This is a genomic window from Amycolatopsis sp. FBCC-B4732 (assembly GCF_023008405.1).
Taxonomy (GTDB): domain Bacteria; phylum Actinomycetota; class Actinomycetes; order Mycobacteriales; family Pseudonocardiaceae; genus Amycolatopsis; species Amycolatopsis pretoriensis_A.
On record NZ_CP095376.1, the window covers coordinates 1436979 to 1494120 of the forward strand.

Here is a 57142-nt window from a genome sequence, read left to right on the forward strand (position 1 = left end):
GTCGGTGCTGGTGCAACGGCTGCGGGTGGTCGGCTCAGACGGCGGCGAAACCGAGGGCTGATGGACGAGCCGGCACCGGCTCCGGAGGAACAGGTCCCCGAAGAGCACCAGACGGTGCACGGCGGGATGATCCCCGAAGGCGTCAACACCGAAGAACTGAGCACGTCGAAGTTCAAGGTGCGGCTGGCCAACTTCGAGGGGCCGTTCGACCTGCTGCTGCAGCTCATCTCGCAGCACCAGCTCGACGTCACCGAGGTGGCGCTGCACCGGGTCACCGACGACTTCATCGCCTACACGCGCGCGCTGGGCGCCGACTGGAACCTCGACGAGACGACGGAGTTCCTGGTCATCGCGGCCACCCTGCTCGACCTCAAGGCGGCGCGGCTGCTGCCCTCGGCCGAGGTCGAGAGCGAAGACGACCTGGCGCTGCTGGAAGCGCGTGACCTGCTCTTCGCGCGGGTGCTGCAGTACCGCGCGTACAAGCAGGTGGCGGCGCTGTTCGGTGAGCTGGAACAGGGTGCGCTGCGGCGGTACCCGCGGTCGGTGGCGCTGGAGGACCGGTTCGTCGGGCTGCTGCCCGAGGTCATGCTGGGCGTCACGCCGGACAAGTTCGCGGAAATCGCGGTGGCGGTGTTCCGGCCGAAGCCGCCGCCGACGGTGTCGATCGCGCACATCCACATGGGCCGCATCTCGGTGCGCGAGCACGCGGCGATCCTGCGGGTGATGCTGGCCGAGCGCGGCCAGGCGACGTTCGGCGAGCTGGTCGACGACTGCGACCACACGGTGGAGGTCGTCGCGCGCTTCCTGGCGCTGCTGGAGCTCTACCGCGAGGCGACGGTCCAGTTCGAGCAGAGCGAGGCACTGGCCGAACTGCACGTCCGCTGGACGGGCGGTTCGAAGGAAGAAGCCTCCGCGGCGGCCGAGCTGGACCGCGCCGCCGGAGACGAAGAGGAGTACGGGTGAACCCCGAGAACGACGAAGTGGCCGAAGCACCGGCGCCGCCGGTGCCGGACGAGGCCGCGGCGGAGCTGGCACTGGACGAGGCCCTGTCCGGCGAGCCCGTGGACGAGGACGGGTCGCCGCTGGAACCCGTCGCCGAGGTGACCACCCCCGAGCCCGCACTTTCACGTGAAAGTGCGGATCCCGAGCGCGCACTTTCACGTGAAAGTGCGGATTCCGAGGCGGAGCTTTCACCGGAAAGCGACGCGGCCGAGGGGGAGCCGGGGCCCGATGATCCCGAGTCCGACCTGGTCGCCAGCGGGGACATCAGCCTGCTGCCGGACGTCGACTCCGACGAGGCACTGGAAGCCGCGCTCGAGTCGCTGCTGCTCGTCGTCGACTCGCCGGCCAGTGAGGAACTGCTCGCCGAAACGCTCGAGCAGCCGAAGGCGCGGATCGTCGTCGCGCTGCGCACCATGGCGCAGAAGTTCACCGACCGGACGTCCGGGATCGACCTGCGGCGCGTCGGCGAAGGGTGGCGGTTCTACACTAGGGACGTCTACGCCCCGTTCGTGGAGAAGCTCCTGCTGGACGGCCAGCGGTCGAAGCTGACCCGGGCCGCGCTGGAGAGCCTCGCCGTGATCGCGTACCGGCAACCGGTGACCCGGGCCAGGGTCGCCGCGGTGCGCGGCGTGAACGTGGACGGCGTGATCCGGACGCTGCTCGCGCGCGGCCTCATCGAAGAGATGGGGACCGACCCCGACACGACCGGCACGCTGTACGTGACGACCGAGCTGTTCCTGGAGCGACTGGGGCTGTCGTCACTGAACGACCTGCCCGCCATCGCTCCGTTGCTACCCGAAGTGGACACCATCGATGACATCCAGTGAACACCCCGACGGCATCCGCCTGCAGAAGGTGCTGTCGCAGGCCGGGGTCGCCTCCCGGCGCGCGGCGGAAGACCTGATCGCGGCCGGGCGGGTCGAGGTGGACGGCGAGGTCGTCACCGAGCTGGGCCGCCGGGTGCACCCGGACGAGGCGGTCATCCACGTCGACGGCACCCGCGTGAACCTGCGCGACGACCTGATCTACCTCGCGCTGAACAAGCCCAAGGGCGTCCACTCGACGATGTCGGACGACCGCGGCCGCCCGTGCGTCGGCGACTACCTCGCCGGCCGGTACGAGGAGACCCCCGGCGTCGTGCACGTCGGCCGGCTCGACGAGAACACCGAGGGCCTGCTGCTGCTGACCAACGACGGTGACCTCGGCCACCGGCTGATGCACCCGTCCTACCGGGTGCTCAAGACCTACCTCGCCGAGGTCGACGGCCTCGTGCCGCGCGGGCTCGGCAAGGAGCTGCGCAACGGCTGGGAGCTGCCCGACGGCATCATCAAGGTCGACCAGTTCCGGGTGAAGGACATGCACTCCGGCAAGTCGCTGGTGGAACTGGTCATCCACGAGGGCAAGAAGCACATCGTGCGCCGCCTGCTCAAGGACACCGGCCACCCGGTGCTCAAGCTGGTCCGCACGGCGGTCGGCGACGTCCAGCTCGGCAACCAGCGCGTCGGCTCGATCCGGCGGCTGACGAAGGGCGAGGTCGGGGCGCTCTACCGCAACGTCGAGCTCTGACCTCGTACGGCGGTGACGAAGCCGCCGGCGGTCGCGTCGTCGTCCGACGGCCGGCCGTAGGCGGCGGCCAGCTCGGCGCGGGTGACCGTCGACGGCGCCCAGCCGTGGGCGGCCAGCCACTCCGGTGCCCGCCCGCCGAGCCCGCCCCGCCACAGCGAGGTGACGTGCTCGCCGCCCGCGGCGGCCTTCGCGCGGGCGATCAGGCTGTCCGGCGGCGTGCCCGGCCGGTGCTCGAACGCGATCCGGCTGCCCGGTGCGGACAGCTCGCCGACGGTGGTCAGCAGCCGCTCGGCCTCCTCGGGCGTCAGGTACATCAGCAGGCCTTCGGCGAGCCACGCGGTCGGCGCGGCCGGGTCGAACCCGGCGCCGCGCAGCCGGGCCGCCCAGTCTTCCCGCAGGTCCGCGGGCACGACGACGCGTTCGCACGAAGGCTCGGCGTCCTGCTCGTCGAGCACGTCGTCCTTGAAGGCCAGCACTTCCGGCAGGTCCAGCTCGTACAGCCGGGTGCCGGCCGGCCAGGTCAGCCGGAACGCCCGCGTGTCCAGCCCGGCCGCGAGCAGCACGACCTGCGTGCAGTCGCTGCCGAGCAGGTGGTCGTCGTAGAAGCGGGTGCGGATCACGACCTGCGGGTAGAACAGCGCGCCGAGGCCGGCCTGCGGTCCGCCGGGCGACGCGTCCGGCAGCGCGGAGCGGCCCGCTTCGAAGAACGCGGCCGCGTACGGGTCGTCGAACAGGCGGTCCGGGCGGCGGCTCTCGGCGGCGCGCAACGCGGCGACGCCGACCGCGGTGCGGCTCACGGCGGGCAGGGACTCCGTCACGACCGCCAACGTACCCCCGACTTTCCGCCGTGGTGCGCGCGTTCCCCGGCTCGCTAGCGTGACGGGCATGCGACTCGGAGTGGTGTGCGGAATCCTCGCGGTGCTCCTGTCCGGCGCGGTGGCCCCGGCGGCCGCGGCTCCCGCGGGGAGCGAGCCGGTCTACGACTACGCGTCGGCGATCCGGGAGACGGTCTGGGTCGACATCGGCCACGACGGCGACGGTGACGGCCGGTCCGACCGCGTCGCCGCGGACATCGTGCGCCCGAACGGCGCGACCTCGCGGGTGCCGGTGATCATGGACGCCAGCCCGTACTACTCGTGCTGCGGGCGCGGCAACGAGAGCGAGCTCAAGTCCTACGACAGCGCCGGCAAGCCGGTGAAGTTCCCGCTGTTCTACGACAACTACTTCGTGCCCCGCGGCTACGCGGTGGTGCTCGTCGACTTGGCCGGGACCAACCGCTCGGCGGGCTGCGCGGACGTCGGCGGCGCTTCGGACGTCGACTCGGCGCGCAAGGTCGTCGACTGGCTCAACGGCCGCGCGACCGGCTACAGCGCGAAGACCGGCGGCAGCGCCGTGACCGCGGGCTGGAGCACCGGGAACGTCGGGATGATCGGGAAGTCCTACGACGGCACGATCGCCAACGGCGTCGCGGCGACCGGCGTGGCCGGGCTGAAGACCATCGTGCCGATCTCGGCGATCAGCTCCTGGTACGACTACTACCGCTCCGACGGCGCGACGTTCGGGTTCAACCCGGACGGGCTGGCCCAGACGGTCGAAGCGCGCAACAGCGGGCAGAACTGCGCGGCGCAGAACCAGGTGCTCCGGCAGGGCGCCACGGCCAACGGCGACTACGGGCCGCTCTGGGCGGACCGCGACTACGTCCGGACCGCGGGCAACGTGCGTGCCAGCGTGCTGCTTTCCCACGGCGTCAACGACCTCAACGTCAAGACCATCCACTTCGGACAGTGGTGGGCCGGGCTGAACGTCGAGAAGAAGATCTGGCTGTCGCAGACCGGGCACGTCGACCCGTTCGACTACCGGCGCGCGGACTGGGTCGACCTGCTGCACCGGTGGTTCGACCACTACCTGCTCGGCATCGACAACGGCGTCCAGAACGGGCCGCAGGCCAGCGTCGAGCGGCAGCCGGACCAGTGGGTGGACCAGAGCGCGTACCCGGCGGCGAACGCGGTGGCCACGACGTTGCGGCCGCACAGCGGCGGCACGCTCGGCACTTCGGCGGCGTCCGGGACGGCGTCCTTCACCGACAACCCGAACCTGGGCGAGGACACCTGGGTGACGAACCCGGGCAGCGCCGCGCTGACCTACTCGACCGGGGCGCTGCCGTCGGACGTCCAGGTGTCCGGGACCACGACGCTGACCGTGACGGCGACACCGAGCACGTCGTCGGCGCGGCTTTCGGCGCTGCTCGTCGACCTCGGCCCGGCGACGATCCGCAACTTCGCCGGCAGCGGCGAGGGGATCAAGACGGGGACGGCGGAGAACTGCTGGGGCTCGTCGGCGACCGGGGACGACGCCTGCTACCGGATCGCGTCGGCGGACGTGAAGAAGGTCAACTACACGATCCTGAGCCGGGGCTGGGCGGACCTCGCGAACTACGCTTCCCTTTCCCAGGAACGGGTGCTGACCCCGGGCACGGCGTACGCGATGACGTTCCGGCTGGCCTCGACCGACCACGTCGTGCCGCGCGGGCACGCGCTGGCGCTGATCATCGGCGGCACGGACGGCAGCTTCGTCCGCGGACCCGCCCAGCCGGGCCGGGTGACCCTGGACCTGGCCCGGACGTCGGCGTCGGTCCCGCTGGCCGGCGTCGTCCCGGCGGCGACCACGCACCCGGCCCCGGCCGGCGGCGAGCACGTGCCGTCGGCGGCCCGGGCGGACCTGCGGTAGCCGGGAAACTCGCGCGACAGCGCGGTTCCGCCGTGGCTACGGTCGGCGGATGCGCGAACTCACGTGGCGGCCGCTCGTGCCCGCGGACGCCCAGGCGTCGGCCGACCTGCTCAACGCCATCGAGGCCGTGGACCGGATCGGGGAGAACTACACCGCGGAGGACACGCGACAGGAGCTGATCGACCCGTACGCGGACCTCGGGCGGGCGAGCCTCGCCGCGTTCGACGGCGAGACGCTGGTGGGCTACATGAAGGTCCGCCACAAGGCGTCCGCGTCGGAGGTCCACCGGGTCTTCCTGGACGGCGGCGTGCACCCCGCGTACCGCCGCCGCGGCATCGGGACGGCGTTGCTCGAAGCGGGCGTGGCGGCGGCGAAGGTGGTGCACGCCCGGCACCACCCGGGGCTGCGGCTGGTGGTCGACGTGCACAAGGCCGAGCACATCGCCGGAGTCCCGGAACTCGTGCGGTCCCGGGGTTTTGCGCCCGCCCGGTACTTCCAGCGGATGGAGCACGCGCTTTCGGGCGTGACCGACGTCGTCGTGCCGGGGCTGCGGATCGAGGCGTGGTCGCCGCCGGGCGACGAGGACTTCCGCTCGGTGCGGAACGAGGCCTACCGGGATTTCTGGGGTGCCGCGCCGATGCCGGTGGACCAGTGGCGGAACAAGATCGTCAACCAGACGTTCCGGCCGGAGGTCAGTTTCCTGGCCCGGCACGCGGGGGTCGCGGTGGGCGTGCTGGTGACGATGTCGTGGGAGGCCGACACGGCGGCGACCGGCGTTCGCGACGCGCACTTCATGGTCGTGGGGACGCTGCGGGAGTTCCGGCGGCGAGGTGTGGCGGGCGCGTTGCTGGCCCACGCGCTGCGGGCCGCGGCGGGGTCGGGGTACCACCGGGCGAGCTTGAACGTCGACTCGGCGGATCCGGCCGGGGTGTCCGGGGTTTTCGTGAAGGCGGGTTTTACGGCGAAGCAGCGGTACGTGCGGTGGGCGCTCGAGGTCTGACTTCGGCCGCGCCGGCTATGTGCTTCACCATGACGCCGTCGGCGAAGAGCAGGCCGCGCATGTTCCGGACCTCGATCGGTCCGGCGATCACCGCGCAAGGACTTGCGTTCCGCGGCGATCGCCGCCGCGACCTGATCTTCTGCTCGGCGAGCCTTCGGGCGCGCGAGCCGTTGCGCCCGCCCGGCCGCCGAAGCCGGCCGGGCGGGCCGGCGTCAGTTCGCCTCGACCGGGGCCGTCTTCGCGGTCGCCTTGCGTTGCAGTGCGCGGGCGATCGGCTCCACCACCCGGGCGGCCGTCGGGCCGAGGATCGCCATCAGCAGGACGTACGCCGTGGCCAGCGCCGCCAGTTCGCCCTCGACCGCGCCCGCCGTCACCGCCAAGCCCGCGATCACGATCGAGAACTCGCCGCGGGCCACCAGCGCGGCTCCCGCGCGAGCGCGGCCCATCTTCCCGATGCCCTGCCTTCGCGCCGCCCACCAGCCGGTGCCGACCTTCGTCAGGGTCGTCACCACCGCCAGCACCACGGCCCAGCCGAGGACCGGCGGGATCGACGCCGGGTTCGTGTTGAGGCCGAACACCACGAAGAACACCGCCGCGAACAGGTCGCGCAGCGGCTCCAGCAGGTGCGTCGCGTTCTCCGCCGTCGAACCCGAGATCGCGATGCCGAGCAGGAACGCGCCGACCGCGGCCGACACCTGCATCGCCGATGCGATGCCCGCCACCAGCAGGGCCGCGCCGAGGACCTTGAGGAGGAACACCTCACGGTCGGGGCTGTCGACGGCGGCCGAGACGTACCGGCCGAACTTCAGCGCGATCACCAGCACCACCGTGATCACCATGAGCGAGATCCCGACGGCCTCCATGCCGCCGAGGAAGCTGACGCCGCCCAGCACCGCCGTGAGGATCGGCAGGTAGAGCGCCATCACCAGGTCCTCGAACACGAGGATCGACAGCACCACCGGCGTTTCGCGGTTGCCGAGGCGGCCGAGGTCGCCGAGCACCTTGGCGACGATGCCGGACGACGAGATGTACGTGACGCCCGCCATCACCATCGCGCCGACCGGGCCCCAGCCCAGCAGCAGTGCGACCGCCGCACCGGGCGCGGCGTTGAGGACGATGTCGAGCAGGCCCGCGGTCCACGAGCGGCGCAGGCCGGTGAACAGCTCGGCCGCGGAGTACTCCAGGCCGAGCAGCAACAGCAGCAGCACGACGCCGATTTCGCTGGCCAGGTGGGTGAAGCCGCCGATGTCGGTCAGCGGGATCAGCCCGCCGGAGCCGAAGCAGAGGCCGCCGAGCAGGTAGAGCGGGATGGGGGAGAGGCCGATCTTCCCGGCCAGGCGCCCGAGCGCGCCCAGCACGAAGAAGACCGCCCCCAGTTCGATCAGGGACAGCGCGGTGTGGTCCATCGGCCGCTCAGCCGTACTTGAGGATCTTGGCGGCGGCTTCGAGGCCCTCGCTCGTGCCGACCGCGACCAGCAGGTCACCCCCGGTGAGGGCGAAGTCCGGCGTGGGTGACGGGTGGACCTGGCCCGCCCGCGCCACCGCGACCACCGAAACGCCGGTGCGGGTGCGCATCGCCGTGTCGCCGAGCGTGCGGCCGTCGAACGGGCCGGACGGCTTGATCGGCAGCTGCTTCGTGCTGATCCCCGGCAGGTCCTGGTGCTCCTCGGTGAGCTGTGCGACCAGCTGCGGCGCCCCGAGCAGGTTGGCGAGCGTGCCCGCCTCGTCCGCGGTCAGCGGGATCGAGGCGGCGCACGCGTCGGCGTCGTCCGCCTTCGACACGATGAGCTCGGTGTGGCCGTCCCGCTGCGACACGACGCCGATGCGGCGGCCGGTACGGGTGCTGAAGTCCTTGCGGACCCCGATGCCGGGAAGAGGGGTTACTTCGACGTTCACCCAACCACCGTAACCCACCTGTCCGATTCGCGACGTTCAGCCGAGCAGGAGCAACGCGGCCGCGACGACCATCACGACGGCGGTCAGGCCGTGGACGGCGAACGCGACCGCCTTCTTCCCGCGGTGGCGCAGGACGATCAGCATGTCGAAGACGGGCCAGAGGGCCGCGGTGAGGATGACCCAGCCCAGTGCGTGCGGGTCGCCGTAGATCACCAGGGCCAGCGGGACCAGCCCGGCCCCGACGTCGCGGCCGCCCTTGACGTTGAGGAAGCTCTCGGCGTTTTCGGGGACCTCGGTGAAACCGAAGCCCGCGGCGATCTTGGCCGGTGCGAAGAGGTAGTTGAGCCCGACGTAGATGATGCCGAGCGAGACGAGTGCGACGAGGACGTAGCCGGTGACGATCATGGTGTTCCCTCCAGTTTTCTAGCATCGCTAGGATTGCTAGCAACGCTAACTTAGCGGCGCTAGTTTGTCTAGCGGTGCTAGCATCAGCGCCATGACCCAGCGACAACGGCGTGTGCGCGACCGGACCGAGCGCGGGCGGCGGATCGTCACCGCGGCCAGGGAGCTGGCCGAAGCCGAGGGCTGGGACGCGGTCACCACCCGGCGGCTCGCGGCCTTGATCGAGTACAGCCAGCCGGTGCTCTACAGCCACTTCCCCGGCGGCAAGGACGCGATCATGGCGGCGGCCGCCCTGGAGGGCTTCGCCGAGCTGGCCACGGCGCTCGCGGCCGCCCGGGAAGGCGGGGTCGCGGGGGTCGCGGGCGCGTACGTGCGGTTCGCCGGCGAGAAGCCCGCCCTGTACGACGCGATGTTCACGCTGGCCTCGGAGCTCCCGTTCGCCCAGGAGGACACCCCGGAGGTGATGCAGGAGGCCTACGGCGGGCTGGTCGCGGTGATCGAGCCGGTGGCGGGCACCCAGGACGCGGGCGTGCTGACCGAGGTCTTCTGGAGCGCGCTGCACGGGTTGGTCACCCTCGACCGCGGACGCCGGTTGTCGCCGCGGCACCGGGAGGAGCGGCTCGCGCTGGTGGTCGCCCGCTTCGGCGCGCGGGCCGACTGATCTCCTCCGCACCCCGACCGGCAGAATGGGGGGCGGCCCGAACGAGGACGAGGACGCGAGGAGAGTGCCGGTGACGGGAGCCCTACGAGGTGTGGTCGCTTTGGACGGCCCTTCGGGGACCGGGAAGACGACCGTCGCCCGCAAGCTCGCCGACCGGCTCGGGGCGGGTTACCTCGACACCGGCGCCATGTACCGGATGGTCACCCTCGCCGTGCTGCGCGCCGGCGTCGACCCCGCCGACCCGGCCGCCGTCGCCGCCGTCGCCGACCAGGCGGACTTCAGCATCGGGACCAGCCCCGAGCGACCCGAGATCCGGCTCGGCGGCGAAGACGTCGCCGCCGACATCCGGGGCCCCGAGGTCACCAAGGCCGTCTCGCCCGTCTCCGCCGTGCCGCACGTGCGCGAGCTGCTGGTCGGCAGGCAGCGCCAGATCATCGACGACGTCGTCGGGCACCGCGGCGGGATCGTCGTCGAGGGCCGCGACATCGGCACCGTCGTCGTGCCGGACTCGCCGCTCAAGGTCTTCCTGACCGCGTCGGCCGACGTCCGCGCCTCCCGCCGGAGCACCCAGGACACCGCCGCCGGGCGGTCGTCGTCGGTCGCCGACGCGCTGGCGAGCGTCGAGCGCCGCGACCACCTCGATTCCACGCGCGCCGCTTCGCCGCTGCGCGCGGCCGACGACGCCGTGCATGTCGACACTTCGGAACTGTCGATCGACCAGGTGATCGTCGCCCTCAGCGAGCTCGCCAGCCACCGCGGGCTGCTGGCGGGGTGCAACGCCGAGGTAGCTCGATGAGAGCTGACGGACTCCCCGAGGGATCCGTCGGCGCACTCCACGACGCCGGGCGGATTTTCGCCCGGTACCATTTGCGCTCGGCCTTCCGCATCCGCGTGCACGGCCGCGAGCGGATGCCCGCCACCGGGCCGGTGGTGGTGATCGCCAACCACAGTTCGATGATCGAGCCGCAGCTGATCTTCGGAATGCTGCCGCGGCGTTCGGCGTTCCTGGTCAAGGCCGAGCTGTTCAAGGGGCTCGCCGGGAAGTTCCTGGTGGCCATCGGGCAGATCCCGCTCAAGCGCGGCGAGATCGACCGCAGGCCGCTGATGACGGCGGTCGGCGTGCTCAAGGGCGGCGGCGTCGTCGGGATCTTCCCCGAAGGCACCCGCGGCGCGGGCGACGTCGGCGCGGCCGAACGCGGCGCGGCCTGGCTGGTCCGGGCCTCCGGCGCGACCGTGCTCCCGGTCGCGACGCGGGGCACGCGCAAGCCGGCGGACGGCAAGCGGCGCTGGCGCCCACGCGTGGACATCCTCGTGGGGGAGCCGTTCACGCCGAAGGTCGGACCCGGGAAGACCGGGCTCGACCAGGGCACCGAAGAGCTCCGCGGCGAGCTCGCGGCGCTCGTGAAGACTTTGGACGATTGGCGTTCCGAAAACGGATTCGGCTCGCCATAAGGGAAATTGGGTCAGTGATGGAAGAGTTGGACAGCGTCGGCGAGATCGACGGCACCTGGTCGGACGAGACCGAGTTCGCCGCGCTCGACGCGCAGATCGAGGCGGCCGAGCTGGCCGAGGAGGCCGCGCTCGCGCAGCCGGTGCTCGCCGTCGTCGGCCGCCCGAACGTGGGCAAGTCGACGCTGGTCAACCGGATCCTCGGCCGCCGCGAAGCCGTCGTGCAGGACGTGCCGGGCGTGACCCGCGACCGCGTCGCCTACGACGCCTTCTGGGGCGGCCGCCGGTTCACCCTGGTCGACACCGGCGGCTGGGAACCGGACGCGACCGGCCTGCAGGCCTCTGTCGCCGCCCAGGCCGAGCTGGCCATGCAGACCGCGGACGCCGTGCTGCTGGTGATCGATGCCACGGTCGGCGCCACCGCCACCGACGAGGCCGTCTCCAGGGTGCTGCGCCGCTCGAAGAAGCCGGTGCTGCTGGCCGCGAACAAGGTCGACGACGACCGCCTGCTCGCGGACACCGCGTCGCTGTGGTCGCTCGGCCTCGGCGAGCCGCACCCGGTCAGCGCGCTGCACGGCCGCAGCTCCGGCGACCTGCTCGACGCCATCCTCAAGACCCTGCCCGAGTCGCCGCGCGAAGGCGGCGCCGCGACGGCGGGCCCGCGGCGCGTCGCGCTGGTCGGCAAGCCGAACGTCGGCAAGTCGAGCCTGCTCAACAAGCTCTCCGGCGAGGAGCGCTCGGTCGTCGACTCGGTCGCCGGCACCACCGTCGACCCGGTCGACTCGCTGGTCGAGCTGGACGGCGAGACCTGGCGGTTCGTCGACACGGCGGGCCTGCGCAAGCGCGTCAACTTCGCCGCCGGCGCCGAGTACTACGCCTCGCTGCGCACCAAGACCGCGATCGACGCGGCCGAGGTCGCGATCGTGCTGCTGGACGCGGCCGAGCCGCTGTCGGAGCAGGACCTGCGGGTGCTGACCATGGTCGTCGAGGCCGGGCGCGCCTGCGTGCTCGCGTTCAACAAGTGGGACCTGGTCGACGAGGACCGCCGGCACGCGATGGTCCGCGAGCTGGACCGCGGCCTGGTCCGCGTGCCGTGGGCGGAGAAGGTCAACATCTCCGCGCTGACCGGCCGTTCGGTGCGCAAGCTGGCGCCGGCGCTGCGGACCGCGCTGAAGTCGTGGGACCAGCGGGTGCCGACCGGCCAGCTCAACGCGTGGCTGTCCGACCTGGTCGCGGCCACTCCGCCGCCGGTCCGCTCGGGCAAGCAGCCGAAGGTGCTGTTCGCGACCCAGGCCGGCATCCGGCCGCCGACGCTGGTGCTGTTCACCACCGGCTTCCTCGAGGCGGGCTACCGCCGGTTCATCGAGCGCCGGTTCCGCGAGCAGTTCGGGTTCACCGGCAGTCCCGTTCGGGTGAACGTGCGGGTCCGGGAGAAGAAGGCGAAGGCGAAAATCGGTGGGAAGGCCGCCCGGACGCGGTGATTTCTCCCCGTGTCGGGCCCGCGTGAGGTCCGACACTCCCTCGTGACCCTGCGGACACCTTTTCGCAATCCGCGGGTATGGTGAAAGGTCGTTGCGGGCGCCTCAACCGGAGAGCGAGCCCGGTTGAGGCTCCCGAAAGGTGAGTGGTGGGCTTGCGCGCCCATGGTTTGTCCCTGCACGTCTTCTTCCCGGCCGGGGTGAACGGTCGATGACCGTCACGATCGAACCCGCCGAATCCGCCGCGGAGATCACCGCGCCGTCGCCGGCCTCCGTCGCCGGGCGGGCGCTGTTCTGGTCCGGCCTCGGCGCCAGCGAGCGCACCCTGCTCGACATCGTCGCCGAGACCGCCGAGCGGCACCCCAACGCCGCCGCGATCGACGACGGCAGCACCACCCTGACCTACCGGCGGCTCCTCGAGGAGATCGACGCCTACGGCCGCCGGCTGCGCGGCTACGGCGTCGGCCTCGGCGATCGCGTCGGCATCCGCATCTCCTCCGGCACCGCCGAGCTGTACGTCGCGATCCTCGCCACCCTGTCCGTCGGCGCCGCCTACGTGCCGGTCGACGCGGACGACCCGGACGAGCGCGCCGAGCTGGTCTTCGAAGAGGCCCAGGTGGCCGCGGTCGCGACCGACGGCAAGATCCACGTCCACAGCACCCCGGGCGGGCGTGACGGCGTCCCCGGCCCGGCCGACGACGCCTGGATCATCTTCACCTCCGGTTCCACCGGCAAGCCGAAGGGCGTCGCGGTCACGCACGCCTCCGCCGCCGCGTTCGTCGACGCCGAAGCCGAGCTCTTCCTCACCGACGAGCCGGTCGGCCCCGGCGACCGCGTCCTGGCCGGGCTGAGCGTCGCCTTCGACGCCTCCTGCGAAGAGATGTGGCTGGCCTGGCGCCACGGCGCCTGCCTGGTCCCGGCACCGCGCGCGCTGGTCCGCACCGGCGTCGATCTCGGCCCGTGGCTGGTCGCGCAGCGGATCACCGTCGTCTCGACCGTGCCGACGCTGGCCGCGCTGTGGCCCGCCGACGCGCTCGAAGACGTCCGCCTCCTCATCTTCGGCGGCGAAGCCTGCCCGCCGGAGCTGGCCGAGCGCGTCGCCGTCGAAGGCCGCGAAGTCTGGAACACCTACGGCCCCACCGAGGCCACCGTCGTCGCCTGCGCCGCGCAGCTGACCGGCGAGGGCCCGGTCCGGATCGGCCTGCCGCTCTCGGGCTGGCAGCTCGCCGTCGTCAACGACGAGGGGCAGCCGGTCGCCATGGGCGAGACCGGTGAGCTGGTCATCGGCGGGGTCGGCCTGGCCCGCTACCTCGACGCCGAGAAGGACGCGGAGAAGTTCGCGCCGCTGCCGTCGCTGGGCTGGCAGCGCGCCTACCGCTCCGGCGACATGGTCCGCGCGGAAGAAGAAGGCCTGCTGTTCCTCGGTCGGCTCGACGAGCAGGTCAAGCTCGGCGGCCGCCGCATCGAGCTGGGCGAGGTCGACGCCGCGCTGCAGGCCCTGCCGGGCGTGCAGGGCGCGGCCGCCGCGATCCGCCGCACCAAGGCCGGCAACCAGGTCCTCGTCGGGTACGTCGTGCCCGCGGCGGGGGTCCCGTTCGACCTGGACGTGTCCGCGACCCGGCTGCGCGAGCACCTGCCCGCCGCGCTGGTGCCGCTGCTCGCCGTCGTCGACGACCTGCCGACCCGCACCTCCGGCAAGGTCGACCGCGCCGCGCTCCCGTGGCCGTTGTCCACTGTGGACGCGACCGGGCTGTCGCCGACCGAGACCTGGCTCGCCGAAGGCTGGGCCGAGATCCTCGGCGTGTCCGTCGACGACCCGAAGGCCGACTTCTTCACCCACGGCGGCGGCAGCCTGACCGCCGCGCAGGTGGTCGCGCGCATCCGCACCCGGCACCCGCAGGTGTCGGTCGCCGACGTCTACGCCCACCCCAAGCTGGGCGCGCTGGCCGCGATGCTGGACGCGCTGAGCGGCCAGGCCACCGAACGCCGGGACATCGCGCCGACCCCGCGTCGCGCCGGGGTGATCCAGACGCTGCTGACGGTCCCGCTGATGGGTCTCGTCGGGCTGCGCTGGGCGACGCTCGCCGCCGCGCTGTCGAACGTCCTGGCGCTGCTGGGGTTCGCCTGGGCGCCGACGCTGAACTGGGCGTGGCTCGGCCTGGCCTGGGTGGTGCTGTTCAGCCCGGCCGGCCGGATCGCGATCGCCGCCGGCGGTGCGCGTGTCCTGCTCTCGGGCGTGCGCCCCGGGACGTACCCGCGCGGTGGCAGTGTCCACTTGCGACTGTGGACGGCCGAGAAGCTCGCCGAGTTCTCCGGCGCGGACAGCGTCGCGGGCGCGTCGTGGATGACGACGTACGCGAAGGCGCTCGGTGCGCGGATCGGCAAGGACGTCGACCTGCACTCGCCGCCGCCGGTCACCGGATTCCTCAAGCTGGGCCGCGGTGCGGCGATCGAACCCGAGGTCGACCTGACCGGCCACTGGGTCGACGGCGACCGCGTGCACATCGGCAAGGTCCGCGTCGGCGCGGAAGCCCGCATCGGCGCGCGCAGCACGCTGTTCCCGGGCGTCCGCATCGGCAAGGGCGCGGAGATCGCGGCCGGCTCGACCGTCCGCGGCGCCGTCCCGGCCGGGCAGCGCTGGGCCGGCTCGCCCGCCGCGCGCGTGGCCAAGGACGAGCGCGACGCGCTGAAGTGGCCGTCGAGCCGTCCCCCGCGGTCGCACTTCTGGGCCACCGTCTACGGCGCGACTTCGTTGCTGCTCGGGTTCCTGCCCGGCATCGCCGCGCTGGCCGGGGTCGCCGTGCTCGGCTCCGCGATCGCCGGTGCGCCGACGCTGCTCGACGCGTTCACCCGCGCGCTGGTCTTCGTGCCGGTCGCGACGCTGGCGTACTTCGGCGCGTACATGCTGCTGGTGCTCGTCGGTGTCCGGTCGCTGAGCATCGGCATGGTCGAGGGCTACCACCCGGTGCACGGCCGCGTCGCGTGGCAGGTCTGGGCCACCGAACGCCTGATGAGCATGGCCCGCGAAGGCCTGTTCCCGCTGTACGCCAGCCTGTTCACGCCGGTCTGGCTGCGGCTGCTGGGCGCGAAGGTGGGCCGCAACGTCGAGGCGTCGACCGTCCTGGCGCTGCCGAAGATGACCCAGGTCGACAGCGGCGCGTTCCTGGCCGACGACACGATGGTCGCCACCTACGAGCTCGGCCACGGCTGGCTGCACGTCGCCCCGGCGCGGATCGGCAAGCAGGCGTTCCTCGGCAACTCGGGGATGACCGCGCCCGGCCGTTCGGTGCCGAAGCGTGGACTCGTGGGTGTGCTGTCCTCGACGCCCCTGAAGGCGAAGAAGGGCTCGTCGTACCTCGGGATGCCGCCGCTGCCGGTTCGCCGCGCGATCGGTGCCGCCGACACGAGCCGCACCTACACCCCGGCGCTGCACCTGAAGGCGGCGCGGGCGCTGGTCGAGCTGTGCCGGATCATCCCGGTCATGTGCGGGGTCGCGCTGACCGTTTCGGTCGCCTTCGGGCTGCTGTGGGCGGCGACAGCGTTCGGCTTCGGCGTCGCGCTGCTGCTGGCCGGGCCCGCCCTGCTGGCCGCCGGTGTCGTCGCGGCGCTGACCGCGACGGCGATGAAGTGGCTGCTGGTCGGGAAGTTCCGCGAGATCGACCACCCGCTGTGGAGCTCCTTCGTCTGGCGCAACGAGCTGGCCGACACCTTCGTCGAGGCCCTCGCGGTGCCGTGGCTGATCGGCTCGATCGGCGGCACCCCGCTGCTGTCGGCGTGGCTGCGCACGATGGGCGTCAAGATCGGCCGCGGCGTCTGGCTCGAGACGTACTGGCTGCCCGAGGCCGACCTCGTGGCGCTGGGCGACGGCGCGACGATCAACCGCGGCTGCGTCGTGCAGACGCACCTGTTCCACGACCGGATCATGAGCATGTCGCGGGTGGCGCTCGGCGAGGGCGCGACGCTCGGCCCGCACGGCATCGTGCTGCCGGGCGCCGGCATCGGCGCGCGCACCACGGTCGGCCCGGGCTCGCTGGTGACCCGCGGCGACGAGGTGCCCGCCGACACGCGCTGGCTGGGCAACCCGATCTCCGCGTGGACGGGTAAGTAGAAGGTCACGAAGTACCCACCTGGCTCGCCGGACTCACCCGCCCGTGCGAGCCTGGTTTGGTACGTCGGTACGAGGAAAGGTTCGGCACGGGTGATTTCGAAGGCTCCGGCTCCCGCACCCGGGGCGGACACCTCGGGGGACCCCTACCTCCCCGCCCACGGCAACGGTGGATACCGGGTCCGGCACTACGACCTCACGCTCGACTACAAGGTCGCGCCGAACCGGCTGTCGGCTTCGGCCGTGATCACCGCCGAGGCGACGCAGGCGCTTTCCCGCGCCAGCTTCGACTTCGGCGAGTTCCGGATCAACCGGGTGCTGGTCGACGGGCGGCCCGCGAAGTACGTGAAGCGCGGGGTGAAGCTGCACGTCAAGCCGGCGAAGCCGATCGCGGTGGGTGCCGCGTTCACCGTCGAGGTCCACTACGTCGGCAACCCGCGTCCGGTGGGCAGCCGCTGGGGTGACGTCGGCTGGGACGAGCTGACCGACGGCGCGCTGGTGGCGAGCCAGCCGGTCGGCGCGCCGTCGTGGTTCCCCTGCAACGACCACCCGTCGGACAAGGCGTCGTACCGGGTGAGCGTGACGACGGCGTCGCCGTACCTGGTCGCGGTCACCGGCACCCTCGTCGAGCGGACCACGTCGGCCAGCACGACGAGGTGGGTGTTCGACCGGCCGGAGCCGACGGCGACGTACCTGATGAGCGTGCAGGTCGGCCGCTACGACGACCTCGAGCTGACCGGCCGCGGCTGGTTCCCGCACACGGGCGTGGGCCTGCGCCGGCTGAGCCTCGGCTTCGGGCGCGCGAGCGGGCAGGTCGAGACGGTCTTCGAGACCGTGCCGCAGCGGGCCGCCGTGCCACCGCGGCTGCGCCGGGCGTTCGACCGCGACTTCGGGCGGCAGGGCCGGATGATGGAGTTCCTGCAGCGGCTCTTCGGGCCGTACCCCTTCCACGAGTACGTCATCGTCGTCACCGACGACGACCTCGACGACCCGATCGAGGCGCAGGGCATGGCGATCTTCGGCGCCAACCACGTCGACGGCCGCCGCACCTTCGAGCGGCTCGTGCTGCACGAGCTGTCGCACCAGTGGTTCGGCAACAGCCTGACGGTGGCGGACTGGCGGCACATCTGGCTGAACGAGGGTTTCGCGACCTACGCCGAGTGGCTGTGGTCGGAGGAGTCCGGCGGCCCGTCCGCGCAGGCACTGGCCCGCGACTGGCACGCACGCGTGAAGCTCAAGCCGGCCGACGTCCGCATCGCCGACCCGGGCGTGTCGCGCATGTTCGACGAGCGCGTCTACAAGCGCGGTGCTCTGACCCTGCACGCCCTGCGAGCGGAGATCGGCGACCCGGCGTTCTTCGCGATGCTGAAGGCGTGGGCGGTCGAGCACCGGCACGGGCTGGTGACGACGGGCCAGTTCGTGACGACGGCGGAGGCGTACGCGGGCCGCCCGTTGACGGCGTTCTTCACCCGCTGGCTGGAATCGACGGCGCTGCCGCCGCTTTAGGTCTCGCAGCCGAAGACCGACCGGCAGACCGGGCAGCGGGCCCGTACCGAGCGGCCGACCGGCAGCCGGGTGCCGTGGCCGCAGGCGGGACAGGCGAACGCGACCTTGGCGCCGTCGAAGCGGTAGTCCGCGGCCGGCCGGTGGTGGTCGCGGTCCTGCCGGTAGCGCGCCCGGGCCGCGCGGCTCGCGCCGGACAGCGGGGGACGCGCGTAGTCCGCCAGCGCGCGGGTGTGGCCGAGCCGGTACGCCTCCGCCGCGGGGCCCGGGAACGGCCGGACCTCCTCGCCGAACGCCAGCGCCCGCTTCGCCGGCACGTACCCCATTTCCGGCGGCGACAGGTACCCGACCCGGGACGTCGTCCGGCGGCGGGTGTAGCGCCCCTGCGTGACGTCGACGCGGTACGCCGCCAGCATCGGCCGGCCGAGGCCCAGGTAGAGCGTTGCCGTGTCGGTCAGGATTTCGTGGCGGGCGAGGTCGGCGTGGCGGAGCCCGTGGCGGTGCAGGAAGACGTGCGTCACCTCGTGCGCCAGCACCGCCGGGATGTCGCGCGGGTCGTCCTGGTAGCGCGCGCTGAGGGTGACGAAGTACTCCGGGCCCGGCCCCAGTTCGACCTCGCCGACGTGCCCGCCGAGCGCGCTGAAGCCGACGATCACCCGGGCGTCGCCGATGCCGAGGTGGCGGGCCATCGCCGCCGCGACCCGCTGGGCGCCGGTGAGCGGGTCGCGTTCCGCGGGCAGGGGCGGCAGCGTGCCGAACGCCTTGACCGCCGGCCCGGACAGCTTCGCGTAGAGCTCGGCGATCGAGTCCGCCACGACGCCCAGCCGGTCGAACGTTCCCGCCGGCGGCACCGGCCCGGGCCACCGGAGGAAGGCCATACCGGCCAGACGTCCGAGCTGGGGTCAGAGTTCCCGGCGCGACAATTCATCGGATGTATGTGCCGCTTTACGGGTGAACTTCTCTGGCGTTTTGGGTGTCCTTCTGCAAGTATGACCGGACGCCGCCGCTTGAACTCGCCGAAACGTAGTATGAATTCGGAGGATGCTTCATGGACTCAGTGTCCCGGCGGACGGTGCTCCGTGCTGCCTCGGTCGCGGCCGGGGCCGCGGCCTTCGGTGGTCTGTGGGCCCGGGCCGCGCCGCCCGCGGTGGCCGCCGCGAACCCGCACCGCGAGGTCGCCGCCGATGCGCGCATGGTCTGGAAGCGGCTGCCGAAGAACTGGCAGGAAGGCCCGTTCCTGGCCAACGGCTACCTCGGCGCGCAGGTCTACGCCGGCCAGGCACCGCAGGTGCTCAAGGTGATGCTGAGCCACACCCAGGTGCAGGACCAGCGCATCCAGTGGGAGGCCGGCATCGGCCTGTCCCGGCTGCCGATCGGCTACCTCACGCTCACCTTCGCCGGCGCGATCACCGCCGTCGACTGGACGCTCGACCTCTACAACGCCGAGCTGGGCGGCACCATCACCACGACGCAGGGCTCGATCGCCTTCTCCGCCGTCGTGCACAACGACCTCGGCGTGCTGCTCGTCTCGATGACGCCGAGCGCGGGCGAAGCCGGTGCGGCGTGGGCGTTCCAGCCGCTGGAGTCCGCGACGACGCGAACCGTCCGCAAGCCGCCCGAGTACGTCGCGAACCCCGCGCCCGAGGTCGCGAACGGGTACTGCGCGCAGCCGATGCTCGCCGGGGGCGGGTACACGACGGCGTGGCGGGAACGCGCGATCGGGGCCCGCCGGCTCCTCGCCGCGACCGTCGCCTACAGCTTCCCCGGCACCAACCACACCGCGACCGCGCTCGACAGCGTCCGGAAAGCGCTTGCCCTGAACCCGGACTTCCTGCTCGCGCGCCACCGCCGCTGGTGGAACGACTACCACCGGCGCAGCTTCGTTTCGGTGCCGGACAAGCAGGTGCAGCGGTTCTACTGGATCCAGCTGTACAAGATCGCGGCCGCCACCCGCGCGGACGGCCCCGTCGTCTCGGAGTGGGGCCCGTGGTTCCCCGAGGTCGGCAACAGCTGGACCGCGGTCTGGTGGAACCTCAACGTCCAGGTCACGTACCCGATCGTCAACAGCAGCAACCACCCCGAACTCGACGCCGTCACCGAAACCTTCCGGCGTGACCACGCCAACCTCGAGGCGTCCGTGCCCCCCGCGTACCGCGACGGCGAAACCTACGCGCTTTCGCACCCGGGGGACTGGCGGCTGCGCCCCGGCGGCACGCGCTCGGTCGGCGTCCCCGGGACGACGTCCAAGACCGACCAGACCGGCAACCTGTTGTGGGGACTGCACAACGTCTGGCTGGCCTACCGTCACCACATGGACCGGAGCGTGCTGCGCGACGTCCTGTACCCGACGCTGGCGAAGGCGCTGAACTTCTACCGCCACTTCCTGGTCACCGGCCCGGACGGCTTCCTGCACCTGCCGCTGACCCGGTCGCCGGAGTACGCCGACGCCCCCGACTGCACCTACGACCTGTCGCTGATCCGGTGGGCCGCCCGCACCCTCGTCGACACGGCCCGGATCCTGCGCCTGAACGAGCCGCGCGTGCCGGCCTGGCAGGAGATCGGCGCGAAGCTCGTGCCGTACCACGAAGATCCCGCGAACGGCGTGCTGATCGGCGACGGCGTCCCGCTGGCCGCGTCGCACCGGCACTTCTCCCACCTGCTGTGGCTGTACCCGTTGCGGGAGAAGGTCTGGGACAACCCCGCCGACCGCGACCTCATGACCCGCACCTTCGACCACTGGGTCGCTGACCAGTCCGCCTGGCACGGCTACAGCTACGCGTCCGCGTCTTCGATGAAGTCCGTGATGGACGCACCCGAAGAAGCGTTGCGGTACTTGAAGTTCTTCCTCGACCGGAACGTCGTCGCGGACACCGAGCTGACCGCGAACACGATGTACCGCGAAGGTTCGAACTTCGCCGTCGAAAGCCCGATCACGGCCGCGCAGTCCCTGGTGGACATGGTGCTGCAAGGATCCGGTGACGTGCTCAAGGTCTTCCCGTCGGTGTCGGCGGCCTGGCGGGACGCCTCGATTTCGGGCCTGCGCGCGGAAGGCGCGTTCCTCGTGGACGCCTCCCGCCGCGCGGGCACCACGGAGTTCGTCCGCGTGCGCAGTGAAGCCGGGGAACCCCTGGTCCTCCAGCACGGCATCGCCGGGGACGTCGACGTCCGCGACGAGCACGGCCGGCACCTGCCGTGGCGCGCCACCGGCCCGGGCCGGATCTCGATCGGGCTGCGGCGCGGCGGCACCGCCGTCGTCGCACCCCGGGGCACGCGGCCGGACTTCGCGCCGCGAGACGTTCCCGCGCTCGGTGCGGCACCCGCGTGGGGCCTGCCGGACTGACACCCCGCTTCGACGAGGAGGCCGGAATGGACATCACCCGCAGAACCGTGCTCGGCGGCGCGCTCGCCGGGCTGGCCGCCGCCGGCTTGACGCCCGCGGCCGCGGCGGCGGCACCGGGCAGCGACGACTTCGGCTGGGCGGAGTTCCTGGCCACCGCGGACCTGCGCTGGCGGCGCCTGCCGAAGACCTGGTACGAGGGCCCGTTCCTGGGCAACGGGTTCCTCGGCTCGGGTGTCTACGCCGAGCCGGGGCAGAACGCGCTCCGGTTCACCGTCCAGCACAGCCAGGTGCAGGACCACCGGCCGGAGTTCGGCTCGCTGTTCGGCCTGGCCCGGCTGCCGGTCGGGTACTTCACCCTGGAGCCGGTCGGCGCGATCACCGCGCTCGACTGGCGGCTGGACCTGTGGAACGCCGAACTGGCCGGCACGATCACGACGTCGGCCGGGAGCCTCAGCCTGCGCGCGATCGTCCACACCGGACAGTCACTGCTCGCGATCGAGGTCCGGCCCAGCGAAGGCGAACGCGGCTTCGAGTGGGTGTTCCACCCGGCGGTGGCGGTCAGCCCGCGCGCCGATCCGGTGTGGAACAAGCCGCCGCCGGACGGCTACACCGCGAACCCGCCGGTGAACCTGACGACCAGCGGCGACGCCCGGCTGGCCGTCCAGCCGCTGCTGGCCGACGGCGAGCACGTGACGGCCTGGCGGGAGGTGCCGCGCGGCGGCACGCGCACGCTGTACACGTCGGTCGCTTGGTCGCACCCGGAAAAGACGTCGGTGGCGCGAGCGCTCGGCACGGTCCGCCGCGCGCCCGCGTTCCCCGAGCTGACCCGGGACCACCGGCGCTGGTGGCACGACTACTACCGCGGCAGTTTCGTGTCCGTTCCGGACACCCGGCTGCAGAGCTTCTACTGGATCCAGTTGTACAAGATCGCGTCGGCGGCCCGGCGGGAGGCGCCGGTGATGGCGACGTCCGGGCCGTGGCTGGAGAACACGCCGTGGCCGGCGACCTGGTGGAACCTCAACGTGCAGCTCGAATACTGGCTGATCCACGGCTCCAACCACCTGGAACTGGACGCTGTCAGCTATGCGCTGGACAAGTACCGGGCGAACCTCACCAGCCAGGTCGCGTCGCCGTACCAGGCCGACTCCGCCGGCATCCCGCGGACGACCGACATGACCTTGCTCAACGGCGTTTCCCATGCCACCAGCGGGTTCCCGGTCGGCATCCCGGGGCAGGACACACCGACGCCCGAGGTCGGCAACCTGACCTGGGCGCTGCACAACGTCTGGCTGTCCTACCGGCACACGATGGACCGGAAGCTCCTGGCCGGCACGCTGGTCCCGTTGCTGCGCAAGGCGATCAATTACTACCTGCACTTTCTCGCCCCGGGCCCGGACGGCAAGCTGCACCTGCCGCCGACGTTCTCGCCCGAGTACGGCGTCAACGCCCCGGACTGCACCTACGACCTTTCGCTGATCCGCTGGGGCTGCAAGACACTCCTGCAGGCCGCGCCCGGCGATCCGCTCGCGCCGAAGTGGCGGGACGTCCTCGCGAACCTGGTCGGCTACCCGGCCGACGCGAACGGCTACATGATCGGCGCCGGGGTGCCGTTCGCGAAGTCGCACCGCCACTACTCGCACCTGCTGCAGATCTACCCGCTCCACGACGTCACCTGGGAGCAGCCGGAGCACCGGCAGATCATCGAGACGTCGCTGAACCACTGGGTCGGCTTCGAAGGCGCGCTGCAGGGCTACACGTTCACCGGGGCCGCGTCGATCTCGGCGCAGATGCTGCGCGGCGACCAGGCCGCGTTCTACCTCGGCGAGCTGCAGCGGCGCTACATCCAGCCGAACACGATGTACAAGGAGTCCGGGCCGGTCATCGAGACGCCGCTCTCGGCGGCGAAATCCCTCCAGGACATGCTGGTGCAGAGCTGGGGCGGCGTGCTCCGGTTGTTCCCCGCGGTCCCGTCGGCGTGGGGCGACATCGCGCTGCGGGACTTCCGCACCGAGGGCGCGTTCCTGCTCAGCGCGTCCCGGGCGGGCGGCAAGACGCGCTGGCTGAAGGTGCACAGCGAGGCCGGGGCGCCGTGCGTGCTGCGGCCGGGCATCGAGGGCGAACTCGCGGTCACGGACGCGCGTGGCCGGGCCCGCCGGTGGCGGCGGCTGGCCACCGGGGACGTCCAGGTCGAACTCGGGCGCGGCGAGGACGCCTTCGTGCACCGGAAGGGTGACCAGCCGGACTTCGGTGTCCGGCCGGTCACGCCGAGCGGCCCGAGTTCGCCGTGGGGCCTGCCGTGATCCCGCGTTCTCACCCGGGGAGCGGGCGGTAGCGGCAGAATGGGGCTCTCGACGAGGGGAGCCTTCATGAGCGAGCCGGGGGAGCGGCCCCAGCCGTACGGGCAGTGGCAGCCGCCAGTGCCGCCGAAGCGGACTTCGACGACGGCGATCGCGCTGGTCACCGGCTCGGCCGTGGTCGTCGTCGTGATGGTGCTGGCCTTCCTGGCCTGGGGCTATCCGGGCTTCCTGCGCAAACCGGACGGTCAGGCCGGCGGCGGCTTCTTCACCGCGGCGGCGTCGACGGCATCGTCGTCGTCCGCGCCGCCGGCCGCGGTCAGCTCGCCGGTCTCGATCCCGGGCGGCCGGGCCGCGCTGCCGAAGCGGACGAAACCGCTGGCCGACCCGGTGACCTGCGCGTTCACCCCGGACCCCGGCGCGCCGGCACCGAAGAAGGTCGCGCTGCCGCCGGACGGCCCGGCGCCGTCGTCCGGGACGGCCGGGGTGCGGCTCGCGACGAGCGCGGGGACCATCGGGCTGACGCTGGACCGCGCGCTGGCGCCGTGCACCGTGGTCAACTTCCTGAGCCTGGCCAAGCAGGGCTTCTACGACGGCACGTCGTGCCACCGGCTCTCGGTGACGGACGGGCTGCAGATGCTGCAGTGCGGCGACCCGGTCGGGGACGGGACCGGCGGCCCGGGCTACACGATCCGCGACGAGGTGTTCCCCCAGCTGACCTACGGCCGCGGGATCCTGGCCATGGCGAAGACGAGCCAGCCCGACACCGGCGGTTCGCAGTTCTTCCTGGTCTTCGGCGAGACGCAGATCCCGCCGGAGTACACGGTGTTCGGCAGCATCGACGACGCCGGCCTCGCCGTCCTGGACCAGGTCGCCCGCGGCGGCATCGACGCGTCGAAGCCGGGCATCGGCGACGGCAGCGGGCCCCCGAAGACCCCGGTGACGTTCACCGGGGTCACCACCACGCCGTGATCACGGCCGGTCGAGGACCGTCCGCAACGCGCTGAGCAGGGCCTTAGCGGCTTCGGGGGCCGCGGTGGCGTGGCGCCAGGCGACGTAGCCGTCCGGGCGGACCAGCAGGCAGCCGTCCTCGTCGATGCCGCTCAGCCGGGACCAGTCGCCGTAGGCGTCGCGGGCCCCGGGGTCGCCGATCCGGACGGCGCGCAGGTCGAGGCTCAGCTCGGCACCCACCTTGGCGGCCGCGTCGCGCCACGGCGTGCCGGTCAGCCCGGTCAGGACCGTCCACCGGCCGCCGGCCACGATGTCCAAAGTGGACACGCGGCGGCCGTGCGGCCCGACCAGCCATGCGTGCGGCAGCTTCGCGCCGGGCTCGGTGCTCGGCCGGTGGAACAGCTCGGGATCGCGGTCCGGCTCGGCGGTGGTGCCGTCGGGCAGCACCGCACCGGAGCGGTACCGCTGGTCCAGCTCGACGCCGTGGGCGTTGAACTCGTAGTGCTTCAGCTCGATGGCCCGCTCCAGCTCACGACGTTTGCGCGCGCCGTCGGCGGTCGGCGCGAGGCAGGTCTCGAGCCCGGCGGTGATGCCGTCGGCGTCGGTGTCGCCGTCGATGCCGAGCGCGGCGAAGATCGGCCCGAACTGGTCGCGGCTGAGGTTCGCCCGGTCGACGATCTGCTTGCCCACCGGCGCGCGTTCGGCGCTGTAGCTGTCGAGCAGTCCTTCGCCCGCCTCGCCGCGCAGGACCATCGCGAGCTTCCAGGCCAGGTTGTAGGAGTCCTGAACGGACGTGTTGGAGCCCAGCCCGTTCGACGGCGGGTGCCGGTGCACGGCGTCCCCGGCGCAGAACACCCGGCCGTTGCGGTACTCGGTGGCGTAGTTGTGGTTGACCGTCCACAGTGACGTCGAGGTGATCTCGACGGCCAGTCCGGGGTCGCCGACCAGGTCGCGCACCAGCCGCGTCGCCTCTTCGACGTCGACCTCCGGCGGGGCCTGCTCGATGTCGTAGCCCCACGTGAGCAGCCACTCGTTCCAGGGCCGGACCATCCGGACCAGGCCCATCCCGATCCCGCCGAGGTGCGCGCCCGGCCGCATCACCCAGTACAGGACGCTGGGGCGGTGGGCCACGTACGGCGCGAGGTCGGCGGTGAACGTGATGTTCATGCTGCCCGCTTTGCCGGTCTGCCCGGCGATCGGCAGGCCGGCTTGTTCGGCCACGCGGCTACGGGCGCCGTCCGCGCCGATGAGGTACTTGGCGCGCAAGGTGAAGTCGTCGCCGCGCACGCGGTCGTGGAACCGGGCCGTGACGCCGTCGTCGTCCTGCGTGAAGTCGAGGAATTCGGTGTCCAGCCGCAGTTTCGCGCCGCGCGCGGCGGCTTCGCTCGCCAGGATCGGCTCGAGGTAGGTCTGCGGCAGGTCGATCATGTGGCACGGGCTGGCCGCGGTGTACTCGGCCGCCGACCGGTCGCCGGTGCCCCAGCTGGCGATCCGGCCGATCTCCGGCCCGGTCAGCGACGTGCAGAGCACGGTGTCGCCCATCAGCTCCGGCGGCGTGCCGACGGCGAGGGCCTTGTCCTCGATCCCGAGGTCGCGCAGCACCTCCATGGTGCGCTGGTTGGTGATGTGCGCGCGGGGCGTGTTCGCCGTCCACCCGTACTTGGTGGCGAGCACGGTGGGCACGCCGTAGGTGGCGAGCAGCAGGGCCGCGGAGCCGCCGGCCGGGCCGCTGCCGACCACGATGACGTCGGTGTCGTAGGTCATTCGGTGCTCCCCGAGATCCGGAAGGTGAATTCGAGCCGCTGCTCGGCGAAGTCGACGATCAGGCCCTCCTTGACGCCGAACACGGTGTCGGAGTCGAGGTAGTCGCCGCCGGCGACGAACAGCTGGGTGATCAGCGTCCGGTACCCGGGCTTGGCGATCATGAAGTGCACGTGCGGCGCACGGTAGGGGTGCCGCCCGACGGCGTCGAGCATCTCGCCGACCGGCCCGTCGGCGGGAATCGGGTACGCGCTGGGCACGATGGTCCGGAAGCGCAGCCGCCCGCCGGCGTCGGTGCGGAAGCGGGCCCGCAGCACCGGACCGTCCACATCGGGTAACTGGACGTCGTAGAAGCCGTCCTCATTGGACTGCCAGACGTCCACGACCGCGTCCGCCACCGGATCGTCTTCGGTGTCGGTGACCCGGACGTCGGTCCACAGGGGAGTCCCCGGCAACCCGGCCGCGATGTCGGCACCCTGCGGGGTTTCGGGCGGCCCTTCGACGTAGAACGGCCCGAGCACGGCGGACGGCGTCGTGTCAGGTGTGCGCGAGTTGGTCAGGACGTCGACGACGCTGGAGACGCCGAGGGTGTCCGACAGCAGGATGAACTCCTGCCGCGTGTCGGTGGTGATGTGCCCGGCGCGGGTCAGGAAGCCGATCGCGTACTCCCACTCATTCTGTGTGAGATCGGTGCGGATGGCGTAGCCGTGCAGGGTTTCGACGAGGTCGGTGAGGAGGACGCGCACGCGGTCCGGGGCGTCGGCGAAGCTGTCGACGACCTGCTTGGTGAGCGCCTTGAGACTCGGGCGCGCGGCCGGGCGGGTGCCGTGTACGGCCTGGCGGAGGAGGTCCGCTTCGGGCTCGTCCTCGATGTCCGCTTCGGTGAGCCCCAGTTCGGCCAGGGAGTGCGGGACGGGGAGTCTCGCGGCGAGTTCGAAGACGTCGTCCGCGTCCTCGAGCCCCAGGTGTGCCATGACGTGGGGGAGCAGGACGGCGTGGGTCTCGGCGTGCGGCAGGCCGAACTTGCCCCCGAGGTGGTGGCAGAGCCGGTGGTGCAGTCCCATTTTCACCGAGTCGAGGCAGGTACCGGCGAGCCAGGCACCGCGGAGGGCGTCGGCACGGGCGTCCACATCGGACGGTTCTTCGGCGATCCGCGGCAAGGCGCTGGTGAGCAGCCTGACGGCTTCCGCGGCGACCAGGTCGGTCATGGGGTTGGCGTCGGGGGCGTAGCGGGCCTCGACGGCGTGGGCGAGCGCGTTGAGACCACTGGCCGCGGAGACGCGCACCGGGAGTCCGAGGGTGAGCCGCACGTCGTAGAGGACGGTTTCGGGCCGGACCGCGGGGGTCTTTTGCGTGGTCTTGCGCCCGTCGGCGGTCTGCCCCAGCACGGAGGTGAGTTCGGAGCCGGCGTAGGTCGTGGGCACGATGAGCTGCGGCAGATCGGTGTGGAGGGCGATGGCCTTGGCCAGCCCGGTGGCAGAGCCTCCCCCGATCGCGACAACCCCGTCGACAGAGTGCTCGGCGACGACCTCGAGCGCACGTTCGGTGACGTCGACGGGCGTGTGCATGGCGGGCTCTCCGAACCGCGCGGCCAGCCGGGAGCCGAGTGCCTCGGCGGCCCGGTCCCCGTGCCGGGGCCGGCCGATCAGCAGGACGCGGGTGAGCCCGAGCCGGTCGGCTTCAGCACCGAGGCTGTCGAGCGAGCCGAAGACCACCCGAACGGGGTTCGCGGCGTAGCTGAACGAGGTCATGCGGCGAGTATCAGGCGTCCGGAGGGCGGCGGTCCTGCACGTTCGTGCTGCCGGCCGGCACGAAACGCGCGTGTGTGTCAGCCCGCCCGGCGCAGGGCCGCCGGCGTCGTGCCCAGCTGGGCACGCAGCACCCGGGTCAGGTGCTCCTGGTGCGAAAACCCGCAGCGGACGGCGATCTCCGCGATCGGCGCGTCGCCCGTGCGCAGCAGCAACCCCGCCTGCTCCACCCGCAGCCGCAGCAGGAAGCGGTGCGGGGGCAGGCCCGTGCGAGCTTTGAAGCGCCGCGAGAACTGGCTGACGCTCAGCCCCGCGAGCGCCGCCAGCTCGGTCAACGGGACCGGCGAAGCCAGCCGGTCCGCCATGAAGTCGCGAACCGTGGCGAACTGGCGGTCCGAGAGACCGGTACCGACCGGCTCGGGCGCGCGCCCGGCACCGTGCCGGCGAACCAGCTGCGCCGCGACGAGCGCACCCAGCTGGTCGGCGTACGTCCGAGCGGACGGCTCCCAGTCCCGGACGACGCCATCGAGGCTCAGCACCAGCTGTTCGAGCAGCGGATCGGTACTCCCGAGCTCCTCGGCGAGCCGGACCGGAGCGGAACCCCCGGCAGCTTCCTGAACGGCGTCATCGGCCAGGTAGACGTGCACGGTGTCGAGCTCACCGCCCAGTTCGACGGACAGTTCCGCGTGCGACGGCTGCAGGAAGAGCCCACCGACGGGCATCCGCCGACTCTGCTCACGCGGCGTGCCGACACCACGGCGAACGGTCACCGGCCCGTCGAGGTGCAAGATCAGCTGATGACTGCGCGCAGCCCCGAACTCGGCCCGATAGGGGCGCTCGCGCTGCCGGGAGACGTAGACGCGATCCCACCCGAGCCCCGCACTGGTCCGATCGGGCCGAACCCAGGGCAGCGCAAGGATGCCATTGGTGTCACCCAGCCCGAGTTCACCCACGCCATCTCCTCACCATCGAGGCCCCCACGATGCTACCCGCCGAAACCCCTGGCCCGACCCCCGCGGAACCTGAGCTGGATGACCACCCAGCGACCCGAAGGTCATCCCAGAGCCTGCCAGTCCGGCGAGGACGATCTTTCAACCCCAGGAACTCATCCCGGAGCCGCCCGCCCGTAGCGCCAGTAGCCCAAGAACGCGATATCCGCCTTCCCCCACCCACGATCCCGCACCAGGTGCCGCCGCGCCCCGGTAGCCAGCGCGGCCTCCCCGGCAACCCACGCGTAAGCCGGTCCGGACGGAAGATCCGCGGCGACCAACGCCGCCAAAGCCAGCTCACCCGGCCGCGCATCCGCCCGAGCACGAGGCAGCCAGTGCACCCGCACCCCCACCGGCACCTCAACGACCCGGACATCGCCCGCCGAAGGCACTTCCAAGAACACCTCCGCCACCAGATCGGAAGGAGCGTTCTCGAGGATCGCCAGAACCGCGGGCAAAGCGCTCTCGTCCCCGACCAGCAACTGCCAAGGCACCCCCACCGGCGGCAGATAACCGACCCCGAGGTCGAACACCCCGGCCCGATCACCCGCCCGCGCCCGCCGAGCCCAGGAAGCCGCCGGAGCATCCCCGTCGTGCAGGGCGAACTCGATGTCGATCTCCCCATCCCGAGAGCGCCGAATCGTGTAGTTCCGCACCCAGGGCCGACGGCTCTTCGGCATCAGGAGCACCTCGGCCATCCAGCCCTCGTTGTCCAACGTGGGCATCCGCAGCCGCTCCTGGCCCACCCGGGGAAAGAACAGCCGCACAGCCTGATCATCGCCCGCCGGCTCGAGGTCCGCGAGGTCCGCCCCGCCCAGGGTGATGGTCCGGAACGACGGACTCGGCGCGGTGTTCGCCAACACTTCGAGCGAGAGCATCCGGCGCACCTTCGGGCGACGCACCTTGGGAATCATCAGACGTCCAGCACGAGCCGAGGGGACAGCGAACGCGACACGCAGGCGTACATCCGGCCGGCGGGCGCCCCGATGTCGTCCCGATGCTCCGGCTCGCCCTCCAGCACCGAAAGCTCACAACTACCGCAAACGCCTTCGCGACACCCCGAAGGCACCGCCCGCCTGGCGTAGCTCAACGCGTCGAGCAGGGATTCATCGGCCGGGACCCGAATGGTGTCACCGGAGCGAGCGCACACGACGTCGAACGGCGTGTCCGGCCCGAACACCCGCCGAGTCGGCTGGAAGCGTTCGGTGTGCACACGAGGGAACAGCGCTTCGGCCGCGTCCACCATGGACGCCGGCCCGCAGCAGTAGACCTCGGCGGAAGAGAATTCCGCCGCCAGCGCCGCGAGATCCGGTCGGCCCTGGGAGAACAACCGCACGCGATCACCGAACTCGGCACGGAGTTCCGCCGCGAACGGCATGGTCGAAGCGGAACGACCGACGTACACGAGCGTCGCCCGACCACCGGCGGCCCGCACCATCGGCACGATCGGCGTGATCCCGATCCCGCCCGCCAGGAACAGGTAATCGGACGCAGGAACGAGCGGGAAGTGATTGCGAGGCAAGGAAACCTCGAGCGTCCGGCCCGGGCGCAGGTAAAGGTGCACGTATTCGGACCCGCCCCGGCTGAGCGGATCGTGCCGCACCGCGATCCGGTAGGCGGAAAGATCACCCGGGTCGCCGCACAGCGAGTACTGCCGGGTCAGCCAGTTCGGCAGCGCGAGGTCGATGTGCGCACCCGGCTCCCACGGCGCCAGCGGCCCCTCATCGCCCCGCAGGACCAGGGAAACGACGTCGTCGGCGACGTGCTCGACGCGGTCGAGGATCGTCTTCTGCATGGTCAGTACAGCTTCCGGTAGCCCTCTTCGAGCATCTGCTCGAAGAGCTCGGGGTCGGCGTTCATCTGCTCGGCGGCGATCTCGCCCACCGACGGCAGTTCCGCGGCGAGCGCCTGGCCGGCCGGGTCCCAGAGCCGGGACCGGATCAGCGCGCGCCCGCAGTGGAAGTACACCTGCTCGACCCGGACGACGATGGCCAGCATCGGTTCCTTCGCCTCGGTGCGCATCCGGGCGAGGACGTCGGGGTCGTCGGTGACGTACGCGCTTCCGTTGACGCGCAACGTTTCCCGCATGCCGGGGACGAAGAACAGCAGGCCGACGCCGTCGTTCTCGGCGATGTTGCGGAAGGAGTCGGCGATCTTGTTGCCGGTGCGGTCGGGCAGCGCGAGGGTGCGTTCGTCGAGGACCTTGACGAACCCGGGGTAGTCGCCGCGGGGCGAGCAGTCGGCTCGGCCGGCGGCGTCGGCGGTGGCCAGCGTCAGGAACGGCGAGTGGGCGATGAAGCGGCGGGCGTGCCGGTCGACGCGGCCGGCGATCTTGGCTTCGATCATCGCGTCGGGCTCGCCCAGCCGGGACCGCACCTCGGCCATCGAGACGTGGCTCAGCGTATTTGTGCTGGTCATGACACAATTATGAGCAAATACTCAGATCTCGCGCTACTCGCTTTCGAGCCGCGCGGAAGGGGGAGCCGTGAGCCCGGGCGAGCGCCGCATCCAGCCACGTAAACAGCCCCGCCAGGTGCGTGCCGAGCTGACCAGGGAGCGGATCCTCACCGCGGCTGCTCGCGTTTTCGCCGAGCACGGCTACGCCGCGGGCACCACCAACCGCATCGCCGAGCGGGCCGGGATCTCCATCGGCTCGCTGTACCAGTACTTCCCGAACAAGGACTCGATCCTGGCCGAGCTGCTGGTCCGCCACCTCGACGACGGCACCGCCGCCACCGAACGGATCCAGCGCGGGGAACTGCCCGGCCCGATCGAGGAGATCTTCCGCGTCTTCGTGCGCGGCGCGATCGAGACCCACCTCGACGACCCGCAGCTGCTGCGGCTGCTCATGGAACAGGCACCGCGGTCGAAGGAGCTCCTCGACAAGGTCGAGCGGCTGAAGCAGGGCCTGGTCGGCTACGTCCAGGAGCTGTTCGACCACCACCCCGAGGTCCGGGTGACCGACACCGAGACGGCGGCCCGGCTCTGCGTCACCACGACCGAACTCGTGGTCCACCAGCTCATCGCCGACCACGAACCGGTGGACCTCCGGAAGCTGGAGAACGAGCTGGTCGCGATGCTGACGCGGTACGTCAGGGGGTGAACTGGCGTTGACCGCCGTGGCAGACGAAACCTTCGGATTCGGCGTTGCTCGAGCGGACCGAGTTGTCGCGGAAGACCGTGCCGGTCACCGGGCGCTGACGACCGGCCCGCATGACGACGAACGGGTCGTCTGCGTCGCGTGACGCTCGCGAAGGTGGCCAGGGTCGCCTGGTTACCGGCGGGATCGGGCCCGTCGTCGAAGGTGAGCGCGACGACCCGCTCGGTGGTCTCGACGCGGTTCACGAGGGTGCCGAAGAACTGGAGGATCCGCGACTTCGACACCTCGAACAGCGCGACCGCGCGGGCGAGGACGACGAGCACGCGAGCCACGACGACGACCCACTTCCGCGCGCGGCGGGATTTCCGGATCATGGCTTCACCTGGTGAGACGAGGAAGCCGCGGAGGTACCAGTACCTCCGCGGCTTCCGGCAACCGTCAGAGCGGGTTGAAGACGCCCAGGGGAGCGGTGCAGAACGGGCCGCCGACGTACTCGGCCGCGGGGCCGGTCGGCGCGGGCTTGGACGCCAGCTGCTCCGCGTACACCTCCGCGTCGTCGAGGGACTTGTAGCCCAGCGCCTCCGCCTCGGCCAGCGAGTAGATCCGGCGCGTGTTGTCCGAGACGCCCCAGATCAGCCGGTACCCCGGCGACGGCGCCGACAGGCAGGCCTCGAACAGCCGGGCGCCGTCGTCCGGCGAGAGCCACGTCGTCAGGCCGCGCGGGCCCAGCGGCAACGGCGTCTCGAAGCACGAGCCGATCCGGATCACGATCACGTCCATGCCGAACCGCGAGTGGTACAGGCTGCCCAGCGCCTCGATCGCCGCCTTGGAGACGCCGTAGTACGTGTCCGGGCGCGGGGACGAGTCCGCGGGGAGGTCGGAGTCGTTGCGGCGGAAGCCGACCGCGTGGTTGCTCGACGCCAGGATCACCCGGGGGATCCCGGCCGCCCGCGCGGCCTCCAGGACCGTCTGCGTCCCGTTGATGTTGACGTCGAGGGTCGCTTCCCACGAGTTCTCGCGGCTGTGGCCGCCGAGGTGGATCAGCGCGTCGACGCCCTCGCACGCCGACGCCATCGCTGCCGGGTCGGTGACCGACGCCGTCACGACCTCTTCGGAGGCGTCCGACGCCGTCTGCGGGGCCAGGTCGAGCAGGCGCAGCACCCGGCCGTCGCGCTTCAAGCGGGGCCGCATCAGGGTGCCGACGACACCCGCCGACCCGGTGATGAGCACACGCTGGTCCGTCATTGTGGTCCTCTCGATAAGGGCGGCGGTCAGCGAATCCCGGCCCGGCGCAGCTGCTGCCCGAGCTCGGCGGTGGTTTCGGCGAGCAGCTCGCCGACGCGACGGGCGTCGGCGTCGCTCACCTGGGAGATCGGCATCGAGCAGCTGATCGCGTCCGTGCCCGGGATCCGGTAGGGGATCACCGCGGCGACGCAGCGGACGCCCAGCGTGCCCTCCTCGACCTCGGCCGCGTACCCGCGCTCGCGCGTCGCGGCGCACTCGGCGTGCAGGCCCTCGAGCGTGGTGATCGTGTTCGGCGTCAGCGGCGTCAACGTCGCCGGCATCAGCGACTCGATCTCCTCCTGCGTCAGCTCGGCCAGCAGTGCCTTGCCCAGCGCGGTCGCGTGCGTGGGCAGCGTGCGCCCGACGCGGGAGACGAGGTGCGTGGAGCGCTGCGACTCGCGCGTCTCCAGGTAGACGACCTCGGTGCCGTTGCGCCGCGCGAAGTGCGCGGTGAAACCGGTCTTCTCCCGGATGCGCTCGAGCGCCTCGGTCGCGAACGGGACGACGGCGTCGCGGTCCAGGTACGCCGTGCCGCAGATCAGCGCGCGGACGCCGAGGCGGTAGCGGGCGGTGTTGGTGTCGGCCTCCAGCCAGCCCGCTTCCAGCAGCGTCCGCAGCAGGCCGTGCAGCGACGAGCGCGGAAAGCCCGTGCGCGCGTGCAGGTCGGACAGCGACAGCCAGACGTCGTTCGCCGCGAACGTCTCGATGAGGTCGACGGCCCGGCGCGCGGACTTCACCCCCGACGACTCGGCGGGAGCGCCGTCGGCCGCTACCGGGTTGTCCACCTTCTGCGGCATTTGTGCTCCTCCGTCCGGCCGTTGACTTGTGACTCCGGCCATATTAGCGTCCCGAACAACGTTCTTATGGATGAACATAATCACTATAACAGACTCCGTTCATGGATGTGAACATCTCCTTCGAGACCGCATCATCGTGGACGCGGAAAGGAGCCTGCGGTGCACGCACTCGACTGGACGATGGTCTGCGCGTACTTCGCGCTGATGATCGTGATCGGCTGGTGGTCGCACAAACGGGTCAGCGACGTGAAGGACTTCTTCACGGCCGGCGGCAAGATGCCCTGGTGGCTGGCCGGGATCTCGCACCACATGTCCGGCTACAGCGCCGTGCTCTTCGTCGCGTACGCGGGCGTCGCGTACACCAGCGGCGTCACCGTGTACTTCTGGGGCTTCGCCAGCATCGGCATCGGCGTGGGCATCGGCAGCTGGCTGTTCGCCGCCCGCTGGAACCGGTTGCGCTCGAAGCTCGGCGTCGCCTCGCCGCTGGAGTACCTGGCCAAGCGGTACAACGTGCCGACGCAGCAGGCGCTGGCCTGGAGCGGCAGCCTGCTGAAGATCTTCGACATCGCCGCCAAGTGGTTCGCCGTCGCGACGCTGCTGCACGTCTTCGCCGGGCTGGACTACAACCTCGGCATCCTCATCACCGGCGCGGTCACCCTCGTCTACTGCACCATCGGCGGGCTCTGGGCCGACGCGCTCACCGACTTCGGCCAGTTCGTCATCCAGGCCATCGCGGCGATCGTGATGATCGTCGTCGTGCTCGGCAAGCTCGGCGGCATCTCCGCGCTCTGGACGATGTGGGACAAGCTGCCCGAAAACCACGTCAACCCCGTGACGTCCAAGTACACCACCATCTTCCTGCTCGTCTACGTGCTGGTGAAGACGCTGGAGTACAACGGAGGCATGTGGAACCTGGCGCAGCGGTACATGGCCGCGCCGAACACCCAGGAAGCCAAGCGCGGCGCGCGCCTTTCGTCCGCGCTGTACCTGTTGTGGCCGCTGGTGCTGATGTTCCCGATGTTCGCGGCGCCGCTGCTGATCCCCGGCATCAAGGACCCGACGCAGTCCTACGCGATCATGACCACGACGTTCCTGCCGCCGGGCCTGATCGGCCTGGTGCTGGCCGGCATCTTCTCCCACACCATGGCGATGGTCTCCTCCGACGCCAACGCGATCTCCGCGGTGATCACCCGGGACATGATCCCGGCGATGTTCCGCCGCACCCGGCAGTGGACGGACACCCAGGGCCTGAAGGCCGCCCGGATCACCACGGTGATCTTCGTCGCGCTGACCATGCTGGTGGCCACCCAGGCGCAGAACCTCGGCGGCGTGCTGCAGATCGTCGTCAACTGGGTCGCCGCGCTGATGGGCCCGATCTCGATCCCGCTGCTGCTGGGCATGCTGCCGTGGTTCCGCAAGTGCGGCCCGCGCGCGGCGCTGGTGTCCTGGGCGGGCGGCCTGATCGACTACGCGCTCTGCTACTACGTCTTCAACGCGAACCAGACGGTGCTGATCGCCACGCCGATCCTGGTTTCGCTGGCCCTGTACGTCGGTCTCGGACTGCTCGCGCCCGAGCGCAGCGCGGTCGCCGATGAGATCGTCGACACCGTGAACGTCGACGACGACGTCGATCGCACCAAGGAAGGCACGACCGTGCCCGCTTGACCGGCGCCGGTCCACCCCCGGCCGCACCCGACAAACGGAGAGCAGAAAACAGATGGCACAGACCGAGATCGCGCTGGACGGCCTGCTGGCCTTCCCCCTCACCCCGTTCACCGAGGACCTCGAGGTCAACCTCGACGCGCTCGCGGAGAACGTGGAGAGCCACATCGCGGCGGGCGCCGGCGCCCTGTTCGTCGCGTGCGGCACGGGTGAATTCAGCTCCCTGTCGCCGGCCGAGCACGCCGCTGTGCTCGCGAAGACCCGTGAGGTCGCCGCGGGCCGCGTTCCGGTCTGGGTGGGTGCGGGCGGGGGTGCCGCCTCGGCGCGGGCGGGCATCGCCCTCGCCGAGGCCGGGGGTGCCGACGGCGTCCTGCTGCTGCCGCCGTACCTGGTCACCGGGCCGCCGTCGGGCCTGGTCGACTTCGTCCGCTACGCCGTGGGCGACTCATCGGTGCCGGTGATCGTCTACCACCGCGGCACCGGCGTGTACACCGCGCAGACCGCGGCGGCGCTGCTCGACATCCCCTCGGTCGTGGGCCTCAAGGACGGCTACGGCGACGTCGAGGTGATGACCCGGATCGTCACCACCATCCGCGCGCTGGACACCGAACGGTCGCGGAAGTTCCTGTTCTTCAACGGCTTGCCGACCGCGGAGGTCTCGGCCAAGGCGTACGCCTCGATCGGCGTCGCCCGGTACTCCTCGGCGGTGCACTGCTTCGCGCCGGAGATCGCGCACCGCTTCCACCGCGCACTCGGCGAGGGCGACACCGCCGTGATGGACGCGCTGCTGACCGGGTTCTACCTGCCGCTGGTGGCGCTGCGGGACGAGACGCCCGGCTTCGCCGTCTCGCTGGTGAAGGCCGCCGCCCGGCTGCGCGGCGACAAGGTCGGGCCGGTCCGGCCGCCGCTGGTCGAGCCGACGCCGGAGCAGGTCCACCGGCTCGAGAAGATCGTGGAGGACGGCTTCGTCACGCTGAAGGCGCTGGGCTGATGAAGATCCTCGATGTGGTGCTGACGCCGGTCGCGTTCGCCGACCCGCCGCTGCTCAACGTGATGGGCGTGCACGAGCCGTTCGCGCTGCGCAGCGTCGTGCAGGTGAAGTGCGAGGACGGGATCGTCGGGCTCGGCGAGTCCTACGGCGATTCCGCGTTCCTCGGCGAGGTGCGCAAGGTGCTGCCGCAGCTGCGCGGCCACGACGTCTTCGACCTGCCCGGCCTGCAGCGGCTGGTCGCGCGGGCGTTGTCGGACACGGTGCTGACCGACGCGCACGGGCTGATCGGCGGGTTCTCCATCCGCAAGACCGTGGCGAGCGTGTATTCGCTGTTCGAGGTCGCGTGCCTGGACGCGCAGGGCCAGTACCTCGGCCGGCCGATCACCGACCTGCTCGGTGGCAAGGCGCGCGACGCCGTCGAGTTCTCCGCGTACCTGTTCTACAAGTACGGCAAGCACGTCGACGGCCGCGAGGACACCTGGGGCGAGATCACCACGCCGGAAACCCTGGTGGGCTCGGCGAAGCGGATGATCGACGAGTACGGCTTCCGCTCGATCAAGCTCAAGGGCGGGGTTTTCGAGCCGGCGCAGGAGGTCGACGGGATCCGCGCGCTGGCCGAGGCGTTCCCCGGGCACCCACTGCGGATCGACCCGAACGGCGCGTGGACTCCTGAGACCGGCATCCGGGTCGCCGCCGAACTGGACGGCGTCCTGGAGTACCTCGAAGACCCGACGCCGGGCATCGAGGGCATGGCGCGGGTGGCCGCCGCGGCGTCGATGCCGCTGGCCACCAACATGTGCGTGGTCAACTTCGGCGACATCGACCCGGGCTTCCGGGCGCGCGCGATCGGCGTCCTGCTGTCGGACCACCACTTCTGGGGCGGCCTGCGCGCGACGCAGTCGCTCTCGACGACGTGCGAGAGCTTCGGCGTCGGCCTGTCGATGCACTCCAACAGCCACCTCGGGATCAGTCTCGCCGCGATGGTCCAGGTCGCCGCGGCGACCCCGCACCTGACCTACGCCTGCGACACGCACTGGCCGTGGAAGGTCGAGGACGTCATCGAACCGGGCGTGCTGGAGTTCCGCGAAGGTGCCGTGGCGGTGCCGACGACGCCGGGGCTCGGCGTCAAGCTGGACGAGGACGCCCTGGCCCGCCTGCACGAGAACTACGTCCGATGTGGACTGACCAAACGGGACGACGTGACCTACATGCGCGAGTACGTCGACGGGTTCGAGCCCAACACGGCGAGGTGGTGATCCGGTGAAGGTGACGGGATACGCCTACCCCTGGGACGTCCTGGAGTCCGGGTTCGCCGCGCGCGTCCGGGACCTCGGCGTCGACGAGGTGGCGGTGGCGCTGTCGTACCACAGCGCCCGCGCGGCGACGCCGTGGTCGGCTTCGCGGACTTCGGTCGTGGCTCGGCACGCGGCGTTCTACCGCCCGGTTGCGGACGGGTGGGGCGCGCTGCGTCCGTCCACTCCGGACTGGGTGACCTCGGAGGACTCCGGCGGCGACGCCGTCCGGCTGCTCAACGAGGCCGGGATCCCGGCCGCCGCGTGGCTCGTGCTGACCCACAACTCCCAGCTCGGCTACGAGCACCCGGACGTCGTGGTGCGCAACTGCTTCGGCGAGCCGTACCCGTGGGCACTGTGCCCGGCGCAGCCCGCGGTGCGCGAGTACGCCGCGAAGCTGACCGCGGACGCGGTCGCCGGGCTGGACCTGGCGTCGGTGATCCTCGAAGCCTGCGGCCCGCTCGGCGCGGTGCACCAGCACCAGCACGAGAAGACCGACGGCGTGTGGGCGCCCGCGGTGGCCCGGCTGCTGTCGATCTGCTGCTGCGACGCCTGCGCGTCTTCGTGGGACGTGGACGCGGACACCGTGCGGGCGCAGCTCGTCGAGGAGGTCCGGCGGCTGGTCGCGACCGGCGACCTCGGCGTCACGGCCGACGGGTTGCCGCCATCGTTGACTCAGCACCTTCTGTTCACAAGGCAGATGCACACCGACCAGCTGCGGGCCGCGGTGCTGGCGTCGCTGCCCGCGGGCGTGCGGATCGTGCTGCACGGCGCGCTCGACCCGTGGGTCACCGGCGCGCTGCCGGGGCTGACGCCGTCCGCGCCCGACGACGTCGACGCGGTCGTATTGTTCGGGTGGGCGCCCGCCACGGGCGCCGAGGCCGTCGCGGCGGCCCGGGAGGCCTTGCCCGAGCGGGTCGCGATCGGCAGCTACATCACCGCGGTCGCCGCCGCCCCGGTGCCGGACATCGCCGCGTACGCCGGCGAGCTGGCCAAGGCGGGCGCCGCGGAGCTGCACCTGTACCACCTCGGACTGGCCGGTCCGGGTCGCTGGGGCGACCTGGGCTCGGCCACCGCCGCCGCCCATGAGAACTGAGGAGCTGTTCCACCCATGAGCCAGGCCACCGACGCCGCCACGCTCGAGAAGATCCTCGCGGGAGCCGCCGCGGCCGCCCGTCCCGCCGCCGCGGCCACCCCGGCCGAACGGTCCCGCTGGCTGGTCGCGGCCGCCGACGCGCTCGACGCCGCCGCGGACGAGCTCGTCCCGCTCGCCCACGCCGAAACCCACCTCCCGGCGACCCCGCGGCTGGCCGGCGAGCTGAAGCGCACGACGTTCCAGCTGCGCCTGTTCGGCGAGGTCCTCACCGACGGCGAGTTCCTCGGCGCGGCCGTCGACCACGCCGACCCGGACTGGCCGATGGGCCCGCGGCCGGACATCCGCCGCGTGAAGACCGCCGTCGGCCCGGTGCTGGTGTTCGCGGCCAGCAACTTCCCGTTCGCGTTCAGCGTCGCCGGCGGCGACACGGCGGCCGCGCTGGCCGCGGGCTGCCCGGTGGTGCTGAAGGCGCACCCGGGGCACCCGGAGCTGTCCGCGCTGACCGGCCGGATCGTGCGCGAAGCCCTGGTCGGCGCCGGCGCGCCCGAGGGCATCTTCGATGTCATCTTCGGCCAGGACGAAGGTGTCACGGCGCTGAAGGACCCGCGCATCGAAGCGGCGTCGTTCACCGGCTCCATCCCCGGCGGGCGCGCGCTGTTCGACATCGCGAACGCGCGGCCGCGGCCGATCCCGTTCTACGGCGAGCTCGGCAGCGTCAACCCGGTCGTGGTGACCGAGGCCGCGATCGCCGCGCGCGGGGAAGCCGTCGCCAAGGGCTACGCCGGGTCGTTCACGCTCGGCGCCGGGCAGTTCTGCACGAAGCCGGGCCTGCTGTTCCTGCCCGAGGACCACGGCCTGACCGAGACGCTGCGTTCGGCGCTCGAGGGTGCCGCGGCCCAGCCGATGCTCAACGACCGCATCGCGGCCGGGTACGAGGCGAAGCTCGCGGCCCTGCGCGAGGTGCCGGGCGTCGACGTCGTGTCTTCGGCGGCTTCGGAGTCGCCGTCGTTCACGCCGACGCTGCTGGCCACGACCGGCAAGCAGTTCCTCGAGGGCGGCCCCGCCGTGCACGAAGAGTGCTTCGGCCCGGCGTCGCTGATCGTCACCTACGCCGACCAGGCCGAGCTGCTGAGCCTGCTCGACGTCGTCGAACCGGGGCTCACGGCCACGATCCACGGCGAGGAGTCCGACGCGGACTGGCTCCGGCCCGTGCTGCCCCCGCTGGCCCGCATCGCCGGCCGGCTGCTGTGGAACGACTGGCCCACCGGCGTCACGGTGAGCTGGGCCCAGCAGCACGGCGGCCCGTACCCGGCCACGACCGCCCCGACGACGACCTCGGTCGGCACCGCGGCGATCGACCGGTTCCTGCGCCCGATCGCCTGGCAGGGCTTCCCGGACGCGCTGCTGCCCGAACCCCTGCAGGAGGCCAACCCCTGGCACCTGCCCCGCCGCACCGACGGCACCCGCTGACCCGCACTTTCACGTGAAAGTGCCGACCTGGGCCCCGCACTTTCACGTGAAAGTGCGGGGTGATGCTCCACCACGCCGCCGCACAACCGAATTCCGTTCCCCCTCACTGGGAGGCATCGTCATGCCCGTGAACCGGAGAAACGCCCTGCGCGGCGGCGCCCTGGTGGCCGCTTCCACCGTGTTGCTCACCCGTCCTGCCTTCGCCTCGGCGGTGGCCGCTCCGTCCGCGGGCGGGGTGCCCGCCGCGACCGCGCCGATCGTGGCCGCCTACCGGCAGCTGCAGACCGGCATCAACCGGCCGTCGCCGGAACGCGCCGAGGCGCTGGCCAACCTGGGCCGCGTCGCCAAGGCCTACCACGCGAGCCTTTCCGTGGCCGGCGGTGGTGCTCCACTGTGGACGGACCTGCCGCTCGGCCCGGGCAGCGACTACACGACGTCGATGTACGCCCGGCTGCGCGCGATCGCCGTCGACTGGGGCACGCCCGGCGGCGCGCTGGCCGGCGACCCGGCGGTGCTCGACCGGATCAAGGCCGCGCTCGAGCTGATCCACGCCAGTCAGTACAACGAGAACGTCGGCGAGATCGGCAACTGGTACACCTACGAAATCGGCATCCCGTACTACCTGCTGCACACGCTTTCGGTCGTCGCCGACCAGCTCACCGCGGACGAGCTCGCCCGCTACCTCGCGCCGGTCAAGCGGTTCGTCGGGAACCCGAACGTGCGCGCGAACAACGCGTCCGTCGTCGAAACCGGGGCCAACCGCGCGGACAAGGCGCTGATCTCGATCGTGGCCGGCGCGATGCTCGGCGACGCGGCCTGGATCAGGACCGGCCTCGACGCGCTCACCGACGTCGCCGGCGGGGGCGCGGCGAGCGTCGTGGCGAAGCTGGACCGCGCGGCGGGCGACGGCTTCCACGTCGACGGCTCCTTCATCCAGCACGACACCATCCCGTACCCCGGGCACTACGGCATCGTGCTGCTCACCGCGCTCGCCGGCGCCATCCACGTCACGCAGGGCACCGAGTACGCGCTCCCGCAGCCGCTGAAGGACAAGATCTACGCACTGGTGGCGGACAGTTTCGCGCCGTTCGTCTACGCGGGCGCGCTGATGGAACCGGTGCGCGGGCGGATGCTGTCGCGGCAGGGCGAGACCGGCCACGACATCGGCCACCAGCTCACCGTCGCGACCCTCGTGCTGGCGCGGACGGCCTCCGGCAGGACGAAGACCGACCTGAACGCGCTCGCCGCGAAGTGGATCAAGGAAGGCGCGTACGCCCCGTTCCTGAAGATCCCGGACCCCGAGCGGTTCGCGCCCGGCCCGGACCTCGTGGCGACGCCGGGGATCGAGTTCGCGCAGGACATGCTGGCCTCGGGCGCGCGCCCGGCGCGGGTCACGGCCACGCACCGGATCTTCGGTCAGCAGGACCGCCTGGTGCACGTCACCGAGGACTGGTCGGCTTCCCTCGGCGTCAGCTCGGCGCGGATTTCCCGCTACGAAGCCATCAACGGGCAGAACCTCAAGGGCTACCACGTCGGCGACGGCGTGCTCTACACGTTCCTCCCGAACGCCAAGGGCCACTACACCGACGCCTACTGGCCGACGGTGGACCCGCTGCTGCTGCCCGGCACGACGGAGAACGACGGCCCGGTGGACCCGGCGTTCGGCGGCGTGCCGGTCGGGCCGAACCGGCACACCGGCGGCGTCCGCTGGGACGCGCACACCGGTGCCTACGCGTTCGACTTCAAGTCGTGGGACGGCTCGCTCGTCGCGAAGAAGTCGTGGTTCTTCACCCCGGCCGGGATCCTGTGCCTCGGCGCCGGCATCACGAGCACCTCGAACCACGCGGTGCGCACCACGATCGAGAACCGCAACCTCGGCGAGGGCGGGCGCGGGGTGCTGCTGGCGGACGGCCAGCGCGTTCCCACCGACCTCGGCAAAGCGTCGGCGTTGCGTCGTCCGCGCTGGCTGCACCTGGAAGACGTCGGCGGGTACGTGGTCCTGGACGGCGCTTCGGTGACGGCGTTGCGCGAGGACCGGACCGGCGCGTGGCGCGACATCGACACCGGCGCCAACACCAAGGGCACCACGACGCCGAACACGCGCCGCTACCAGAAGCTGGTCCTGGAGCACGGCGTGCGGCCCGCCGGCGCGACCTACGCGTACGCCGTGCTGCCGGGCGCGTCGATGCTCGGCACCCTGGCGGCGTCCTGGGCGTGGCGCGTGCGGGCCAACACCGCGGCGGTCCAGGCCGTCCAGACCGGGGACACGCTGCTGGCGAACTTCTTCGCGGCCGGCTCGGTCGACGGCGTCAGCGCGTCCGGGCCCGCGTCGGTGGCGGTCGGGCGGCGTCAGCTCGCGGTATCGGACCCGACCCAGACGCAGGACAGCGTCACGGTGACCGTGCACGGCAAGACCGTGACGGTGCCGCTGAAGGGCACGTTCGGCGCGACGACAGTCGTGCGGTTGTAGGACCCCCGGTTGCGCTGCGAACCATGACCGGTGCCGAACACGTCGACGTCCTGATCGAGGGGGCCGGCTTGTTCGGCATCGGTGCGGCGTGCCGGCTCCGGGAGCGGCTGCCGGGCAAGACGTACGCGGTGCTCGAGGTGCGCGACACCGGCCGTGGAAGGACCCGAAGGCGATCGCGGACGGGCCGTCGATCCTGGCCTACATCCGCGAAACGGCGGCCGCGCACGGGATCGCCGACCGGATCCGCTTCGGGCACCGGGTGGTGCGGGCGTCCTGGTCGTCAGCGTCGGCGCGGTGGACGGTTTCGACGGCGCACTGGCCCGCGTCGTTGGACCACCCGAGCAAGCGGGTCGTGGTGATCGGCAGCGGCGCGACGGCGGTGACGCTCGTCCCGGCGCTGGCTTCCCGCGCCGCGCACGTGACGATGCTGCAGCGGTCGCCGTCGTACCTCGCGGCGCGCCCGGGTTCCGACGCGCTCTCCGACCGGATCCGCGCGCTGCTGCCGGGGAAGCTCGCGCACCGGGTGGTGCGCGGCAAGAACGTGGTCATGGGCACGCTGTTCTTCCAGCTGATGCGCCGGCTCCCCGAGCGGTCATCCCCGGTGGACCCGCACTTCGTGCCGTCGTACGCCCCGTGGGACCAGCGCCTGTGCCTGGTCCCGGACGCCGACCTGTTGAAGGCGCTGCGGTCGGGCAAGGCGGACATCGTGACGGACGGGATCGCGCGGTTCACCGCGTCCGGCGTGGAGCTGACGTCGGGGCGCACGGTGCCGGCGGACCTCATCGTGACGGCGACGGGCCTGCGCCTGGTGGCGTTCGGCGGGATCGAGCTGGCGGTCGACGGACGCGCGATTTCTACCGGCGACCAGCGGGCATGATGTTCGGCGGCGTCCCGAACCTGGCGTGGTGCGTGGGCTACACGAACAACTCGTGGACGCTGCGGGCGGACCTGACGTCCCAGTACGTGTGCCGGCTGCTCGCGCACCTGGACCGCCACGGCTTCGCCTGCTGCGTGCCGGACGAGGCCTCGGCTTCCACGGGGGGCCGGCCGCGCCCGATCGTGGACCTGCAGTCCGGGTACGTCAAACGGGCCGCTTCCGGCCTGCCGAAGCAGGGTGGGAAGCGGCCCTGGATGATGCGCCAGAACTACTTGCTCGATCTGGCGGACATGCGGCTCAACCGGCTCGACGACCGCGTGCTGCGGTTCGGCACCCGCACGACGGCGAGCGCGGCTCAACCCTGACGCGCCTTGGCGCGCGGGTTGTCCTTGTTGATCACGAACACCCGGTTGCCGCGGCGGATGACCTGGGCGCCCTGCTGGCGGGCCAGCGAGCGGATCGAGCTGCGGACCTTCATGGTGACCGTCCTTCCCGTGGGAACCGTCCCACACCTCGCTCAACATCGGCCGGGTCGGTTTGATTCCGCGACTCAGCTGGTCTCTCGCGCCACCCACCCTTGCAGGTCATCGCCGCGGATGGCGGCGGCCATCAGTTCCGGGAACTGGTCCGGGGTGCACGCGAAGGCCGGGACGCCCAGCTCGGCCAGCGCCGCCGCGTTCTCGTGGTCGTACGACGGCGCGCCCGAGTCGGACAGGGCCAGCAGCGTCACCACCTGGACCCCGGCGTTCACCAGCTCGCCGACGCGGTGCAGCAGCTCGTCCTCGTTGCCGCCCTCGTAGAGGTCGCTGATCAGCACCAGCAGCGTGCGCTCCGGGCGCTCGACCAGGCCCTCGCAGTAGGCGATCGCGCGGTTGATGTCGGTGCCGCCGCCCAGCTGGGTGCCGAACAGGACGTCGACCGGGTCGGCCAGGTGCTCGGTCAGGTCCGCCACCTCGGTGTCGAACGCGACGAACGACGTCCGCAGCGCCCGCATCGAGGCCAGCACCGCGCCGAACAGCCCGGAGTACACCACCGACTCCGCCATCGAGCCCGACTGGTCGACGGCCAGGATCACGTCCCGCTGCACGGCCTGCTGCCGCCGGCCGAAGCCGATCAGGCGTTCCGGCACGATCGTGCGCAGCTCGGGGGAGTAGTGCTTGAGGTTCGCGTGGATCGTGCGGGCCCAGTCGACGTCGCCCGGGCGGGGCCGGTGGGTGCGCGACGCCTTGTCCAGCGCGCCCTTGATCGCCGCGCGGGTGCGCTCGGCGAGCCGCTCCTCCAGCTCCTGGACCACCTTGCGGACGACCTCGCGCGCGGTCTCCTTCGTCTCCTCGGGCAGCACGCCGTTCAGCGACAGCAGCGTCCCGACCAGGTGCACGTCCGGTTCGACCGCCGACAGCAGCTCCTTCTCCAGCAGCATCCGGGTGAGCCCGAGCCGGTCGAAGGCGTCGCGCTGCATCACCTGGACCACCGTGCTGGGGAAGTAGCGGCGGATGTCGCCCAGCCAGCGCGCGACCCGCGGTGCCGACGCGCCGAGGTTCGCCCCGCGCGTGCCGCCCGCGGTTTCCTCGTCCGGCTTGTCGTAGAGGGCGGCCAGCACCTGGTCGACGCCACTGTCCTCATCGGACAGCCGGGTGTCGGCCAGCCCGGAGCCGGGCCCGGCGCCCTCGCCGCCCAGGACCAGCCGCCAGCGCCGCAGCCGGTCGTCGGTTTCCGCGCTCACGCGCCCACCCCCAGCAGTGTCGCCAGCACGGGCAGCACGCGCTCCGCCCGGTCCTCGTCCAGTTCGTCGGCCACCGGCGCGAGCCGGGCGGGGCCGGTCAGGCCGGCCGCCCGGTGCCCGATGGCCCGTTTCTCGGGCCCGCTGAACGCGCCGAACGTCCGGCGCAGCAACGGAAGCACCTCGGTGAAGACCTCCGGCGGGATCCCCGCGAGCCACGCGTCGATCACCCGCAGCAGGCCTTCGTCGTGCACCAGCAACAGCGCGCCGCCGTCGAAGAAGCCTTCGACGTACGCCGCCCCCGCCGCGGGCGTGATGCCCGGGGTCAGCGCCCGGCCCAGCCGCAGCTCGATGTCGAACGCGTCGAGCAGGCCGCTGTCGTGCAGGATCCGGGTGAGCCGCCCGGCCAGCAGCGGCGGCAGCGACGGCCGCTCCGCGAGCCGGGCCAGCGCGGCCAGCCAGCGTTCCTTGGCGTCGTCGCCCAGCAACGACGTCGCGTCGTGCACGCCGTCGACCAGCGCGGCCAGCCGGGCCGCGGCGTCGTCGTCGATGCCGTGCGCCGCAGGGGGCAGGCCCGCGCAGATCCGGTCGAGCATACGGTCGGCGACCGCGCGCAGCGCCGCGGTGTCGGTGCCGCGCACGTTCCCGTAGCGGGTCGCCCGGGCCAGCGCAGGCAGCGCCGACATCAGCCGGGCGACGTCCGCGTCGGCCGCCGCCCGGGCGTCGAGCGCCGCGAGCGCCTCGGGCAACGCCTCGGGCAGGTCGGCGAGCAGGCAGTTCTCGACGGCCGTGGTGACCTCGTCCAGCGGGGGCGTGCCCTCGACGGCGCCGCGGACCGCGGCCGTGGCCGCCGACGGCACGGTGGTGCCGTGCACCGCCGCCGCGACGAGGTCGACCTCGAACGACGGCTCCCAGGCCAGCGCCCAGGTTTCCCGGAACGTGCCCTTGTTCCGCCGCGCCGACGCCTCCCGGCTGCCCCACTCGATGCCGAGGATCCGCAGGCGGTGCAGCAGCTTCGAACGGTCCAGCCCGCCGGGCGTGCGCAGGTCGAGGTCGAGCTCCTTGACGATCGGATCCTTCTTGAGCCGCAGGCGTTTCGCCGTCGCGGTCAGGTCCGCGGCCAGCGGCGGCTGCGGCACCCGCTCGGGGACCTCGCCGAGCCGTTCGCCGACCACCAGCCGCCGCGTCACGAGCTCGACCTGCACCTCGTCCCCGCCGCACAGCACGGACCGGGTGGCTTCGGTGACCTCGGCGAGCCCGGCCGAGGACCGCCCGCGCAGCGCCGCGAGCGCCTCGGCCAGCCGGACGGCCTCGATGACGTGCGCGGTCGAGACCGGCAGGTCCTCCTCCCGCAGCACCCCGGCGACGCCGGTCAGCCAGCGCGTGGTGACGTCTTCGGCCGTGGTGAACAGGTGGTGGTACCAGCCCGGCGACCGCACCCCGGCGCCGTACCCGCTGGCAGTGGCCAGGCGCCCGTGCGTCCACGGCACCCAGGTGCACGCGACCTTGCGCTTCGGGAGTCCTTTGAGGACGGCCTGGTCGTGCGACGCCGGCGGCAGCGGGTCGGCCAGCGCGGGCACGTGCCAGGCCCCGCAGACCACGGCGATGTTGTCGAACCCCTCCTTGCGGGTGCGGCGCAGCACCGAGCGCATGTACGCCTCGCGCCGCGCTTCGTTGCCCTGCGGCGGTTTCTCGTCCTCCCGCAGCGCGGTCATCGCCTCGGCGATCACCTCGAACGGGTTCTCGTCGTCACGCCGGGACTCGACGACGTCGTCCCACCAGCGTTCCGGGTCGTCGTAGCCGCCGGCCGCGGCCAGCTCCGCCAGCGGGTCGCCGGGCGGGCCGGCGTGCTCGTCCGGCCCCGCGGCGAACGTGTGCGCGGCCGGGAGGTCGCAGAACCGCACCGGGATCCCGGCTTCGCGCGCGTAGGCGAGCGCCTGCCATTCCGGGCTGAAGACGGCGAACGGCCAGAACGCGGCACGCGAGACGTCGTCGGTCGCGTACGCCAGCAGCGCGACCGGCGGCGCCATCGCCGGGTCTTCGGTCAGTTCGACCAGGACGTCGGCTTCGGGCGGACCCTCGATCAGCACGACGTCGGGCTCGAGTTCGGCGAGCCGCGCCGCCACGGCCCTGGCGGACCCCGGACCGTGGTGGCGGATGCCGAGCAGGTGGGTCGCCGTCACGAAATCTCCTGGCCGGCCCGGTAGAAGTCGGCCCAGCCGTCGCGCTCGCGGACCACCGTCTCCAGGTACTCGATCCAGATCGCGCGGTCGGCCACCGGGTCCTTGACCACCGCGCCGTGGATGCCGGCCGCGACGTCGTGCGGGCGCAGCACGCCGTCACCGAAGTGCGCCGCCAGCGCGAGCCCGCCGGTGAGCACGCTGATGGCCTCGGCGGTCGAGAGCGTGCCGGACGGGGATTTCACCGCCGTGCGGCCGTCTTCGGTGCGGCCGGAGCGCAGCTCGCGGAACACCGTGACCACCCGGCGGATCTCGGCCAGCTCGGCGGCCTCGGTGGGCAGCTGCAGCGACTTGCCGAGCTCCGCGACCCGCCTGCTGACGATCTCGACCTCCGCGTCGGCGCTGTCCGGCAGCGGCAGCACGACCGTGTTGAACCGCCGCCGCAGCGCGCTCGACAGCTCGTTGACGCCCTTGTCGCGGTTGTTCGCCGTCGCGATCAGGTTGAAGCCCGGCCGCGCCTGCACCTCGGTGCCCAGCTCGGGGATCGGCAGTGTCTTCTCGGACAGGATCGTGATCAGCGAGTCCTGGACGTCGGCCGGGATGCGGGTCAGCTCCTCGAGCCGGGCCAGCTTCCCGTCCCGCATCGCGTGCAGCAGCGGGCTTTCCACGAGCGCGGCGGTGCTCGGCCCTTCGGCGATCAGCCGGGCGTAGTTCCAGCCGTAGCGGATCGACTCCTCGGACGTGCCCGCGGTGCCCTGCACCAGCAGCGTCGAGTCGCCGCTGATCGCGGCGGACAGGTGTTCGGACACCCACGTCTTCGCCGTGCCCGGCACGCCGAGCAGCAGCAGCGCGCGGTCGGTGGCCAGGGTGGCGACGGCGACCTCGACCAGCCGGCGGGGGCCGACGTACTTCGGCGTGAGCACGGTGCCGTCCGGCAGGGTGCCGCCGAGCAGGTATTCGACGACGGCCCAGGGCGAGAGGAGCCAGTTCGGCGGCTTCGCCCGGTCGTCGGCGGCGGCCAGCGCGGCCAGCTCGGCGGCGTAGTCCTGCTCGGCGTGCGGCCGGAGGACGGTGGCGGGGGCGGTCATGCGAGCTCCTCGTACATTTCGCGGCGGAAGTTCAGCGTTTCGGTGAGCGCCCGGCGCCAAGGCCCGGCGTCCATGGTCAGGCGGGTGGTGGCCAAGGGGTGGCCGAGGCAGCCGCGCGGGACCGCCCGCGCGATCACGACGGCGGCGTGCGAGACCAGGCGGTGGTCGTCCTGGCGGGCGATCCAGTCGAGCAGGGCGGTGCCGAGCTCCTTCGTCCACGGCCGGGGCAGTTCGTGCACCAGCCGCGCGAACGATTCGACGGGCAGCCGGCTCACCAGGTGCCCGATCGTGGCGGCCTGGCCGGCCGGGCTCAGCACGCCCAGCAGCGGCGGGGTGGTGCGCCCGCCGGGGTCGGCGCCGATCAGCGCCTTCGCCCAGGTCTCGTCGCCTTGCCGGACCGCGGCGGTGGCCCAGGAGTCGCGCAGCACGGCGGCCGGGCACCCCTCGACGCTCATCCGCACCACCTCGGCGGGCGGCCCGAACTCGGTCCAGAAGGCCAGGGGCGCGGCCGCGACGAGGGTGCGCAGCCGGACGGTGCCTTCCCCGCGTTCACCTTGCGGCAGCGCGATTTCGAGCACCCGGTTCCGGCGGCGGACCAGCGGGCGCAGCCGTTCGGCCATGCGTTCGCCGTACCGGGTGCCGGGCAGCCGCCCGAGCAGCTCGGCAGCCCGTTCCCGGACGGCGGCCGCCCGGTCGGACAGCGCGGCTTCGAGGAAGGCTTCGTCGTCGGGCCGCACGTGCGCGGCGAGCACCCCGAGGAAGTCCGAGCGGATGTCGGCGGGCTCGCTCTTCCAGGAACCGGCGAGGGCTTCGCGGGCTTCGCCGGGTGCGTCGGCCAGCTTGGCGGCCAGCCAGCGGCGGCGCTGGGCGAGGCTGCCGTACTGCCAGATGTCGCGGGACGAGCCGGTTTCCGCGGGCGCGGCGAGGAAGGACCAGTCCGGGTTCCGCTGCCCGAGCCAGGCCCCGACGGGCCCGGCGACCGCGACGAGCGGCCCCCGCAGCGCGGCTTTGGTGCGCGCGGCTTCGGCGAGCAGCGGCAGGGTTTCGGGCGGGACGCGGTAGCGCGTGCCGGCGACGATGCCGAGCCACTCGAGGAGCAGATCGGGATGACTGGCGGCGAGCAGCCGGGCCAGCCGTTCCCTGGCGAGCGCCGGCACGAAGGGCCGCTCGTCGGCGGCGGCGACGGGCAAGGGCCGCACGTCGTGCAGCGGCGGCCGCCCGGCCCGCCGGTAGGTGGTGAGCACGGCCGCGGCGGCCAGGAGCTGCTCGGCGGGGTCGTCGCGGTCTTCGGCCAGCGGCCGGACCGCGGCGGGCTGGGTGGAGAGGTCGAGGGTGCGCCGGCGGGTGCCGAGCAGTGCGGTGCCGACGAGATCTTCCCAGGCTTTCACGGCTTCACCGCCTTCTGGAGGGAGGGGATTCGGATGCGGATGCGGGCGGCCGCGGTGGTGCGGCGTTGGGTGGAGAGGGCGGTGCCGCTCGCTGGAGCGTGGCCGGTGGGTGGTTGGTCGGCGTGGCGGCGGCCGGCAGGGCGCGGGTCGCGGGGGCGTGGTGGGTCGGAGTGGCGGCCGGCGCCGGCAGGGTTGGGGCGCGGGTCGCGGGGGCGTGGTGGGTCGGAGTGGCGGCCGGCGCCGGCAGGGTTGGGACGCGGCTCGCGGGGGCGTGGCGGGTCGGAGTGGCGGCGGGTGCCGTGGAGTGCGGTGCCGACCGCGCAGGCGTGCTCGGTGAGTGGTGGGTCGGAGTGGCCGCGGGTGGTGGTGCCGGCCGGGATGCGGGCGGCCGCACCGGCGCGCTCGGCGAGGGGGTGGCCGACGGGGATCCGGGTCGGACCAGGTGCAAGGAAGGGGACGTGGTTCACAGCCGCACCGCCCGGTTTTCGTGCCAGCACGTCAGGGGGCGCAGGCCTGCGGGGCTCCACTCGCCCGCCACCGTCAGCGGGTTGCTCGCCGACATCGCCAGCAACGGCCACGGGAATGCGTACGGGACCAACGGCAGCGCCGTTCCGTCCTTTTCGGACAGACACCAGCCGCCCGGGTGTTCGGCCGGGGTCACCGACGAAAGCAGGACCGGCCAGCGTTCGAGCCACGGGTCCGCCGCCATGGCCTCCGCGTACGCCGCCAGTGCGGCCGGGATCGAGCTGCCCTCGGCAGCCGGGGCCGCGAGGGGGATTCCGCGCTCCACCACCAATGCCCGCAACGGGGCCGCGCCCGGGTAGAACGCCAGCTCCGCCGTCAGCAGGTGCCCGGGTGGCAGCGACGCGTCCAGCGGGCGGCCCGGTGGGGCGAACGACAGCACCAGCGCGTCCCGCCCTGTGCCGAGGCCGCGCAGCCACGTCCGGCGGGTGAGGAGGCGGTCGTTCTCCTCGTCGGCCGCGCCCGTGATCAGCCAATCGTCCGACACCCGCTCGCCGGATTCCAGGACGCGGGCCGTCTCCACCGAGAAGCCGAGCCTGGTCCGGACCGTCTCCGCCAACGGTGGCGGCAGCGAATCCAGCCTCGTGGCCGCGTCCGCCAGCAAGTACAGCAGCGATAGTTCCGAAAGGAGCGCCTCCGGCCAGTCACGGCGGCCCACGGTGCCCGCTGCCCGGCGCAACCCGCCCGCGAGGCCGGACGCCTGTGCGTCGACCATCCGGGCCGCGACCGTGCGCAGTTCCTCGCCGCCGTTGCGGTCGAAGCCCGCGAAGCCGGCGCCGATCCGGTCGGTCAGCCAGACCTTCAGCTCGGCGACACCGCCTTCGACGCGTGCGGCACGTTCGCCCGCCCGGCGCGCGGCGGCCTCCTCGTCCTTCGGCCCGGCCGCTTCCGCGCGTTTTTCCGCCCGCTGGGCGCGGTCGGCGCGCTCGGCCAGCCAGGAGTGCACCCACTCCGGTGGCTCGCTCGCGTCGATCTTCCCGGCCGCCCACAGCATCAGCAGCCCCAGTGCGTGCTTGCACGGGAACTTCCGGCTGGGACAGGAACACCGGAACGCGGGCTCGGCGAGCTCGACGCACGTCTGGTACGGCTTCTTGCCGCTGCCCTGGCAGAAGCCCCACACGGCGTCTTCGGACGCACCCGCGCCCGACCACTTGGCCGGCGCGGCGAGCGCCCGGCCCGCCTTCTCCGACGCGGGATCGGGCGCCAGCCCGGCCACGCGCTCCGCGGTCCACGGCACCGCCGTCACCACCTGTCCCCCCACTGTGCTCCCTCGCTTTCCGGTACTCGCTGAAGCATGCCAGCACCCACCGACAATTTCCGGAAGCGTTGACGAACGGGCCTATTCCAGTACTAGAATAGGCCCGTGCTCACCGACGCGGAACTCACGGTGCTCGGCCTGGTGACCGAGCGGCCGAGGCACGGCTACGAGCTGGACGAAGTCGTCTCCGAACGCGGCATGCGCGAGTGGACGGCGCTCGGCTTCAGCTCGATCTACTACGTGCTCGGCAAACTCCGCGACCGCGGCCTGGTCGCCGAAGTCGAGCAGGACCGCGCGCACGCCAAGGCGAAGAAGACGTATACGGCGACGGACGCGGGCCGGGCGGCGTGCGCGGCCGCCGCGGAAGCCGCCATCGCCGAACTGCGCCCGGTGCACCCGCCGGTGCTCGTCGGGCTGGCGAACAGCCCGGTCGTCGCGCCGGACCGGCTCGCCGCGGCGCTGGCCCGGCGAGCCGAAGCGGTGGGGGAGCGGCTGGCCGAGGTCCGCCGCGCCGCCGCGGCCCGGCCGGACGCGCCGCCGTTCGTCCGGGCGATCTTCGACTACTCGATCGCGCAGCTCGAAGCGGAAGCCGCGTGGCTGGAAGGGATGTCCTGATGCCGTACGACCTCAAGAAAGAGCTGAAACCGCTCTACGCGCCCAAGAACACCGACTGGGCCCTGCTCGACGTGCCCGAGCAGCGGTTCCTCGCGATCGACGGCCGCGGCAACCCGAACACGGCCGAGAGCTACAAGCAAGCCGTCGAAGCGCTCTACGCCTTCGCGTACACGATCAAGATGACCGCGAAGAAGACCGGCGAGGACTTCGTAGTAGGCCCGCTCGAAGGCCTGTGGTGGGCGGACGACTACGCCGCTTTCACCGTGCGGGCCAAGGACGCCTGGCAGTGGACCATGCTCATCGCGCTACCGCCGTGGATCGGCGAAGACGCCGTCGAGGAAGCCCGGGAAACCGTGCGGCGCAAGAAGAAGATCGACGCGCCGGTCCGCCTCGAGAAGCTGCACGAGGGCCGCTGCGCGCAGGTGCTCCACGTCGGTTCGTACGACGACGAAGGCCCGCTGCTGGCCCGCCTGCACGACGAATTCTTGGAGAGCCAAGGATTGAAGCCGACCGGGCTGCACCACGAGGTCTACCTCGGCGACCCGCGCCGGGTCGTGCCCGGGAAGCTCAAGACCGTGCTGCGTCAGCCGGTGGGCTGATCCAGCTCGGCGAGCCCCTTTTCCCAGCGCTCCCGCCGTTGCGCGGAAGTCTGCTCCCACCACGGTTCGCCGCGCTCGCCCAGCGCCACCTTCGCCAGCTGGGTGCGCTCGCGGTCCTGGACGCGCCGGGCCGCCATCAGGTGCTTCTGCAGCCGGTCGCGGACGTCGGCCGGGATCTCCGGGTCGGTCGCGCGCCAGCGGCGGCCGTTGACGACGATGTACCGGCCGTCGGATGTGTGTTCGGGCATCAGTACTCGGAGGTCGCCGGCCAGGTGTCGTCGTGCAGGAGGCGCTTGAGGATCTTGCCCGTCGCGTTGCGAGGCAGGTCCGGGACGAAGTAGACGTCCCGCGGCACGGCGAACCGCGCCAGCCGCTGGTGGATGTACGCGCGGATGTCCTCGGCGTGCAGCGAAGCGCCGCGCCGGGGCACGACGTACGCGGCCAGCCGCTGGCCCCACTCCGCGTCCGCCACCCCGACCACCGCGGCGTCGTGGACGCCGGGCAGCGCGACCAGTGCTTCCTCGACCGGGCGCGGGAAGACGTTCTCGCCACCGGAAACGATCATCTCGTCGGCCCGGCCGGTGACGAACAGCCGTCCCGCGGCGTCGAGGTAGCCGACGTCGCCGGTGGCCATCAGGTCCGCCGCGCGCGCCGGGTCGGTGCCGTTGGTGTAGCCGTCGAAGAGCATGTCGTTGCCGACGAAGATCTGGCCCTCGCCGCCCGGCGGCACCGGCTTGCGGTCCTCGTCGAGGATGGCCAGGCGGGTGCCGAGCAGGCAGCGCCCGGCCGTGGTCGGCGCCGCGCGCAGGTCGGCGGGGTCGGCGATGCTCGCCCACGACACTTCGGTCGAGCCGTAGAAGTTGTAGAGGACGTCGCCGAAGGTGTCCATGAACGACGTCACGAACGCCCCGGACATCGCCGAGCCGCTGCTCGCCACGATCCGCAGCGACGACAGGTCGTAGCGCGCGCGGACGCGTTCGGGCAGGTCCATGATCCGCTGCAGCATGATCGGCACGACGAACAGCGCGTCGCACTTCTGCTCCGCGATGGTCCGCAACGTCTCTTCGGCGTCGAACTTGCGGATCAGCGCCAGCGAGGCCCGCAGCGCCATGCCGATCTGCATCGCGGCGAGGCCCCAGCTGTGGAACAGCGGTGCGGCGACGAGGATGCGGTCACCGGCGCGCAGCGGGATGCGGTCGAGGATCGCGGCGGCCGAGCCGAGCCCCTTGGGTGTGGGGCGGCGCGCGCCCTTCGGCGTCCCGGTGGTGCCGGAGGTGAGCACGACCAGCCGGCCCGGCCGCTCGACCGGCTTCGGCGGGTCGGCGGGCGCGGCGTGGATCAGCTCGTCGACGGTCGGGTAGCCGGCGTCGGCGTCCGGCCAGGTGCTGATCCGGGCGAAGTCGCCGGGGACGTTCGCGATGGTCTGCGCGAACTCGTCGTCGGCGAGCACGGCGGACGGCTTGTGCTCGGCGAGCACGTCCTTGACCGAAGCCGCGGACAGGCCGGTGTTCAGCAGGACGACGTCGGTGCCGAGCTTGCTGGCCGCGACGAACGACTCGACCATCGCGGAGTGGTTGCGGCACATCAGCGCGATCCGGTCGCGTTCGCTGACGCCGAGTTCGCTCAGTGCGTTGGCGAGCCGGTTGCTGCGCTCCTGGACCTGGCGGAACGTGCGGAGGTTGCGCTCGTCGTGCAGCGCCTGCTCGTCCGGGACGCGGCCCGCGGCGGCCTGGTAGCCGCCCGCGACGGTGGCGCCCCACTGCGCGAGGGACTGGAGCTGGCGGGCCAGCTTGTCCGGCCGCGCCGGGCTCAGCACGCCGGCGCGCAGCAGCACGCTCGTGGTGCGCAGCTTGGTCGCCTTGGTGCCGTCGCGATCGGCTTCGGTGTCGTACTGCCCGGCCAGGTGCAGGTCGAGCCGCCGGCCCAGGGCGCGGACGTCCTTCTTGATCGACGAGACCAGATCCAGGTACGCCGGCGGCAGCATCATCCGGACGAACAGCTCGGTCTTGCCGCCCGCCAGGGGTCTCAGCTCCAGGGAGACCCACGTGCCCTCGTCCGGGACGCCGCACCACACCACGTGCTCGCCCGGCCGGTACACGACGGCCTGCACCTGCGCCTCCAGCATCGGCCCGCGCTCGGGGACGATCCGGATCACGCCCTTCGGCCCGCGCCCGCGCGAAGCCGGCTCCTGCACCTCGCACCAGCTGATCTCCGGCACGAATCGCGCGTACCACTCCGGCGATCCGACGATCTGCCACACCACGTCCGGCGTGTGCCCGACCACCGCACTCGCTTCGACCACATCGTCACGCATCGTCTGCCCTCGCCGAAGTGTCACCGAACACACGTTCAGGTCACGGAGGCGTCACAGTAACAGCAAACGGGTGATCACGGATACTCCGAACGGCCAGATACCGGTGAGTAACGGACACTCGTAGTAGGTCTCCACCATGTCCAAAGTAGACCGATTAACGGGGTTCACCGAGCATAGCGGGCGAACGGCGTTCAAGTGCGGTGCTTCTCGGCGGGCATCGGCCTGAGCAGGCCCGATACCGCGCGTGTTCGGGAGCGTGCGGGATTACCGGGCATAACGGGCAACCAGCTCCGCGCCCAAGCGGGCCAGCTCGGCCTTCACCGACTCCGGACCCTCGACGTCGACCAGCGCGCCCCACCCCGCCAGCTCCTGCGCGATCATGATCGGCGCGGGCGCCGCGACCCGGGCCCGCACCCGGTCGTCCGGCAGCTCGGCGACGAGCTCGCAGTGCCGCCCGAACCGGTCCCGCAGCACGCCGAAGTGGCGCCGGCTCAGCACCACGTCCGCGGTCAGCGACGAACGGCGCTTCTCGACCTCCTCGACGACCTCTTCCCACACCTTCGCCAGCTCCAGGTCCGAGGGCCGGTCGGCGGGCTCCTCGCTGACGGTGGCGGCGGCGATCCGGTCGACGCGGAACGTGCGACGCCCCTTCTCCGTGCCGGCGACCAGGTACCAGACGTCGTCCTTGTCGACCAGGCCCCACGGGTCGACCAGCCGCTCCGACCGCTCGCGGCCGCCGTAGACCAGGTGGACCCGGCGGCGGGCGATGACGGCGTCCTGCAGCAGCTCGACCACCGGCGGCCGGTCCTTCGGGCGCTCGCCCCAGCCCGCCTGGTCGACGACGACCGCGTCCGCGGCGGCCTCGGCGTCCGCCCGGAACGTGCCGGGCAGCGCGCCCATGAGCTTCCGCAGCGCGGACTTGACCTCGGGGGCGCCGGCCGCGGCCGGGCCGGCCAGGAGGAACAGCGCCTGCGCCTCGCGGGCGCTCAGGCCGGAGAGGTCGGTGCGGGCGCCGCCGACGAGCTGCCAGCCGCCGCCGCGACCGGGCTGCGGGTACACGGGCACGCCGGCGGCCGAGAGGGCTTCCAGGTCGCGGCGGGCGGTGGCGACGGAGACCTCCAGCTCGGCGGCCAGCTCGCCCGCGGTGACCCGGCCGCGGGTTTGCATCAGCAGGAGGGTGGCCACGAGACGGTCGGCGCGCATGGGGGAAGTGTCGCAAACAAAGTGCTCACTCGGTGCACACTTTCACCCCGCATGCTGGCTCCACACCGTCCGAGAGGAGCAGCCGTGCTGCGAGGAATGGCCACCGTTTCGTACTTCGCCGACGACCACGAGGCCGCGAAGGAGTGGTACGCCGGGTTCCTGGGCATCGAGCCGTACTTCGAGCGGCCCGGGTACGCCGAGTTCCGCATCGGCGACCACCAGCACGAACTCGGGCTGATCGACCGGAAGTACGTCCCGGCGAGCATGGGCGGGCCGAGCGGCGAGATCGTCTACTGGCACGTCGACGACCTCGAAGCGACCGTCGCCCGCCTCCACGAGCTGGG

At 72.1% G+C, this 57142-nt stretch carries 48 protein-coding genes and 1 pseudogene (2 of these 49 only partly in view); 27 read left to right on the forward strand and 22 right to left on the reverse strand.

Going from position 1 to position 57142, the window contains the following annotated elements:
- The 4 genes in view from MUY14_RS05845 to MUY14_RS05860 are tightly spaced (each overlapping or abutting the next) and all read left to right on the forward strand, a layout consistent with a single transcriptional unit that may run on beyond the window.
- Positions 1 to 61 carry the 3' portion of a cobyrinic acid a,c-diamide synthase gene (locus MUY14_RS05845; RefSeq protein ID WP_247021574.1) on the forward strand. The gene continues 353 nt to the left of window position 1, outside the view, so the window shows 61 of its 414 coding nt (coding positions 354-414); its start codon lies off the left edge, out of view; its stop codon occupies positions 59 to 61.
- Positions 61 to 963, forward strand: coding sequence for a ScpA family protein (locus MUY14_RS05850; RefSeq protein ID WP_247021576.1), 903 nt, complete (start codon positions 61 to 63; stop codon positions 961 to 963). The genes MUY14_RS05845 and MUY14_RS05850 overlap by 1 nt, the downstream gene beginning before the upstream one ends.
- Positions 960 to 1829: an SMC-Scp complex subunit ScpB gene (scpB, locus tag MUY14_RS05855; RefSeq protein WP_247021578.1), complete on the forward strand. Its 870-nt coding sequence runs from the start codon at positions 960 to 962 to the stop codon at positions 1827 to 1829. Before MUY14_RS05850 ends, scpB begins: the two co-directional genes overlap by 4 nt.
- On the forward strand, positions 1816 to 2568 hold the full coding sequence (locus tag MUY14_RS05860) for a pseudouridine synthase (RefSeq protein WP_247021580.1): 753 nt from the start codon (positions 1816 to 1818) through the stop codon (positions 2566 to 2568). The genes scpB and MUY14_RS05860 overlap by 14 nt, the downstream gene beginning before the upstream one ends.
- Here the strand turns inward: MUY14_RS05860 and MUY14_RS05865 are convergent.
- Positions 2547 to 3386 (reverse strand): SAM-dependent methyltransferase, encoded by an 840-nt coding sequence (locus MUY14_RS05865; protein ID WP_247021582.1) that lies wholly within the window; start codon positions 3384 to 3386, stop codon positions 2547 to 2549. The genes MUY14_RS05860 and MUY14_RS05865 overlap by 22 nt on opposite strands.
- A 67-nt stretch (positions 3387 to 3453) precedes the next feature.
- On the opposite strand from MUY14_RS05865, the gene MUY14_RS05870 reads away from it, so the two are divergent.
- A complete protein-coding gene (locus tag MUY14_RS05870) occupies positions 3454 to 5295 on the forward strand; it encodes a Xaa-Pro dipeptidyl-peptidase (protein ID WP_247021584.1) in 1842 nt (613 codons plus the stop codon).
- A gap of 49 nt (positions 5296 to 5344) precedes the next feature.
- Positions 5345 to 6295, forward strand: a complete 951-nt coding sequence (locus tag MUY14_RS05875) for a GNAT family N-acetyltransferase (RefSeq protein ID WP_247021586.1) — start codon at positions 5345 to 5347, stop codon at positions 6293 to 6295.
- A 212-nt stretch (positions 6296 to 6507) separates the two neighbouring features.
- Here MUY14_RS05875 and MUY14_RS05880 read toward each other — a convergent pair whose 3' ends face one another.
- Genes MUY14_RS05880 through MUY14_RS05890 form a run of 3 tightly spaced genes read right to left on the reverse strand, consistent with a single transcriptional unit; the run spans position 6508 to position 8596 of the window.
- The gene (locus MUY14_RS05880) at positions 6508 to 7701 is read right to left on the reverse strand and encodes a cation:proton antiporter (protein ID WP_247021588.1); all 1194 of its coding nucleotides are present in this window, start codon (positions 7699 to 7701) and stop codon (positions 6508 to 6510) included.
- Positions 7702 to 7708: 7 nt separating this feature from the next.
- Positions 7709 to 8191 (reverse strand): cation:proton antiporter regulatory subunit, encoded by a 483-nt coding sequence (locus MUY14_RS05885; protein ID WP_247021590.1) that lies wholly within the window; start codon positions 8189 to 8191, stop codon positions 7709 to 7711.
- A 36-nt stretch (positions 8192 to 8227) separates the two neighbouring features.
- On the reverse strand, positions 8228 to 8596 hold the full coding sequence (locus tag MUY14_RS05890) for a DUF4267 domain-containing protein (protein ID WP_247021592.1): 369 nt from the start codon (positions 8594 to 8596) through the stop codon (positions 8228 to 8230).
- Positions 8597 to 8687: 91 nt separating this feature from the next.
- Between MUY14_RS05890 and MUY14_RS05895 the strand changes: the two genes are divergently transcribed.
- The 6 genes from MUY14_RS05895 to MUY14_RS05920 all read left to right on the forward strand — a co-directional run bounded on the left by MUY14_RS05895 (position 8688) and on the right by MUY14_RS05920 (position 17792).
- Positions 8688 to 9254 (forward strand): TetR/AcrR family transcriptional regulator, encoded by a 567-nt coding sequence (locus tag MUY14_RS05895; RefSeq protein ID WP_247021594.1) that lies wholly within the window; start codon positions 8688 to 8690, stop codon positions 9252 to 9254.
- A gap of 91 nt (positions 9255 to 9345) precedes the next feature.
- The gene (cmk, locus tag MUY14_RS05900; RefSeq protein WP_247025068.1) at positions 9346 to 10050 is read left to right on the forward strand and encodes a (d)CMP kinase; all 705 of its coding nucleotides are present in this window, start codon (positions 9346 to 9348) and stop codon (positions 10048 to 10050) included.
- Positions 10047 to 10706, forward strand: coding sequence for a 1-acyl-sn-glycerol-3-phosphate acyltransferase (locus MUY14_RS05905; protein WP_247021596.1), 660 nt, complete (start codon positions 10047 to 10049; stop codon positions 10704 to 10706). Before cmk ends, MUY14_RS05905 begins: the two co-directional genes overlap by 4 nt.
- 17 nt (positions 10707 to 10723) lie before the next feature.
- A complete protein-coding gene (gene der, locus MUY14_RS05910; protein ID WP_247025069.1) occupies positions 10724 to 12184 on the forward strand; it encodes a ribosome biogenesis GTPase Der in 1461 nt (486 codons plus the stop codon).
- Positions 12185 to 12392: 208 nt separating this feature from the next.
- A complete protein-coding gene (locus MUY14_RS05915; RefSeq protein ID WP_247021598.1) occupies positions 12393 to 16289 on the forward strand; it encodes a Pls/PosA family non-ribosomal peptide synthetase in 3897 nt (1298 codons plus the stop codon).
- 90 nt (positions 16290 to 16379) lie between these two features.
- Positions 16380 to 17792, forward strand: coding sequence for a M1 family metallopeptidase (locus tag MUY14_RS05920; RefSeq protein WP_247021600.1), 1413 nt, complete (start codon positions 16380 to 16382; stop codon positions 17790 to 17792).
- On the opposite strand, the gene MUY14_RS05925 is transcribed toward MUY14_RS05920, so the two are convergent.
- The gene (locus MUY14_RS05925) at positions 17789 to 18667 is read right to left on the reverse strand and encodes a hypothetical protein (protein WP_247021602.1); all 879 of its coding nucleotides are present in this window, start codon (positions 18665 to 18667) and stop codon (positions 17789 to 17791) included. The two genes, MUY14_RS05920 and MUY14_RS05925, sit on opposite strands and share 4 nt — an antisense overlap.
- A 170-nt stretch (positions 18668 to 18837) precedes the next feature.
- On the opposite strand from MUY14_RS05925, the gene MUY14_RS05930 reads away from it, so the two are divergent.
- The 3 genes from MUY14_RS05930 (at position 18838) to MUY14_RS05940 (ending at position 24395) form a co-directional block, all read left to right on the forward strand.
- Entirely contained in the window at positions 18838 to 21129 is a 2292-nt protein-coding gene (locus tag MUY14_RS05930) for a glycosyl hydrolase family 95 catalytic domain-containing protein (RefSeq protein WP_247021604.1), read from the forward strand.
- A gap of 26 nt (positions 21130 to 21155) precedes the next feature.
- Positions 21156 to 23429, forward strand: a complete 2274-nt coding sequence (locus MUY14_RS05935; RefSeq protein ID WP_247021606.1) for a glycosyl hydrolase family 95 catalytic domain-containing protein — start codon at positions 21156 to 21158, stop codon at positions 23427 to 23429.
- Between the two features lie 66 nt (positions 23430 to 23495).
- Complete coding sequence (locus MUY14_RS05940) at positions 23496 to 24395, forward strand: peptidylprolyl isomerase (protein ID WP_247021608.1); 900 nt, start codon at positions 23496 to 23498, stop codon at positions 24393 to 24395.
- Here the strand turns inward: MUY14_RS05940 and MUY14_RS05945 are convergent, their stop codons facing one another.
- The 6 genes from MUY14_RS05945 to MUY14_RS05970 form a co-directional block, all read right to left on the reverse strand.
- On the reverse strand, positions 24396 to 26138 hold the full coding sequence (locus tag MUY14_RS05945) for an FAD-dependent monooxygenase (RefSeq protein WP_247021610.1): 1743 nt from the start codon (positions 26136 to 26138) through the stop codon (positions 24396 to 24398).
- Positions 26135 to 27886 (reverse strand): maleylacetate reductase and hydroxyquinol 1,2-dioxygenase domain-containing protein, encoded by a 1752-nt coding sequence (locus MUY14_RS05950; RefSeq protein ID WP_247021612.1) that lies wholly within the window; start codon positions 27884 to 27886, stop codon positions 26135 to 26137. Before MUY14_RS05950 ends, MUY14_RS05945 begins: the two co-directional genes overlap by 4 nt.
- Positions 27887 to 27963: 77 nt before the next feature.
- Entirely contained in the window at positions 27964 to 28605 is a 642-nt protein-coding gene (locus tag MUY14_RS05955) for a helix-turn-helix domain-containing protein (RefSeq protein WP_247021613.1), read from the reverse strand.
- A gap of 383 nt (positions 28606 to 28988) precedes the next feature.
- Positions 28989 to 29750: a siderophore-interacting protein gene (locus MUY14_RS05960; protein ID WP_247021615.1), complete on the reverse strand. Its 762-nt coding sequence runs from the start codon at positions 29748 to 29750 to the stop codon at positions 28989 to 28991.
- A 35-nt stretch (positions 29751 to 29785) separates the two neighbouring features.
- On the reverse strand, positions 29786 to 30667 hold the full coding sequence (locus tag MUY14_RS05965; protein WP_247021617.1) for a PDR/VanB family oxidoreductase: 882 nt from the start codon (positions 30665 to 30667) through the stop codon (positions 29786 to 29788).
- Positions 30668 to 30669: 2 nt separating this feature from the next.
- Positions 30670 to 31290, reverse strand: coding sequence for an MSMEG_1061 family FMN-dependent PPOX-type flavoprotein (locus MUY14_RS05970; protein WP_247021620.1), 621 nt, complete (start codon positions 31288 to 31290; stop codon positions 30670 to 30672).
- Positions 31291 to 31357: 67 nt separating this feature from the next.
- Here MUY14_RS05970 and MUY14_RS05975 point away from each other — a divergent pair, with 67 nt between their 5' ends.
- Both MUY14_RS05975 and MUY14_RS05980 read left to right on the forward strand, forming a co-directional pair.
- On the forward strand, positions 31358 to 31975 hold the full coding sequence (locus MUY14_RS05975; RefSeq protein ID WP_247021622.1) for a TetR/AcrR family transcriptional regulator: 618 nt from the start codon (positions 31358 to 31360) through the stop codon (positions 31973 to 31975).
- Between the two features lie 110 nt (positions 31976 to 32085).
- Positions 32086 to 32361, forward strand: a complete 276-nt coding sequence (locus tag MUY14_RS05980; protein ID WP_247021624.1) for a hypothetical protein — start codon at positions 32086 to 32088, stop codon at positions 32359 to 32361.
- Between the two features lie 49 nt (positions 32362 to 32410).
- Here MUY14_RS05980 and MUY14_RS05985 read toward each other — a convergent pair whose 3' ends face one another.
- The gene (locus tag MUY14_RS05985) at positions 32411 to 33217 is read right to left on the reverse strand and encodes an NAD(P)-dependent oxidoreductase (RefSeq protein WP_247021626.1); all 807 of its coding nucleotides are present in this window, start codon (positions 33215 to 33217) and stop codon (positions 32411 to 32413) included.
- A gap of 26 nt (positions 33218 to 33243) precedes the next feature.
- Positions 33244 to 34053 (reverse strand): IclR family transcriptional regulator, encoded by an 810-nt coding sequence (locus tag MUY14_RS05990; protein ID WP_247021628.1) that lies wholly within the window; start codon positions 34051 to 34053, stop codon positions 33244 to 33246.
- 159 nt (positions 34054 to 34212) lie between these two features.
- Here MUY14_RS05990 and MUY14_RS05995 point away from each other — a divergent pair, with 159 nt between their 5' ends.
- The 7 genes and pseudogenes from MUY14_RS05995 to MUY14_RS06025 all read left to right on the forward strand — a co-directional run bounded on the left by MUY14_RS05995 (position 34213) and on the right by MUY14_RS06025 (position 44276).
- Positions 34213 to 35718, forward strand: a complete 1506-nt coding sequence (locus tag MUY14_RS05995) for a sodium:solute symporter family protein (protein ID WP_247021630.1) — start codon at positions 34213 to 34215, stop codon at positions 35716 to 35718.
- A 52-nt stretch (positions 35719 to 35770) separates the two neighbouring features.
- Positions 35771 to 36706, forward strand: a complete 936-nt coding sequence (locus MUY14_RS06000; protein WP_247021632.1) for a 5-dehydro-4-deoxyglucarate dehydratase — start codon at positions 35771 to 35773, stop codon at positions 36704 to 36706.
- Entirely contained in the window at positions 36706 to 37962 is a 1257-nt protein-coding gene (locus MUY14_RS06005; protein WP_247021634.1) for a glucarate dehydratase family protein, read from the forward strand. The genes MUY14_RS06000 and MUY14_RS06005 overlap by 1 nt, the downstream gene beginning before the upstream one ends.
- 4 nt (positions 37963 to 37966) lie before the next feature.
- Complete coding sequence (locus tag MUY14_RS06010) at positions 37967 to 39094, forward strand: hypothetical protein (RefSeq protein ID WP_247021636.1); 1128 nt, start codon at positions 37967 to 37969, stop codon at positions 39092 to 39094.
- A 15-nt stretch (positions 39095 to 39109) separates the two neighbouring features.
- Positions 39110 to 40564, forward strand: coding sequence for an aldehyde dehydrogenase (NADP(+)) (locus MUY14_RS06015; RefSeq protein ID WP_247021638.1), 1455 nt, complete (start codon positions 39110 to 39112; stop codon positions 40562 to 40564).
- Positions 40565 to 40685: 121 nt separating this feature from the next.
- On the forward strand, positions 40686 to 43034 hold the full coding sequence (locus tag MUY14_RS06020; RefSeq protein WP_247021640.1) for a polysaccharide lyase 8 family protein: 2349 nt from the start codon (positions 40686 to 40688) through the stop codon (positions 43032 to 43034).
- Between the two features lie 23 nt (positions 43035 to 43057).
- Positions 43058 to 44276, forward strand: a pseudogene (locus MUY14_RS06025) (flavin-containing monooxygenase).
- Here MUY14_RS06025 and rpmJ read toward each other — a convergent pair.
- The 6 genes from rpmJ to MUY14_RS06055 all read right to left on the reverse strand — a co-directional run bounded on the left by rpmJ (position 44267) and on the right by MUY14_RS06055 (position 52058).
- Entirely contained in the window at positions 44267 to 44389 is a 123-nt protein-coding gene (rpmJ, locus tag MUY14_RS06030) for a 50S ribosomal protein L36 (RefSeq protein WP_247021642.1), read from the reverse strand. The pseudogene MUY14_RS06025 and the gene rpmJ sit on opposite strands and share 10 nt — an antisense overlap.
- 72 nt (positions 44390 to 44461) lie before the next feature.
- Complete coding sequence (locus tag MUY14_RS06035; RefSeq protein WP_247021644.1) at positions 44462 to 45634, reverse strand: VWA domain-containing protein; 1173 nt, start codon at positions 45632 to 45634, stop codon at positions 44462 to 44464.
- Positions 45631 to 47814, reverse strand: a complete 2184-nt coding sequence (locus tag MUY14_RS06040; RefSeq protein ID WP_247021646.1) for a DUF5682 family protein — start codon at positions 47812 to 47814, stop codon at positions 45631 to 45633. Before MUY14_RS06040 ends, MUY14_RS06035 begins: the two co-directional genes overlap by 4 nt.
- A complete protein-coding gene (locus tag MUY14_RS06045) occupies positions 47811 to 48899 on the reverse strand; it encodes an AAA family ATPase (protein WP_247021648.1) in 1089 nt (362 codons plus the stop codon). Before MUY14_RS06045 ends, MUY14_RS06040 begins: the two co-directional genes overlap by 4 nt.
- A complete protein-coding gene (locus MUY14_RS06050; protein ID WP_247021650.1) occupies positions 48896 to 50287 on the reverse strand; it encodes a DUF5691 domain-containing protein in 1392 nt (463 codons plus the stop codon). Before MUY14_RS06050 ends, MUY14_RS06045 begins: the two co-directional genes overlap by 4 nt.
- 463 nt (positions 50288 to 50750) lie before the next feature.
- Positions 50751 to 52058 carry an SWIM zinc finger family protein gene (locus tag MUY14_RS06055; protein WP_315863281.1) on the reverse strand — a complete coding sequence of 436 codons (1308 nt, stop codon included), beginning with the start codon at positions 52056 to 52058 and terminating at the stop codon, positions 50751 to 50753.
- Positions 52059 to 52172: 114 nt separating this feature from the next.
- On the opposite strand from MUY14_RS06055, the gene MUY14_RS06060 reads away from it, so the two are divergent.
- Both MUY14_RS06060 and MUY14_RS06065 read left to right on the forward strand, forming a co-directional pair.
- Positions 52173 to 52682: a PadR family transcriptional regulator gene (locus MUY14_RS06060; protein WP_247021654.1), complete on the forward strand. Its 510-nt coding sequence runs from the start codon at positions 52173 to 52175 to the stop codon at positions 52680 to 52682.
- Positions 52682 to 53281: a GyrI-like domain-containing protein gene (locus tag MUY14_RS06065; protein WP_247021656.1), complete on the forward strand. Its 600-nt coding sequence runs from the start codon at positions 52682 to 52684 to the stop codon at positions 53279 to 53281. Before MUY14_RS06060 ends, MUY14_RS06065 begins: the two co-directional genes overlap by 1 nt.
- Here MUY14_RS06065 and MUY14_RS06070 read toward each other — a convergent pair.
- From MUY14_RS06070 to MUY14_RS06080, 3 genes are all read right to left on the reverse strand, one after another.
- Entirely contained in the window at positions 53266 to 53529 is a 264-nt protein-coding gene (locus MUY14_RS06070; protein ID WP_247021658.1) for a hypothetical protein, read from the reverse strand. The genes MUY14_RS06065 and MUY14_RS06070 overlap by 16 nt on opposite strands.
- The gene (locus tag MUY14_RS06075) at positions 53529 to 55595 is read right to left on the reverse strand and encodes an AMP-binding protein (RefSeq protein WP_247021660.1); all 2067 of its coding nucleotides are present in this window, start codon (positions 55593 to 55595) and stop codon (positions 53529 to 53531) included. The genes MUY14_RS06070 and MUY14_RS06075 overlap by 1 nt, the downstream gene beginning before the upstream one ends.
- 264 nt (positions 55596 to 55859) lie before the next feature.
- Entirely contained in the window at positions 55860 to 56798 is a 939-nt protein-coding gene (locus MUY14_RS06080; RefSeq protein WP_247021662.1) for a YafY family protein, read from the reverse strand.
- An 84-nt stretch (positions 56799 to 56882) separates the two neighbouring features.
- Between MUY14_RS06080 and MUY14_RS06085 the strand changes: the two genes are divergently transcribed.
- Positions 56883 to 57142: the 5' portion of a VOC family protein gene (locus tag MUY14_RS06085; RefSeq protein ID WP_247021664.1), read on the forward strand. 127 nt of this gene lie beyond the right edge of the window; only the first 260 of its 387 coding nucleotides appear in the window; the start codon lies at positions 56883 to 56885; its stop codon lies beyond the right edge, outside the window.

Bases quoted from the DNA above. Each gene is read 5' to 3' on its own strand.
- MUY14_RS06015 (WP_247021638.1), top strand. From the start codon at position 39,110: ATGAGCCAGGCCACCGACGCCGCCACGCTCGAGAAGATCCTCGCGGGA.
- MUY14_RS06070 (WP_247021658.1), bottom strand. From the start codon at position 53,529: ATGCCCGAACACACATCCGACGGCCGGTACATCGTCGTCAACGGCCGC.
- MUY14_RS05970 (WP_247021620.1), bottom strand. From the start codon at position 31,290: ATGACCAGCACAAATACGCTGAGCCACGTCTCGATGGCCGAGGTGCGG.
- MUY14_RS05870 (WP_247021584.1), top strand. From the start codon at position 3,454: ATGCGACTCGGAGTGGTGTGCGGAATCCTCGCGGTGCTCCTGTCCGGC.
- MUY14_RS05875 (WP_247021586.1), top strand. From the start codon at position 5,345: ATGCGCGAACTCACGTGGCGGCCGCTCGTGCCCGCGGACGCCCAGGCG.
- MUY14_RS05895 (WP_247021594.1), top strand. From the start codon at position 8,688: ATGACCCAGCGACAACGGCGTGTGCGCGACCGGACCGAGCGCGGGCGG.
- MUY14_RS05880 (WP_247021588.1), bottom strand. From the start codon at position 7,701: ATGGACCACACCGCGCTGTCCCTGATCGAACTGGGGGCGGTCTTCTTC.
- MUY14_RS05905 (WP_247021596.1), top strand. From the start codon at position 10,047: ATGAGAGCTGACGGACTCCCCGAGGGATCCGTCGGCGCACTCCACGAC.
- MUY14_RS06020 (WP_247021640.1), top strand. From the start codon at position 40,686: ATGCCCGTGAACCGGAGAAACGCCCTGCGCGGCGGCGCCCTGGTGGCC.
- MUY14_RS05940 (WP_247021608.1), top strand. From the start codon at position 23,496: ATGAGCGAGCCGGGGGAGCGGCCCCAGCCGTACGGGCAGTGGCAGCCG.
- MUY14_RS06000 (WP_247021632.1), top strand. From the start codon at position 35,771: ATGGCACAGACCGAGATCGCGCTGGACGGCCTGCTGGCCTTCCCCCTC.
- MUY14_RS05860 (WP_247021580.1), top strand. From the start codon at position 1,816: ATGACATCCAGTGAACACCCCGACGGCATCCGCCTGCAGAAGGTGCTG.
- MUY14_RS05890 (WP_247021592.1), bottom strand. From the start codon at position 8,596: ATGATCGTCACCGGCTACGTCCTCGTCGCACTCGTCTCGCTCGGCATC.
- MUY14_RS05980 (WP_247021624.1), top strand. From the start codon at position 32,086: ATGACGACGAACGGGTCGTCTGCGTCGCGTGACGCTCGCGAAGGTGGC.
- MUY14_RS05985 (WP_247021626.1), bottom strand. From the start codon at position 33,217: ATGACGGACCAGCGTGTGCTCATCACCGGGTCGGCGGGTGTCGTCGGC.
- MUY14_RS05930 (WP_247021604.1), top strand. From the start codon at position 18,838: ATGGACTCAGTGTCCCGGCGGACGGTGCTCCGTGCTGCCTCGGTCGCG.
- MUY14_RS05965 (WP_247021617.1), bottom strand. From the start codon at position 30,667: ATGCAGAAGACGATCCTCGACCGCGTCGAGCACGTCGCCGACGACGTC.
- MUY14_RS06075 (WP_247021660.1), bottom strand. From the start codon at position 55,595: ATGCGTGACGATGTGGTCGAAGCGAGTGCGGTGGTCGGGCACACGCCG.
- MUY14_RS05925 (WP_247021602.1), bottom strand. From the start codon at position 18,667: ATGGCCTTCCTCCGGTGGCCCGGGCCGGTGCCGCCGGCGGGAACGTTC.
- MUY14_RS06005 (WP_247021634.1), top strand. From the start codon at position 36,706: ATGAAGATCCTCGATGTGGTGCTGACGCCGGTCGCGTTCGCCGACCCG.
- MUY14_RS05945 (WP_247021610.1), bottom strand. From the start codon at position 26,138: ATGACCTACGACACCGACGTCATCGTGGTCGGCAGCGGCCCGGCCGGC.
- MUY14_RS06080 (WP_247021662.1), bottom strand. From the start codon at position 56,798: ATGCGCGCCGACCGTCTCGTGGCCACCCTCCTGCTGATGCAAACCCGC.
- MUY14_RS06065 (WP_247021656.1), top strand. From the start codon at position 52,682: ATGCCGTACGACCTCAAGAAAGAGCTGAAACCGCTCTACGCGCCCAAG.
- MUY14_RS05850 (WP_247021576.1), top strand. From the start codon at position 61: ATGGACGAGCCGGCACCGGCTCCGGAGGAACAGGTCCCCGAAGAGCAC.
- MUY14_RS05990 (WP_247021628.1), bottom strand. From the start codon at position 34,053: ATGCCGCAGAAGGTGGACAACCCGGTAGCGGCCGACGGCGCTCCCGCC.
- MUY14_RS05950 (WP_247021612.1), bottom strand. From the start codon at position 27,886: ATGACCTCGTTCAGCTACGCCGCGAACCCCGTTCGGGTGGTCTTCGGC.
- der (WP_247025069.1), top strand. From the start codon at position 10,724: ATGGAAGAGTTGGACAGCGTCGGCGAGATCGACGGCACCTGGTCGGAC.
- MUY14_RS05915 (WP_247021598.1), top strand. From the start codon at position 12,393: ATGACCGTCACGATCGAACCCGCCGAATCCGCCGCGGAGATCACCGCG.
- rpmJ (WP_247021642.1), bottom strand. From the start codon at position 44,389: ATGAAGGTCCGCAGCTCGATCCGCTCGCTGGCCCGCCAGCAGGGCGCC.
- MUY14_RS05955 (WP_247021613.1), bottom strand. From the start codon at position 28,605: ATGCCCGTCGGTGGGCTCTTCCTGCAGCCGTCGCACGCGGAACTGTCC.
- MUY14_RS06045 (WP_247021648.1), bottom strand. From the start codon at position 48,899: ATGACCGCCCCCGCCACCGTCCTCCGGCCGCACGCCGAGCAGGACTAC.
- MUY14_RS05960 (WP_247021615.1), bottom strand. From the start codon at position 29,750: ATGCTCTCGCTCGAAGTGTTGGCGAACACCGCGCCGAGTCCGTCGTTC.
- MUY14_RS05935 (WP_247021606.1), top strand. From the start codon at position 21,156: ATGGACATCACCCGCAGAACCGTGCTCGGCGGCGCGCTCGCCGGGCTG.